Consider the following 56853-nt stretch of genomic DNA (forward strand, 5'->3'; position numbering starts at 1 on the left):
CTCCCGCCGCGAAGGCTGCTCCGGCGGAGGCTGCACCCGCGGCTCCCGCCGCGAAAGCGCCCGCGGCACCGGCTCCCGCCGCGCCGGCCGCCAAGGCTGCTCCCGCTGCCAAGGCGCCTGAGGCCCCGGCCGCGCCCGGTGCGCCCAAGCCCGGCCCCGCCGCCGCGACCCCGCAGCCGCCGCGTCCGGGTGGCACCCCGCGCCCCGGCAACAACCCCTTCGCGTCCTCGCAGGGCATGGGCCAGCGTCCCGCCGGCCCGCGTCCGGGCAACAACCCCTTCGCGTCGGCGCAGGGTATGGGCCAGCGCCCGAGCCCCGGCAACATCCCGCGTCCCCAGGCTCCGCGCCCGGGTGCCCCCCGCCCCGGCGCTCCGCGTCCGGGTGGTGCGGGTCGCCCCGGTGGCGGCGGTCGTCCCGGCGCTCCGTTCCAGCAGCGTCCCGGCGGTCCCGGTCGTCCCGGCGGTGCCGGCGGCGGCTTCCAGCGTCCCGGCGGCGCGCCCGGTGCGGGCGCACCCGGCGGCTTCGCCGGTCGTCCCGGCGGTGGCGGCGGTCGTGGCCGTGGTCCCGGCGGTGGTACCGCAGGTGCCTTCGGCAAGGGCGGCGGCAAGTCGAAGCAGCGCAAGTCGCGTCGGGCGAAGCGCCAAGAGTTCGAGATGCGGTCGGCGCCGATCGTCGGCGGCGTCAACGTCTCGAAGGGCAACGGCGAGATCATCCGCCTGCGCCGCGGCGCATCGATCGCCGACTTCGCCGACAAGCTCGAGGCCCTGCGCGGCTACACCGTGCAGCCCGGCACGCTCGTGACGATCCTCTTCAACCTCGGCGAGATGGCCACGGCCACCGAGTCGCTGGACGAGGCGACGTTCGAGGTGCTCGGCGCCGAGCTCGGCTACAAGATCCAGATGGTCTCGCCCGAGGACGAGGACAAGGAGCTCCTCGAGGGCTTCGGTCTCGACCTCGAGGCCGAGCTGGAGGCGGAGAACGAGGAAGACCTCGAGATCCGGCCTCCGGTCGTGACCGTCATGGGTCACGTCGACCACGGTAAGACGCGACTGCTCGACGCCATCCGCCAGACCAACGTGGTCGCGGGCGAGGCCGGCGGCATCACGCAGCACATCGGTGCGTACCAGGTCTGGACCGAGCACGAGGGCATCGAGCGCGCGATCACCTTCATCGACACCCCGGGTCACGAGGCGTTCACCGCCATGCGTGCCCGTGGTGCGCAGGTGACCGACCTCGCGATCCTCGTGGTCGCGGCCGACGACGGCATCATGCCGCAGACGGTCGAGGCTCTGAACCACGCGCAGGCGGCGAACGTCCCGATCGTGGTCGCGGTGAACAAGGTCGACAAGCCCGACGCCAACCCGGCCAAGGTGCGTCAGCAGCTCACCGAGTACGGCCTGGTCGCAGAGGAGTACGGCGGCGACGTCATGTTCGTGGATGTGTCGGCTCGTCAGGGCACGGGCATCCAGGAGCTCCTCGACGCGGTGCTGCTCACGGCTGACGCGGGCCTGGACCTCACGGCCAACCCGAACAAGGACGCGCGCGGTGTCGCCATCGAGGCGAAGCTCGACAAGGGTCGCGGCTCGGTCGCCACCGTGCTGATCCAGTCCGGAACGCTCCGCGTCGGCGACGCGATCGTCGCGGGCACGGCTTACGGCCGCGTCCGTGCCATGGCGGACGAGAACGGCGACCCGGTCCTCGAGGCCTACCCGTCGCGTCCGGTGCAGGTGCAGGGTCTGAACTCGGTGCCGCGAGCCGGCGACACGTTCATCGTGACCGAGGAGGACCGCACGGCCCGCCAGATCGCCGAGAAGCGTGAAGCGGCCGAGCGCAACGCCCAGCTGGCCAAGGCCCGCAAGCGCATCTCGCTCGAGGACTTCACCCGCGCTCTCGAAGAGGGCAAGGTCGAGTCGCTCAACCTCATCATCAAGGGTGACGTGTCGGGTGCCGTCGAGGCGCTCGAGGAGTCGCTGCTCAAGATCGAGGTCGACGACTCCGTCCAGCTGCGGATCATCCACCGCGGTGTCGGTGCGATCACCGAGTCCGACATCAACCTCGCGACGATCGACAACGCGATCGTCATCGGCTTCAACGTCCGTCCCGACACGAAGGCGCGCGAGCGCGCCGCCCGTGAGGGTGTGGATGTCCGGTTCTACTCGGTCATCTACAACGCGATCGACGACGTCGAGCAGTCGCTCAAGGGCCTGCTCAAGCCGGAGTACGAAGAGGTCCAGTCGGGTGTCGCCGAGATCCGCGAGGTGTTCCGCTCCTCGAAGTTCGGCAACATCGCGGGTGTCATCGTCCGCTCGGGCACGATCACGCGCAACGCCAAGGCGCGCGTCATCCGCGACGGCGTGGTCCTCGCCGATGGCCTGGCCATCGAGTCGCTGCGTCGCTTCAAGGACGACGTCACCGAGGTCCGCACGGACTTCGAGTGCGGTATCGGCCTCGGCAAGTACAACGACATCCAGGTGGGCGACGAGATCGAGACCACCGAGATGGTCGAGAAGCCCCGCGCGTAAGTCGCGCAACGTGAGGGGCGTCCTGATCCGTCAGGGCGTCCCTCACGCTTCGAAAGGAGCATCATCATGTCTTCGGAACGTCAGGCCCGTCTGGGCGACCGCATCCGCGTGATCCTGGCCGAGAGGCTCGAGAAGGGTCTGCGCGACCCGCGCCTGGGCTTCGTCACCATCACCGACGTCCGCGTCACGGGTGACCTGCAGCACGCGTCGGTGTTCTACACCGTGCTCGGCTCCGCCGAGGAGCGTGAGGATTCCGCCAAGGCCCTCAAGGCGGCGACCGGGATGCTGCGCTCCGAGGTGGGCAAGCACCTCAATGTGCGCCTCACCCCGTCGCTCGAGTTCATCCCCGACGCGATCCCCGAGAACGCCGGCCACATCGCCGACCTCCTCCGTGAGGCGCAGGAGCGGGATGCCGCGGTCGCGGGTCTCGCCGCCTCCGCCACGTACGCCGGCGACGCCGACCCGTACCTCAAGCCGCGCGAACTCGACGACGACGAGTAAGCGCACCACAGCGCACGCAGAACGCCGCGACCGGCTTCCTCGGTCGCGGCGTTCCGCGTACCGGGGCAGATGCGGTCAGAGGGGGAGGCGCAGCATCCCGTCGGATGCCTCGGCGAGCCCGTCCCCGATGAGCGAGTCGATGGCGCGGTCGCGCTGCAGCGCGTCAGGCCAGTCCGGCACGACGTCGGCGAGCGGCACCGCGTGGGTCGCAGCATCCCTCAGCGTCTTCAGTACCGCGCCGCGCGCCTGCCGGTCGCTGCCCTCGTACCGCGCCTGCTTGCGTCGCTCGTCGCCCGTGTCGGGCCGGCCGGCGGCGAGCCAGGCGCAGCGGTCGCTGAGGGGACACGCCTCGCAGCGCGGGACGCGCGCGGTGCAGACGGTCGCGCCGAGCTCCATCGCCGCCGCGTTCACGACGGCGGCCGTGGTGCGGTCCGGAGGCAGGATCGCCTCCATCGCCGCGAGGTCGCGGCGCGACGGCGGCCCGGGCTGCGACCTGCCGTCGATGGCGCGCGCGAGCACCCTTCGCGTGTTCGTGTCCACGACGGGATGCCGGTCGCCGTACGCGAAGACCGCCACGGCCCGAGCGGTGTAGTCGCCGATGCCGGTCAGCGCGAGCAGCGCGTCCACGTCGCGCGGGACGACGCCGTCGTGCCGGTCGCGGATCTCGACCGCCGCCCGGTGCAGCCACAGCGCCCGCCGCGGGTACCCCAAGTTCGCCCACTGTCGCACCGCGTCTGCGGGGGCGGCCGCCGCGAGGTCGTTCGGCGTCGGCCATCGCGTGAGCCACGCCTCGAGATGCGGGATGACGCGGTTCACGGGTGTCTGCTGCAGCATGAACTCGCTCACCAGCACGCCCCACGCCCCGAATCCGGGCCGCCGCCACGGCAGGTCGCGCGCGTTCTGGCGGTACCACTCGACCAGGGGAGCAGCGAGGTCGGGCATGCCTTCCAGCGTAGGCGTCGCTCACCTCTGAGCGGTTCTGCATCACGACATCGTCACGATGCCGCCGCCGACTGTGCACGACCCTCCAATGGCTCCGTACTGTGCTCATGAGACCTATCGGGAGAGTTCATGCGCCTTACGGCATCCGCCACCCTCCTTGTCGTGGCGGCCGTCGTGCTGGCCGGCTGCTCGAGCCCGGCTGCGCCAGGGGCGTCGACGCCTTCGAAGAGCCCCGACGCATCTGCCACGACGGCCGCAGCGGAACCGAGCGCGACCGCCGGCGCGACACCCACCATCGATTCCGAGGACCCCTCGACCTGGCTGATCACCGACTCGGGCATCGGCCCGATCGAGCTGGGGATGCCGTTCTCCGGCGCGCTCGAGCTGATGCCGCCCGGCACGACGAATGACCCCGAGCGGTGCGCGTGGCTGGCGTGGTGGACGTCGCAGGACCAGGACTACAACGTGTACACCGCCGGATCCTCAGACGCGGCGGACGCCGGTCCCGTCGGCTTGATCGCGACGGAGGGATGGGCCGGCGCCGCGGCGGCGCCCGGCCCTCGTACGGCGGACGGAGTAGGGGTGGGCTCGACAGTGGACGAAGTGCGTACCGCCTACCCCGACGCGGTCGAGACCCCGGACTCGATCGACTCGTCGATTGTGCACTTGCGGGCCGGAAGGATCTTCTTCACCTATCGGGAAGATCCGGTGATCGCCGCTGTCACCGTGACGGCCATGGATGTGCCCCCGTACGAGCTCTGCGGCTGACCCCCGGGTCGGGGCCGCCACGCCGTCGGCCGTAGGCTGGACGCATGCGCCTGCCCGTCACTCCGACAACGACGCTGTGGCGCGAGCTGCGCGACCGTGTGCGCCGGCGGTACCCCGCCGGCCGCGTGATCGTGGCGATCGACGGGCTCGACGGTGCGGGCAAGACGGTGTTCGCCGACGGTCTCGCCGAGGTGTTCGCCGAGACCGGCGACGCCGTGTTCCGCGCGGGGATCGACGGCTTCCACCGCCCCCGCGCCGAGCGGTACCTGCGCGGGCGGCGCAGTCCGGAGGGCTTCTACCGGGACTCGTACGACTACGCCACGTTCCGCCGCGTGCTCATCGACCCGTTCCGCGACGGCGCGCAGACCGCCGGCACGACCGGTTTCCAGCTCACCGCGTTCGACGTCGCGCGCGACGCTCCTGTCGAGTCGCAATGGGTCACCGCCCCGCTCGACGCGGTGCTCGTCGTCGACGGCATCTTCCTCAACCGTCCCGAACTCCAGGACCTGTGGGATTGGTCGCTGTGGCTCGATGTCCCCGTCGATGTCGCCTACGCCCGGATGGCGCTGCGTGACGACTCCGATCCCGACCCCGACGCCCCCTCGAACGCGCGCTATCGACAGGGACAGGAGATCTACCTGAACGAGGCACACCCGCGGGACGCCGCATCCGTCATCGTCGACAACGCCGACCTCGCACACCCCCGGATCGTCGGGCGCAGCTGATGGCGGCACCCGGAATCCTGCTGGTCGACAAGCCCGGCGGCATCACCTCGCACGACGTCGTCGCTCGCGCGCGACGCGCACTCGGCACGCGCAAGGTCGGCCATGCCGGCACGCTCGACCCGATGGCGACGGGCCTGCTCGTCCTCGGGGTCGAGGGCGCGACGAGGCTGCTGACCTTCGTGGTCGGGCTCGACAAGACGTACGAAGCGACCATCCGGCTCGGTGTCGCGACCGACACCGACGACGCCGAAGGCCAGACGGTGTCGACGACGGATGCCTCGTCCCTCGACTCCGCCGAGATCGCCGCCGGCATCGCCGCACTGACCGGGCGCATCTCGCAGGTGCCCAGCACCTACTCGGCCATCAAGGTCGACGGGCGCCGCGCCTACGACCTCGCCCGCGCGGGGGAGGAGGTGCAGCTCAAGGCCCGCGAGGTGACGGTGTCGCGCTTCGACGTCCTCGCCGAGCGGCGGTCCGGCGACACCGTCGACCTCGACGTGGTCGTCGACTGCTCGAGCGGCACCTACATCCGCTCGCTCGCGCGCGACCTCGGCGCCGCACTCGGCGTCGGCGGGCACCTCACTGCGCTGCGGCGCACGCGGATCGGCCCGTTCGAGGTCGCGGCGGGCGCCCCCCTCGGCGCGCCCCCCCGCGCGCCCGCGGGGGCGCAGGGGGCGCGCCCGGTGGGGGGGCGCGCCGCCCCCCGCCGTCGACGCGCTCGCCGACGCGCCCCTGCTCGGCCCCGCGGCCGCGGCGACCGCCGTTCTCGGCAGGTTCGACGTCACCGCGGATGAGGCGCGCGACCTCCGCCACGGCAAGCGACTGCTGGGCGCCGCAGAGCGCCTGCCCGCCGATCCGACCGCCGCGATCGATCCGGACGGCGTGCTCGTCGGCATCGTCGAGCGCCGCGGCGCCGACGTGAAGAGTGCGATGAACATGCCCGAGGAGGCCGCCCGATGATCCTGTGGTTCACGATCGCGCAGGTCGCCGTCGCCGTCGCGGCCGGGCTGTTCTGCGTGATCGCCGGCCTCGCGGGTCGTCGCCCGAGCGACTGGACGGTCGGCTCGCTGGCGCTCGTCGAACTGCTGCTTCTGGTGCAGGTCGTGATCGCGATCGTCGCGCCGCTCACGGGCAATCCGCCGTCGGGGAGCCTGCTCGAGTTCTGGGTCTACCTCGTGTCGGCGGTGCTGCTGCCGTTCGCCGCGGTCGCGTGGGCGCTCCTCGAGCGCAGCCGCTGGAGCACGGTGATCATGGGCATCGCGGCCTTGTCCATCGCGGTCATGGTGTGGCGCATGTACGTCATCTGGACCGTCCAGGTGGCCTGAGAAGCCGCGACCTCGGCGACAAGAACTAAACTCGTCTGGTTATGTCGACCACTCCCGCTCGCCCCCGCATGACCGGCATCGGCCGCGTGCTCGTGATCGTCTACGCGATCATGGCCCTCGGCGCCACCGGTCGGTCCTTCGTGCAGATCGTCGAGCGTTTCGACGAGGCATCGGTCGCCTACACGCTGTCGGCGCTCTCCGCGGTCGTCTACATCGTCGCGACGCTCGCGCTGATCTTCGCCGGCCGCCGCGGCTGGTACGTCGTGGCGTGGGTGGCGATCGTGTTCGAGCTCGTCGGAGTGCTGGTCATCGGAACGCTGAGCCTCGTCATGCCGGAGCTCTTCGCCCACCCGACGGTGTGGTCGTGGTTCGGCATGGGCTACCTGTTCGTCCCGCTCGTGCTGCCGTTCCTCGGCATCTGGTGGCTCGCGACGCACCACCCCGCGGCCGCGGCGCAGACCCCCGCACCCGCGGCGGTCGCATCGTGATCGTCTTCCGCGATCCGAGCGAGGTGCCCGCGGGCTTCGGCCCCTCCGTCGTCGCGATCGGCAAGTTCGACGGCGTGCACTCGGGGCATCGCGCGGTCATCGACCGGGCGCGGGTGGATGCTGCGGCCTCCGGTGCGCGCGTCGTCGCAGTGACGTTCGACCGCAACCCGCTGGCGCTCTTGCGCCCCGAGATCTGCCCCGACAGCCTGGTGGGTGTGGAGCAGAAGCTCCGTCTGCTGGCAGACGCGGGCGTCGACGCGACGCTCATGCTCACCTTCGATCGGGCACTCGCCGACCTCGGCGCGCGGGAGTTCGTCGAGCACGTGCTCGTCGGCGCGCTCGGCGTGCGGATCGTGATGGTCGGCGCGGACTTCCGATTCGGCCGCGGCGGCGCCGGAAACCCCGAGCTGCTGCGCGAACTCGGCCCTGAGTTCGGCTTCGAGGTGGACGTCGTCGACGACGTGCGCGCCATCGACGCCGGCCGCCGCGTCTCGTCGACATGGGTGCGGGAGCTGCTCGACGCCGGCGACGTCGGCGGCGCGACGCGTCTGCTCGGCCGCCCTCACTCCGTGCGCGGCGAAGTCGTCCACGGACTCAAACGCGGACGCGAGCTGGGCTTCCCGACCGCGAACCTCCCGGCCGACCTGGAGGGCTTCGTGCCCGCCGAGGGCGTCTACGCCGGATGGCTGGTGGACGAGGGGATGCCTCGGGACGGAGCATCCGAACCGCGCAGCAGCGTGCGGTACCCGGCGGCGATCAGCATCGGAACGAACCCCACCTTCGACGACGTGACGGTCCGCCAGGTCGAGGCGTACGTGCTCGACGAGACCGACCTCGACCTCTACGGACACGTCGTCGAGATCGAGTTCGTGTCGCGGATCCGCGGTATGGTCGCGTTCGAGGGGATCGAGCCGCTCATCGCGCAGATGAGCGACGACATCGTGCGCGTGCGGCGCCAACTGACCTGACGCACCGGGCCGCGGCATCCGTCCGTTCGTCGGCACCATCCTCGACCCGTAGACCCGCGCACCCGCTCGCCCCTACGATCGAGGCGTGCACGCGCTGGACCTGCTGGCGGCCGCCGATGCCGCCGATTCCGTCAACCTGTGGGGTGCGCTGGGGTGCGCGGTCGCGTACTCCGCCTCGCTGCTGGCGACCCTCGACGCGTTCGCGGATCTCATCCTCGCGCGCGGCGACTCGCCGGCAGGGCGGCTGACACCGGGCATCGGCATGAAGTTCGCGTCGAAGCTCATCGCGGCCGCGATCGCGGTCGTGTCGGCGGCCATCGTGCTGGCGCTCGATGACAACTGGTTCGCGTTCACGACGCTGTCGATCGCGTTCATCTTGGTCGTGGGCATCGGCGTCTTCGTGCTGCTGCGGCACGCGAAGGTCACAGCATCGCCGCCGGCGGCGACGGGCGGTGGAGGCATCCGTCCCGCCTCCTGATCCTGAAGCCGATGCTCATGTGAGCAAAGTCTGTTCAGATGTTGGCGCCCGCCCATGGTCTGTGTCAGCCTGGAGGAGACGACGGAAGGAGGATCGTGGACGCCGTCGACGAACTTCTCTCGATCCGCGCCGCCGAGCTCTACTACGAGGAGAACCTCACGCAGGAGGAGATCGGCCGCAATCTCCAGATCACGCGCTGGAAGGTCGGACGCCTGCTCACGCAGGCGAAGGAAGAGGGTTTCGTCCGCATCGAGATCCTCCACTCCCGCGCGCGCCGTCCACAGCTGGAGCGACGCCTGCGCGACGAGCGCGGCCTGGCCGACGCCGTCGTGGTCTCGCGTGCGGGCGTCCGCAGCGAGGATGAGCTCCAGCAGCGTGTCGCGCAGGCGGCCGCCGACCACCTCGCAGGTCTCCGCCCGAGCCCGCGCGTGCTCGGTGTCAGCTGGGGGCGCACCCTCTCCGACATCGCACACCACCTGCGCGACGGCTGGTCGCAGGCCACCGACGTCGTGCAGATCAACGGCGGCGTCAGCATGAGTCAGCGTCCCGGCACCGCGGCGGCCACCGCGGTCAGCATCGCTCAGAAGGGCGGGGGCACGGCAGCGCTGCTGCCGAGTCCTGCGATCCTCGAGCAGCGCGCGACGAAGGAGGCCATCGAGGCCGACCGCGTCGTCGCCAGAGTGCTCGACGCCGCGCGCTCGGCGAACGCGTACCTGTTCAGCGCGGGCCCCGCCGACCACAGCTCCGTCCACGTCGACTCCGGCTACCTCACGACGGCCGACATCGATCGACTCGTCGCCGCGGGCGCCGTCGGCGACGTCGTCGGGCGGTACATCGACGCCGACGGACGCATCGTCGACGCCGATCTCGATGCTCGCACGGTCGGCCTCTCGCTCGATGATCTGCGGCGTGCCGACATCGCGATCGCCGCGATCGCCGGAACGCCCAAACGCGCGATCGCGGCCGCCGTCGTCGCCTCGCGCCTGTGCACCGTGCTCGTCACCGACGAATCGACCGCGCAGCACCTGCTCGGCGGGTGACACGCGGCGTCAGCATCCGATTTCTCGAACCCCAACGAAAGCCAGGTCAGGACATGTCAGGCACCTCCATCATGACGCTGCCCGAGCGGGCCGTCGAGCTGCTCGGCGGGCAGCCCGACGACACGACACTGCGCCGCTACCTCCACGGGCTCCCCGGGGTCGACGCGGTCGGCCTCGAGCAGCGCGCCGCCGCGCTCGGCACCCGCTCCATCAAGACCACGTCGAAGGCGTGGGCGCTCGACAAGATCATCGAGCTCATCGACCTCACCACCCTCGAAGGCGCCGACACCCCGGGCAAGGTGCGCTCGCTCGTCGCGAAGGCGCTCAACCCCGACGCCTCCGACCCGACGACCCCGCGCGTGGCCGCCGTCTGCGTCTACGGCGACATGGTGCCGTACGCCGTCGAGGCGCTCGGCGCGGCGCACGGCGACCCCGATGACGGGGGAGTGAGCGTCGCCGCCGTCGCCACCGCCTTCCCGAGCGGCCGCGCGTCGCTCGACATCAAGCTCGCCGACACCGCCGAGGCGGTCGCCCACGGCGCGGACGAGATCGACATGGTCATCGACCGTGGGGCTTTCCTCGCCGGGCGCTACGGGCTCGTCTTCGACCAGATCGCCCGAGTGAAGCAGGCCTGCCGTCGCGAGGACGGCTCGTACGCGTCGCTGAAGGTCATCCTCGAGACCGGCGAGCTCAACACGTACGACAACATCAAGCGCGCGTCGTGGCTCGCGATCCTCGCGGGCGGCGACTTCATCAAGACCTCGACCGGCAAGGTGCAGCCGGCGGCGACGTTGCCGGTCACGCTCCTCATGCTCGAGGTCGTGCGCGACTGGCACCGTGCGACCGGCGAGAAGGTCGGCGTGAAGCCGGCCGGCGGCATCCGCACGTCGAAGGACGCCATCAAGTACCTCGTGACCGTCGCCGAGACCGTGGGCGAGGAGTGGCTGCAGCCGCACCTGTTCCGCTACGGCGCATCCAGCCTCCTCAACGACGTGCTCCTGCAGCGTCAGAAGCTGAAGACCGGCCACTACTCCGGCGCCGACTACGTGACCATCGACTGAGCTTCGACGAGCACAGCTACCGAAGGACTGACATGAGTTTCCTCGAATACGCACCCGCCCCCGAATCCCGCGCCATCCTCAACCTGCGCGACGAGTACGGGCTGTTCATCGACGGCGAGTTCCGCCCCGGATCGGGCGAGTCGTTCGCCACGATCTCACCGGCCGACGAGAAGCACATCGCGGCCATCGCCTCGGCGAGCGAGGCGGATGTCGACGCCGCCGTCGCCGCCGCGCGCCGCGCCTACGACAAGACGTGGTCGAAGATGAGCGGCCGCGACCGCGGGAAGTATCTCTTCCGCATCGCGCGTCTCGTCCAGGAGCGTGCCCGCGAGCTCGCCGTGGCGGAGAGCCTCGACAACGGCAAGCCCATCAAGGAGAGCCGCGACGTCGACGTTCCGCTGGTCGCCGCATGGTTCTTCTACTACGCCGGCTGGGCCGACAAGCTCGATTACGCCGGCCTCGGCGCCGACCCGCGCTCGCTGGGCGTCGCGGGCCAGGTGATCCCGTGGAACTTCCCGCTGCTCATGCTCGCGTGGAAGATCGCCCCGGCGCTCGCGGCGGGCAACACCGTCGTGCTGAAGCCGGCCGAGACCACGCCGCTGTCTGCGCTCATCTTCGCCGAGATCCTGCAGCAGGCCGATCTGCCCCCGGGCGTCGTCAACATCGTGACCGGCGCCGGTGCGACCGGCGCGGCCCTCGTGCGGCATCCCGATGTGAACAAGGTCGCCTTCACGGGCTCCACCGCCGTCGGGCGCGAGATCGCGAAGGCCGTCGCGGGCACCGACAAGAAGCTCACGCTCGAGCTCGGCGGCAAGGCCGCGAACATCGTGTTCGAGGACGCCCCCATCGATCAGGCGATCGAGGGCATCGTCAACGGCATCTTCTTCAACCAGGGGCACGTCTGCTGCGCCGGCAGCCGCCTGCTCGTGCAGGAGTCGATCCACGACGAGGTCGTCGACCGGCTGAAGGACCGCCTGTCCACGCTGCGCCTCGGCGACCCGCTCGACAAGAACACCGACATCGGAGCCATCAACTCGCGCGAGCAGCTCGACCGCATCAAGGAGCTGAGCAAGGTCGGCGAGGAAGAAGGCGCCGAGCGCTGGAGCGCGCCGTGCGTCATCCCCGACAACGGCTTCTGGTTCGCGCCGACGATCTTCACGAACGTGCAGGCGTCGCACCGCATCGCGCGCGACGAGATCTTCGGCCCGGTGCTCTCCGTGCTGACGTTCCGCACGCCCGCCGAGGCGATCGAGAAGGCCAACAACACGCCCTACGGACTGTCGGCCGGCATCTGGACCGACAAGGGCTCGCGCATCCTGGCCGTCGCCGACCGCCTGCGCGCGGGCGTGGTGTGGGCGAACACGTTCAACCGGTTCGACCCGTCGTCGCCGTTCGGCGGCTACAAGGAGTCCGGCTACGGCCGCGAGGGCGGCCGCCACGGACTCGCCGCTTACCTCAAGGGCGCGCCCGCCGTCGGAACCGGCGCCGCCCGCGTCGAAGCCGGCCGTTCGAAGAAGGAGGTCTCGGCATGAGCAAGCGACTGACCGTTCCCAAGACGTACAAGCTCTACATCGGCGGCGCCTTCCCGCGCAGCGAGTCGGGTCGCACCTACGAGGTGGCGACGCCGAAGGGCGACTTCCTCGCGAACGCCGCGCTCGCCTCTCGCAAGGACGCCCGCGATGCCGTCGTGTCAGCCCGCGGCGCCGTCAAGGGCTGGTCGGGTGCCACCGCGTACAACCGCGGTCAGGTGCTCTACCGCGTCGCCGAGATCCTCGAGGGCCGCCGCGCCCAGTTCGTCGACGAGATCGTGCAGCAGACCGGGGTCTCGGCCGCGGTCGCCGGCGCCGAGGTCGACGAGTCGATCGACCGCTGGGTCTGGTACGCCGGCTGGTGCGACAAGTTCGGCCAGGTCGCCGGCAACGGCAACCCCGTCGCCGGTCCGTACTTCAACATCTCGGTGCCCGAGCCGACCGGGGTCGTGGGCGTCATCGCCCCGCAGGACACCGCGCTCGTCGGCCTGGTGTCGGCCATCGCGCCGGCGCTCGTCACCGGTAACTCGGTCGTCGTCGTCGCGTCGCAGCGGTACCCCCTCTCGGCAATCTCGCTCGCCGAGGTGCTCGCGACCAGCGACGTGCCCGGCGGAGTCGTCAACGTGCTCACCGGGTCGCCGGCCGAGATCGCCCCGTGGCTCGCGTCGCACCCCGACGTGCACGCGCTCGACCTCGTCGGCGCCGGCGAGCTCGACTGGATCGACCTCCAGATCGCCGCGGCCGAGACGCTGACGCGCGTGCTCCCTCCCGAGAACGGAACGGATGCTGCGGCCCCGAGCCTCGCTCGCATCAGCGCGTTCACCGAGACCAAGACCGTCTGGCACCCGAAGAGCCTGGTGTAGCCGCGCGGGACGACCGACCCCGGAGCGGAACGGATGCCTCAGGACGAGGCATCCGTTCCGCTCCGTTCGTCGACCGCACCCCCACAGACGAGACCGCACGACAGCACCGAGGCTTGCCGTGCCCAGGTGCTGTCGTGCGTTCTCGCAGACGGTTGCGCGTGGGCTACGCGAACATCTGGCGCAGCGCGGCGAGGTCTCCGGCGCCCGGGAAGTGCTATCGCGAGGTCTCGTGGCGAGAGAAGGTCCCGTCACGTCAGATCGAGGCCGCCCCACTGGCCGGGCTCGCGGAGTTCGCCGTAGTGCACGTCGACGTCGTCCGCGGACACCGAGGCGACGCACGCCAGAAGTGACAGGGTCGGGTAGCCGAGCGGGCGGTTGTCGCGGATGATCGCACCGTCGTCCGTGGGCGCGAGCTCGGCCGAGCGCTCGAGGACTTCGACCCACGGCATCCACCATCGTCCGTCCACGGCAGGCTCCGTCGACTGGAACTCGCCCAGCCACCGGGCGATCCGGGGTGTGCCGCTGTCGTCGACGTCGTCGTGCGCGATCATGTGCGTGCCGGGTTCCAGCTCCGTCGTGCGGAGCGCGACGCCGTCCCACGTGAGCACGCGCGCGTGCGCGCCGTCGACCTCGACGAGATTGAAGCCGTGCGTCGCGGGCTCGCCGGCGGGGGAGCGGCCCGCGACCGCGTCGAGCACGATGCCGCCGCGCGACACGAGCTCGGATTCGGGGCGCGTCGACTCGTCGGCGCGGTTGAGGAGCACCGCGAGGCGGCCGGCCGCCGGATCGGCCGCGAGCCAGGCGCCGCCCGCGCGTACATCGCGCACGCCGACGACGCCGTCGTGCGCCTCGGGCCACCAGCGGCCGAGCGGGTTCCACGGCCGTTCGGGATCCTCGTCGCGGATCGCGAGCACGCGCGTGGGCTCTTCCGGCGACTCGGGGACGCGGATCACGACGGTGCACATTGCGGCGCTCCTCGGGTGGGTCGTACGGCGGGTGGGCCGGTGTTCGGGCAGTCGTGCCAAGATCGGAGGGTGTTCGTCGTGGTCGGGGTCACCGGTGGCATCGCCGCCTACAAGACGGTTCAGCTCGTGCGCCTGCTCGTCAAGGACGGGCACGAGGTCCACGTCGTCCCCACGGAGGACGCGCTGCGCTTCGTGGGGATGCCGACCTGGGAGGCGATCAGCCGTCACCCCGTGACGACCTCCGTCCACGACGACGTCGCACGGGTTCGTCACGTCGCGCTCGGTCAGGCGGCCGACCTCGTGATCGTGGCGCCCGCGACGGCGAACACCTTGGCGAAGATGACCGCGGGGCTCGCGGACGACCTCCTCGGAACGACCCTACTCGCCACCACGGCACCGGTCGTCGTGGCGCCCGCGATGCACACCGAGATGTGGCGACACGCCTCGACGGTCCACAACATGGCGGTGCTGCGCGAGCGCGGCGTCATCGTGGTCGGACCGGCGGACGGTGAGCTCACCGGCGGCGACAGCGGACCGGGACGGATGTCGGAGCCCGAGGTCATCGTCGAAGCCGCGCTCGCCGCGGCCGAAGGCGGCGCCGGTGACCTGCGCGGACTGCGCGTCGTCGTGAGCGCCGGCGGCACCCGCGAGCCGATCGATCCCGTCCGCTACATCGGCAACCGCTCCAGCGGTCGGCAGGGCGTCGCCGTCGCACTCTCCGCCGCGGAGCGCGGAGCCGACGTCGTGCTCGTCGCCGCCCACGTGGACGACGGCGTGCTGGCCGCGGCATCCGCTCGTCCTGGTCTGCGGGTCGTGCGCGCGGGCACCGCGGCGGAGCTCGGCGAGGTCGTCGCGGCGGAGGCGGGAGCGGCCGATGTCATCGTGATGGCGGCCGCGGTCGCCGACTACCGCGTGGCCGAGGTCTCGCCGCTCAAGCGCTCCAAGGAGTCGGCTCCGGTCGGCGGCATCACGCTCGACCTGATCGAGAACGACGACATCCTCGCGGGACTCGTCCGGAGCCGGCACGAGGGGCAGACGATCGTCGGATTCGCGGCCGAGACGCCAGGCGACGGTGAGACCCTCCTCGACCGAGGGCGCCGCAAGGCAGCGCGCAAGGCGGCCGATCTGCTCGCGGTGAACGAGGTGGGCTGGTCGAAGGGATTCGAGGCCGCCGACAACGCCGTCACGATCATCGGCGCCGACGGCGAGGTCATCGGTGCCCGGCGAGGGAGCAAGGAAGACGTCGCCGAAGCCCTCTGGGACGCGGTCCGCATGGTGCGCGAAAGCCAAGCCAAAACAAAGTAACGAATAAGTAACGGCGCATGTAGAGTGGTCCGCACCACGTCGACGACGACGTGGGTACGACCCCCGGAGGACATGCCCGATGCCCTACTCCGCGGCATCCGATCGCGCCCGCGACCGGATCCACGCCCTGTCCGTCATGTGCGTCCTCGCGATCGCGAGCCTGGTGATCGCCTTCCTCGGCGCCACCCCTGCGCGCGTGAGTTCTCGAGAGCTGATGGGGGACGAGCGGACGCCGGGAGAAGCCGCGTTCATCGCCAGCCATCGCGGCGGAGCGGCGACCGCGCCCGAGAACACGCTGCCCGCCATCACGGCCGCGCTCGCGGCCGGGTTCGACTACGTCGAAGTCGACGTCGCGCTCACCGCAGACCGGCAACCCGTGCTCATGCACGACAAGACGGTCGATCGCACCACCGACGGTCACGGGCGGCTCGCCTCCCTCAGCCTGGCCGAGGTGAAGGCCCTCGACGCCGGCGCCTGGTTCGCCCGCGGCTTCGCCGGCACTCCGGTCCCCACCTTCGTGGAGTTCCTCGACGCGCTCGTCGCCGCCGACGGGCGCGCGATCGTGGAGCTGAAGGGCGAATGGGATGCCGCGGCCGTCGATGCGGCGGTCGCCGAGGTCGCCGCGCGCGGCCTCGAGCGCCGCATCGTCTTCGCGAGCTTCGATGCGCGGACGCTCGCGCTCGCCGCGGCCGGATCGGACGTGCTGTCGCGGCTGCTCATCCTGAAGCAGCTCCCGTCGGACGTCGTGAGCGCGGTCGCCGAGGCCGGAGCGCGCGGTGTCGTCGTGAACCGCAAGGCGGTGCTCGCGCGGCCGGGCATCGTCGATGAGCTGCACGCCGCAGGTGCGCGCGTGGTCGTCTACACGCTCAACGACGACTCCCAGTGGGACGAGGTCACGGCGCTCGGCGTCGACGGCATCGTCACCGACGACCCGCACACGCTGTCGGAGTGGCAGAGCGCCTACGCCGGCCCGTGACGCCTGTGCTCGTGCGCGCGGCGTGGCCCCCGGCATCCGTCCGCCCGTCTCGTTAGGGTCGAAGGCGCGTCGCCCTTCCGTCTTCCGCGGCGCGCGAGAGGTGGCGTGGGAATGGTCGTGCAGAGCCGGTTGACGCGGATCGTGATCGGGTGCGTCGCGCTCACGGCCCTGGCGGCTGTCGTCACCGGATGCCGGCCCGAGTCCGAGGCGACGCCCTCGAGCAGTCCCTCGATCACGATGAAGGACCAGACGCCGGATCCGTCTCCGACCCCGGTCGAGACCGAGAAGCCCCAGGCCGATTTCGAGGTGCCCGGCGCGTGCGAGGAGATCTACTCCGCTGCGATGCTCGCGCAGCTGCAGTCGGCGAACCCGCCCCTCAACGACCCGGGGGTGACGATGCTCTCGACGGAGAACGCCGACCTGCTCGAGATCATCCACGGCGGAGCGCCGACGCTGCGCTGCTCGTGGGGGCAGCCGAGTGAGTTCGGGCTCGCGACGAACGTGACTGTGGTCGACGCCGATCAGGAGAAGGCCGTGCTCGCGGCGCTGCCCGTGGCGGGCTTCGGCTGCGAAGCGCTCGGCGACGGCACCGTGTGCCGCATCGAGCAGAAGGGCGTGACGCTCGACGACAAGGAGTACACCCGCGGCGAGACCCACTACGTCGGCGGCGGCGGACTCGTGACCACGGCGTGGATCAACTTCGCCCCCGAGGGGTACACCGAAGACATCGTGGCGACGCTCTGGGGCTGAGTCCCGCGTTTTCCCGCGCGGGTTTGCCCCGTTCCGGGGTCCGTTCCCCTAGAATGGTGCGCGGGGAACCGCTGACGATGTCGCAGCTCGCAGAAGCGAGTGCCCGCGACCGCCGGTGCCAATCCCTGATCCCGCGTTCGCGACGGCGTTCGCGCCGCCCGCGGGAGCACGCAGAACCATCGGTGTCATCCGATTCCCGCCGGACCCCCTATCCGGCATTCACGCTCAGGAGGAGCATGCCGACCACGGCACCCGCCCAGACGGCGCAGCGTCGCCGCAAGTCCTCGTCCGCGCGCCGCGACGACGAGGCCCCCATCATCCCGATCCTCGCCCGCAAGGTGCGCGAGGTCGAGGCGAAGGCCCAGCGCGGCAAGCTGGGGCCGACGAACCGCGTCAAGTTCCAGGTCATCGCCTTCCTCGTCCGCGAGGAGCGGGCGCGTGTGAAGGGCGACACGGAGCTGACGGATGCTGCGCGCGCCGAGTTGCTGAAGCGGCTCGACGGCGTCGCCACCATCCTCGCGAAGACCGCTGCGCGCGACACCTCGCTCATCCAGCTGCTCGAGGTCGACCAGGCCACCTCTCCCGTCGCCCGGCGCATGCGCCGTGACTGGCTGCTGGAGTCGGGTGCCGAGCTGGCCCCCGACGAGCTCATCATCACCGACGTCGCCCCAGTGGTGGCAACCGTCGTGCCGGCCGCGCTCGCGGAGCGTCAGGTCGTGCCGCAGCAGGTCGAGGCACGACGCGAATCCAACCCGTTCCTCGCGCCCGACCTCACGGCCCGCGCCCCGAAGCAGACGCCGCGCCGGCGCCTGGACAGCTGGGAGCTCATGGGCCCGCTGTACAAGGCGTTCGAGACGGGTGCCGGCGGCGCCGCCGCCTCGATGGACCTCCCGCCGGTCCCCGAGTTCGACCGCCTGTCGCCGAAGGGCCTCGAGGTCATGCCGCACCAGTCGCGGTTCCTCGAGTCGGTGCGCGCCGGCCACCGGACGTTCCTCCTCGCCGACGAGCCGGGCCTCGGCAAGACGGCGGAGTCGGTGCTCGCAGCATCCGTCGCGGGTGCGTATCCGCTCCTCGCGGTCGTCCCGAATGTCGTGAAGATGAACTGGGCGCGCGAGGTGGAGCGCTGGACGCCCCACCGCCGTGCCACGGTGATCCACGGCGACGGTGAGGGCATCGACGCGTTCGCCGACGTGTTCATCGTCAACTACGAGATCCTCGACCGCCACCTGTCGTGGCTCAGCTCGATCGGGCTGAAGGGCATGGTCGTCGACGAGGCGCACTTCATCAAGAACCTCACCTCGCAGCGCTCGCAGAACGTGCTGGCGCTGGCGACGCGCATCCGCGAGCAGACGCCCAACCCGCTGCTGCTCGCCCTCACCGGTACGCCGCTGATCAACGACGTCGAGGACTTCGACGCGATCTGGCGCTTCCTCGGCTGGACCACCGGCGAGAAGCCCGGCCCGGTGCTGATGGAGAAGCTCGACGAGACCGGGCTCACGCCCGCCGACAAGGCGTTCTATCCCGAGGCGCGCGACGCGGTCATCTCGATGGGCATCGTGCGGCGCAAGAAGAAGGATGTCGCGGCCGACCTGCCCGACAAGCTCATCGCCGACCTCCCCGTGGAGCTCGACGACGAGTTCGGGCGCTCGATCCGCCAGGCCGAGCGCGAGCTCGGTGAGCGTCTCGCCGCGAAGTACCGTCGCATCATCGAAGCGCGCGGCGACCGCGGCCACGGCCCCGGTCACATCGACGAGGACATCGTCCGCCTGGTGGCGCACAACGAGCTCGAGGAGTCGAAGGCCGCCGGCACCGGCTCGGAAAACGTCTTCACCATGGTGCGCAAGATCGGCCAGGCCAAGGCTCAGCTCGCCGCCGATTACGCCGTGCAGCTGCAGCGCTCGGTCGGCAAGGTCGTGTTCTTCGCGAAGCACATCGACGTCATGGACACCGCCGAGGCGCACTTCGCGGCCGCGGGGCTCAAGACGGTGTCGCTGCGCGGCGACCAGGCCACCACGGCCCGCCAGCAGGCGATCGACGCGTTCAACAACGATCCCGACGTGGGCATCGCGGTCTGCTCGCTCACCGCGGCGGGCGTCGGCGTGAACATGCAGGCGTCGTCGAACGTCGTGCTGGCGGAGCTGTCGTGGACGGCTGCCGAGCAGACGCAGGCGATCGACCGCGTGCACCGCATCGGCCAGGACGAGCCCGTGACCGCGTGGCGCATCATCGCCGCCCACACGATCGACACCAAGATCGCCGAGCTCATCGACTCGAAGCAGGGCCTCGCGGCCCGCGCGCTCGACGGCGAGGCCGTCGACCCGCAGTCGAGCGACTCGGTGCAGCTGTCGGCGCTCATGCACCTGCTGCGTCAGGCGCTCGGCGCCGCGTAACACGCGATTCGATAGGGGCGGTGCGATTTCGCACCGCCCCTTCGTCGTCTGCAGGAGCGTGATCCCGGCCCGCTAGGGTGGCGGGATGTCTGTCGACGCCGACGTCCTGCTGGCGGGCCCGCGCGGCCGTCGCCTGTGCCTGGAGTATGCGCTGGCGTGCGCGTTCCGGGCCGAGACGACCGAGAGCCGTGCGGCTGCGAACACCGTCTGGTGGGCGGCCGGCGCCTTCGAGACGAACGGCACCACGATCGTGCTCCGCTCCCGCGGCGACAGGACGCGGTACGACCCGCCGACGGCATCACCCGCGGACGCGGCCGCGGCGCTCGACGTGATCGAGCTCGACGCGCCGACTTCCGCGACGCTGCGCGATGCGCTCGCGGCATCGGTGCAGGCGGCGATGTACTGGCAGGAGCCGGACGGGCGTGATCTGCTGTGCGCGACCGACGACGTCCGTGCGGCCCTTCGCCGCGTCGCGGCGTTCCTCGCCGGCTCGCCCCTCGCCGGGTGGTGGAGTGACGGTGTCGCGGAGGGCGACCAGTGGGCCGTGCCGTGGGACGGTGCCGGTCGGGCCTCCTCGGAGGTCGCGGCGGACCTGCGCGGGTGGCGCGAGCGGACGCTCGCCGACAACGCCCTCGCCGTTCGCGAGCGCCCCGACGATCCTGCCGCGCCGTGGAGTGGTCCGTGGTGGTCGATCCCGCCGACCTCTCTGGTGCGGACGACTCGCGCACTCGCCGGCGACGGGCCGGCGGGACTCTGGTTCGTCGAGGACTCCCTCGGCCAGGAAGCCGCCTCGGCGACGCCCGTCGACGTGTACCCGGCGCGCGTGGTCGAGATCGACGGTCCGGAGGACTGGGCGCGGCTGTGCGCGCAGCATCCACTCGATGTCACCGCCTCGCGACGGCAGGACTGGTACCGCGTCACTGGGCTCGACCGCAGGTGGATCATCCCCGACTGGGTCGCCGTCGCCGCCGAGGCGGACGCCGTCCATCTCAGCGTCGCGGGATACCTGTCGACCGCCACACGGCTGATCGAGGTCGACGGTGACCGTGCGTCGGTGCTCGCCGGATGGAACCCCGATGAGACGTTCTGGTTCCGCGGGACGTCGGCACGCCCGGCGGGCGCGCAGCGCTGGCGGCGCGGAAACGATGTCTGGGAGCGCGTCGCGGACTGACCCCGCCTGGGCCCGCGGGCCCCGTGTGGCAGGCCGGGCCATCCGGCACTAGTGTCAGGGGAGGCAGCGACGCCGACCCTCTTCACCGACCCGACAGCGAGGAACACAGCAATGAAGATCGGCATCCTGACGAGCGGCGGCGACTGCCCCGGGCTCAACGCAGTGATCCGTGGCGTGGTGCTCAAGGGCACGACGAACTACGACCTCGAGTTCGTCGGCATCCGCGACGGCTGGCGCGGTGTGGTCGACGGCGACTTCTTCCCGCTGACCCGGCACGAGGTGAAGGGCCTGTCGAAGGTCGGCGGCACGATCCTCGGCACCTCGCGCACGAATCCGTACGAAGGACCGCGCGGCGGAGCCGAGAACATCGCCAAGACGATGTACGGCCACCGCCTCGACGGCATCATCGCGATCGGTGGCGAGGGAACCCTCGCGGCCGCGAACCGCCTCTCGAACGACGGCATCAACGTGCTCGGCGTCCCGAAGACGATCGACAACGACCTGCGCGCCACCGACTACTCGTTCGGCTTCGACACCGCCGTCAACATCGCGACGGACGCGATGGATCGCCTCCGCACCACCGGCGACTCGCACCAGCGGTGCATGGTCGCCGAGGTGATGGGCCGCCACGTGGGCTGGATCGCCCTGCACGCCGGCATGGCCGCGGGCGCCCACGCCATCTGCATCCCCGAGGTGCCGATGTCGATCGATGAGATCACCGCGCTCGTCTCGAAGGCCCACGATCGCGGCCGCGCTCCGCTCGTGGTCGTGTCGGAGGGCTTCACCCTGACCGGCATGGACGAGGCTTACAGCGACAAGGGGCTCGACGCGTTCAACCGCCCGCGCCTCGGCGGCATCAGCGAGATCCTCGCGCCCGAGATCGAGCGCATCACGGGCATCGAGACCCGCGCCACCGTGCTCGGCCACATCCAGCGCGGCGGGTCGCCGTCGGGCTTCGACCGCGTGCTCGCGACACGCCTGGGCCTCCACGCCGCCGACGCGGTCGTCGACGGCGCGTGGGGTCAGATGGTCGCGATGCGCGGCACCGACATCGTGCGCGTCCCGTTCGCCGACGCGCTCGGCGAGCTCAACACCGTTCCGCTCTACCGCTACGAAGAGGCCGCCGCGCTGTTCGGCTGACACTGCGCGAGGGGATGACGGATGCCTCGGCCCGAGGCATCCGTCCGCACCCCTGACGTGACGCTCGCACGCGTGCCACGATGGCGTCGTGGCTGGGGTGGCCGTGAGTCCCGTGCTGATCGGACGCCAGGGGGAGTTCGAGGCGCTCCGCCGCGCGCTCGCGGACGGCCGAGCCGGAGTTCCCCGCGCGATCGTGATCCGCGGCGAGGCGGGGATCGGCAAGACCCGGCTCGTCCAGGAGGCGATCCTGTCGTTGCGGGCCGACGCAGCGGCAGACGATCCGCCGGTGGTGGTGGCGACGGCTCAGTGCGTCGACGGTGGTGACGGTGCTCCGCCGTTCCACGCGCTGCGGGGACTGGTCCGTGATCTGCGGGCAGGCGTGGGCGACGGGCTGCTCGACAGCGCGGCGGCATCGCCGGGTGTGCGGCGCACTCTGGGCGTGCTGGTCCCGGAACTCGCGGAATCCGCGGCGACGGTCGCGCCCGAATCGATCGAACCTTCCTCCGACCTCGTCTCGGACACGATCGAGACCGTCGTGGAGCGCCTCAGCGAGCGGTTCCACGTCGTGGTCGTCGTCGAGGACCTGCACTGGGCGGACGCCCTCACGGCATCCTTCGCCTCGCTGCTCGCGATCACCCTCCGTGGTCGGCACCTCAGCGTCGTCCTGACCTATCGGTCCGACGAGGTCGCGGGCCGGCCCGCGCTGTCGGGCGTCGTGGCGCTCGAGGCCCGGCGGGACATCGAGCACCTGGAGCTCGCGCGGCTCTCCGGCGCGGAGGTCGGCAGCCAGGTCGAGGCGATCGCGCCAGGCCGGTTCTCCGGTGCGGACGCCGACGCGATCGCCGCACGCAGCGGCGGGGTGCCGTTCTTCGTCGAGGAGCTCGTCTCGCTCGAGGGGGAGGAGCTGCCCGGGGCGCTTCGCGACCTGCTGCTTCTCCGATACCGCAGCGCCTCGCCGGGGGCACGGCAGATCGTCGCGCTGCTCTCCGTCGGCGGAGACGACGTCGACCACGACATCCTCCTGCGGGTGTCGGGAAGAGATCGTGCGGTCCTCGACGACGGTGTCCGGGAGGCGCTCGAGCGAGGGCTCATCGCGGTGACGGCGACCGGCTACGGGTTCCGCCACGCCCTGCTGCGGGAGGCCGTTTACGGTGACGTTCTGCCCGGCGAGCGTCGCGATGCCCACCGCGTCTACGCCGACGCGCTCGAGGGCGCCGGCGCATCGTTCTCGACGCTGGCCGCGGTCGCCGAGCATCGGGCGAGGGCCGGAGACGTTCCGGCTGCGTTCGACGCCACGGTGCGGTGTCTCGCTCAACCCGGTTCCGAACTCGCGCCGTCTACGACAGCGGCGCTCTGGCGCCGCCTCGCCGACTGGTGGGACGACGTCCCCGATGCGCAAGACAGGGTCGGCGGTGCGTCACGCATGGAGGTGCTTCGACGCGCGGCGGAGTACCTCTGGCACGCCGGCGACTACCTCGAGGCGCGTTCGCTCGTGACGACCGCGCTCGCCCTTCCGGGCCCGAGCGATCCGGTCGAACGTGCCGCCGCGCTGTGGTGGCTCGTGATGTGCGAAGGATGGATCACGAACCGGGCCGACGAAGTCGCACTGGTGGAGGCCGAAGGGCTCCTCACCGGGCGCGAGGAGCCCGCCGCCCGGGCGCTGCTCGCGCTCGTCCGAAGCCTGCTCGGCCGCCACGACATCGATGCTCTGCAGGCGGCGGTCGTGACCGCTCGTGACGCGGGAGATCCCTCGGCGCTCGCGATCTGCCTGACGAACCTGGCGGCGCGGTTCGAGCACGACGGCGAAGAGGACCTCGCCGCGTCCGCCGCCGGCGAAGCGCTCGCGGTGGCACCCGGTCCTGCGGAGCGCCACCGTGCTCGGCTGATACTCGCGAACATCCGGCTCTTCCAGGGGTGCTACGAAGATGCGATCGAGGTCTATGCCGTGATGCTCCGGGAGGCAGTCGACGCAGGGCGGGAGCGTGGTCACGGTGCGATCGCGATGCTGCTGCTCGGCCAGGCGCTCCTTCCGCTCGGTCGCGTCGACGACGGCGCGGCGCACGCGCGCCGCGCGCTGCGGCTTCTCGTCGTGCCGCCCGACCGATCAGCAGCGCTGCGCATCCTCGCGGAGGTCGACCTGTGGGCCGACCGGCCGGATGCCTACGCCGAGAAGCGCCACCTGACCCTCGACGAGATGCCCGAGGTGTTGGACGTGCCCGACGAGGACGCCGGATGGCGCCGGCTGGACCTGCTCGAGCGGCTCGTCCGGATCTCGGACGAGCACGACGGGCGCCGCAAGCTCGATCTGCTCCCGGGTGCCCTCGAGCTCGAGACGGTCCTGCGCACCTCCGAGACGCAGTCGTGGGTGCGCCCGTGGGGACTTCCGCTGCGAGTCTGGCTGGTCGCGGAGGCCGACAGCGTGCAGGGCATGGACGCCTCCATCGACCGCGGCGTCGACGGCGTACGTGGAGAGGCCGAGGCGGTCGCCGCTGAGCTCGCGGACCGTGGCGCGCTCACTCCGCTCGTCGCCTGTGCCGCTGCCGAGCTTGAGACGGATGTCACGCCCCCGGCCCGCGTGACCGCGTGGAGGGCCGCGCTCGCCGCGGCGCGCGACGGCCACGGCCTCCCCATCCAGTTCGCGCACCGCGCCAGGCTGCGACTCGCCGAAGCGCTGGTCGCGTCTGGCGACCGCCCCGGCGCGGAGGCCGCGCTCGCGGAGCTCCGAGATCAGGTTCCGGCAACGGGGGACGCGCTCGTCGCGCGATGGGCCGACGAACTCGCGGCCCGTGCCGGTCTGCGCGGCGACCCGGGCTCGAGGATCGCCTCGCTCACCGAACGCGAGTCACAGGTTCTCGAGCTCGTCGCGCGCGGCATGACCAATCCGCAGATCGGCCGCGAGCTCTTCATCAGCCCGAAGACGGCGTCGATCCACGTGTCGTCGATCCTCACGAAGCTCGGCGTGGCCAACCGCACGGAGGCCGCCGCGTTCGCCCGCGAGGCTCGTCTCTGACCGCACCGGCGGCCGGTCTCGTCGAGCCCGGGGGATCCGGCCGAGACCGAGGACGTCGTCCCCGATCTCGGCCGAGATCCCCTGTCTCGACGTCGTCGCGCCGGCTCAGGCGTCGGCGACGCCGAGCACGTCCAGCAGCCACGCCAGCTCGAACGCGCGCTCGCGCCACGCGTTGTAGCGGCCCGAGACGCCGCCGTGACCGGCGACCATCTCGCACTTGAGCAGGGCGTCGGCGCCGACCTCGCGGAGGCGCGCGACCCACTTCGCCGGCTCGACGTACAGGACCCGGGTGTCGTTGAGCGACGTGACGGCGAGGATGCGCGGGTACGCAGCATCCGTCCGCACGTTCTCGTACGGCGAGTACGACTTCATGTAGGCGTAGACGTCGGCGTTGTGCAGCGGGTCGCCCCACTCGTCCCACTCGATCACCGTCAGCGGCAGCGACGGGTCGAGGATCGTGGTCAGCGCGTCGACGAACGGGACGTCGGCGAGCACACCCGCGAAGAGCTCGGGCGCGATGTTCGCGACCGCGCCCATCAGCAGGCCGCCGGCCGATCCGCCCTCGGCGACGAGCTGCGAGGCCGTCGTGTACCCGTTGTCGATCAGGTGCAGCGCGCTGTCGACGAAGTCCGTGAACGTGTTGCGCTTGTTGAGGAGCTTGCCGTCCTCGTACCACTGGCGGCCCATCTCGCCGCCGCCTCGCACGTGGGCGACGGCGAAGACGACGCCTCGGTCGAGCTCCGACAGGCGCGGCACCGAGAAGCCGGGCTCGATCGAGTGCTCGTACGAGCCGTAGCCGTAGAGGTGGACGGGGCGCGGTGCCACGCCGGCGTCGCCGAACGAGCGCTTGTAGACGAGCGAGATCGGGATCTGCGTGCCGTCCTGGGCGGTCGCCCACACGCGGGCCTGGGCGTAGTCGTCGGGCTCGTAGCCGCCGAGCACCGGCTGGCGCTTGCGCAGGTACAGCTCGCGCGTGGCGACGTCGAGGTCGTACACGGTGCCGGGGGTGACGAACGAGCCGTAGCCGAGGCGCAGCAGGGGAGGAGCCCACTCGGGGTTGCCGCCGGTGCCCACCGAGTACAGCGGCTCGTCGAACGTGATCTCGTCGACGCCGCCCGTCGCGTAGTCGAGCATGCCGAGACGCGCGAGCCCGCCGCGGCGGTAGCCCACGACGCCCCAGTCGCGGAAGGTCGACACGCCCAGCAGGCGCTCGCCGGGACGGTGCGGGATGACCACCGAGCGGTCGCCGGACGGATCGGATGCTGCCACCCGCACGAGCTCGAAGTCCAGGGCTCCGTCGTTGTGGAGGATGAACAGCACGTCCTCGCCGTCGACGACCGCGTGCTCGGAGTCGTATTCGACGCCCTCGGTCCGCGGCCACACCACGCGGGGCTCGCCACGGAGGTCGTCGGCATCCAGCAGCCATTCCTCGCTCGTGATCGAAGAGCCGAGGCCGATCACGAGGAAGCGGTCGCTGCGCGTGAACCCGGCGCCCACCCAGTACTTCTCGTCGGGCTCGTGGAAGAGCTTCGCGTCGTCGGCGACGGCCGTGCCGAGCTCGTGCAGCCAGACGGTGTCGGGGCGCCACGCGTCGTCGACGGTCGTGTAGACGATGAAGCGCCCGTCGGGGGAGAAGGTGGCGCCCGCGAAGGTGTCGGGGATCTCGTCGGGGAGCTGCTCGCCCGTCACGAGGTTGCGCACGCGCACCGTGTAGCGCTCGTCGCCCGCGACGTCGACGCCGTAGAGCATGAGCGTGCCGTCGTTGGAGACCTCGAAGCTTCCGAGCGAGAAGAACTCGTGGCCCTCGGCCTCGACGTTGCCGTCGAGGAGGATCTGCTCACCCGCGACCTCGACGTCGGGGGAGAGCTCAGGGGGCGTCCAGTCGTCGGCGGACGCGAGCGGGGCACGGCACTGGATGCCGTACTGCTTGCCCTCGAGCGTGCGGCCGTAGTACCACCAGTCGCCGCGGCGGGTCGGCACCGAGAGGTCGGTCTCGAGCGTGCGGCCCTTGATCTCGCCGAAGATGCGCTCGCGCAGGCCTTCGAGGTGCGCGGTGCGCTGCTGCGTGTACGCGTTCTCGGCCTCGAGGTGTGCGATGACGGCCGCGTCCTCCTTCTCGCGGAACCACTCGTAGCGGTCTTCGACGTCGTCGCCGTGATGGGATCGGACGATGGGACGGATGCCGGCGACAGGGGCGGACGGGGCGGGTGCGGAGTCGCTGAGAGTCACCGTTCCACGCTAGTCGTCTCCGAGTTGACCGTCAGGGTCGCCGATGTAGGATTCTTCCTGGCCGGTTGCCGGTTCCTGAACTCTTGGTGAACTGTTCGTTCGTCGCGCCGATCTCGTCGGCACACTTCTCTCCACTCCTCCTCCCCGAAAGCGAACGGTGGAAACCGCAACCCTCATCATCGTTCTGGTGATCGCGCTGGCGCTGTTCTTCGACTTCACGAACGGCTTCCACGACACCGCGAATGCGATGGCGACGCCCATCGCCACCGGCGCCCTCAAGCCCAAGACCGCCGTCCTTCTCGCCGCCCTCCTCAACCTGGTCGGCGCGTTCCTGTCGACGGAGGTCGCGCAGACGATCTCGGGCGGCATCATCAACGAGGATCAGATCTCGCACGACATCTTCCCCGAGATCATCCTCGCCGGCCTCATCGGCGCCATCACGTGGAACATGCTGACCTGGCTCCTCGGGCTTCCCTCGTCGTCGTCCCATGCCCTGTTCGGCGGGCTCATCGGCGCCACGATCGTCGGCGTCGGTGTCTCGGCGGTCAACTTCGGTGTGGTGATGTCGAAGGTGATCCTGCCGGCGTTCATCGCGCCGGTCACGGCAGGCGTGATCGCATTCACCGCGACGAAGCTCGCGTACGCGCTCACGCGGCGCTACGACAGCAAGCCCGACGGGCGGGACGGCTTCCGCGTCGGTCAGATCTTCACGTCGTCGCTGGTGGCGCTCGCCCACGGCACGAACGACGCGCAGAAGACCATGGGCATCATCACGCTCCTGCTCATCACGTCCGGCCTGCAGTCCGCGTCGAACCCCGAGCCCCAGACCTGGGTGATCTTCGCGTGCGCGATCACGATCGCACTCGGGACGTACATGGGCGGCTGGCGGATCATCCGCACCCTCGGCAAGGGCCTCACCGAGGTCAAGCCGGCGCAGGGCTTCTCCGCCGAGGCGTCGACGGCGTCCACGATCCTCGCCTCGAGCGCCCTCGGCTTCGCGCTGTCGACCACGCAGGTCGCGTCGGGATCGGTCATCGGCTCGGGCCTGGGCCGTCGCGGCTCGCAGGTGCGGTGGCGCACCGCGGGCCGGATCATGGTCGGCTGGATCCTCACGCTTCCCGCGGCCGGTGCGGTCGGCGCGGTGGCGGCGCTCATCGTCGTGTGGCTGCCCGTGTGGGGCGTCATCATCGACGCGGTCCTGGCCGTCATCATCATCCTGGCGCTCTTCATGCGTTCGCGCCGCGACGAGGTCACCGCGGCGAACGCGATGAGCGAGGTCGCAGACTCCGGCCGCGCCGTCAAGGTCAAGCGCAACCCGCCGCCCACGCGCCGTCAGCGCGCGATCGCGCGCGACGAGGCGCGACGCGTGGCGGCGGCGGAAGCTGCCGCGAAGAAGGCCGCCAAGGCCGCCGGGCGATCTGAGAACCGGCCGAAGGACGGAGGCCCGCGATGATCATCAACTGGCTCGCCTTCGTACAGGTGTTCGTCGCTGCGTTCATCTCGGCCGTCGTGGTCGTCTCGTTCTACGCGCTCGGCCTGCGACTGCTCGTCCGCGCCGGCCGCGCTCCCGTGGTGGCCCCCGCGGAGTTCACCGACGCCATCACCGTCATCTCCGAGAAGGAGGCGCGGCGCGCCGAGAAGGCCGCAGCCAAGGCCGCCAAGCGCAGCCCGCTGACCGACGGCCAGAAGCGGTTCGCCCTCGTGGGCGCCTACGCGTGCTTCGCGGTCTGCGCCGCGGCCGTGCTCGGCGGACTGCTGCTCATCGTCTTCAACCACTGAGCGACGAGACCGCGCCGGGACCTGAAGCTGTCGGCACGACGGCCTAGGCTGAGGCCCATGGCCACCGCCGCACCCGTCCAGTTCGGTCAGTACCCGCCTGCGCGGCGCACGCTGCTGCACGTGAGCGACACGCACCTGCTCGCGGGCAACGCGCCGCTCGGCGGCCGTTTCGACACCGCGGCGAACCTCGCCCGGACGCTCGAGGCGGCCGAGGCCACCGGCATCCGTCCCGAGGCGATCGTGTTCACGGGCGACCTCACGGATCTCGGCGAGCCCGAGGCGTACACCGCGCTGCGCGCCGCGGTGGAGCCGGTGGCGGAGCGACTCGGTGCGCCCGTGGTGTGGGTCGCCGGAAACCACGACGAGCGCCCGGCGCTGCGACGTGACCTGCTCGGGCTGGAGCCGACGGAAGAGCCCGTGACCGGCGTATGGGATCTCGGCGGGCTGCGGCTCATCGGTCTCGACTCGACGGTGCCCGGCTGGCATCACGGCGATCTCGACCACGGGCAGCTCGAGTGGCTGCGCCACGAGCTCGCGACGCCGGCGCCGCTCGGCACGATCCTCGCGCTCCATCACCCGCCGCTGCCGTCGCACGTGCCGCTGTTCGACATCCTCGAGCTCCGGGAGCAGGGGCGGCTCGCGGACGTGATCGCCGGCACCGATGTGCGCGCGATCCTCGCGGGCCACCTGCATTACTCGACGAGCGGCACGTTCGCAGGCGTCCCGGTGAGCGTCGCCGCAGCCACCTGCTACACCATGAACCTCGCGCGCCCGGCGGCGGACGTCAACGGCATGGACGCCGGCCAGTCGTTCCACCTCGTGCACGTCTACGACGACACCATCACCCACGCCGTCGTGCCCGTCGTCGACGCGCCGACCGGCGATGTCTTCTCCGCCGAATGGGTCGAGCGGATGTCGCGACTCACGCCCGAGGAGCGGCTCGAGGCGTTCTCACGCAAGCGTCGCTGACGCCGCACTCCTCACCGAGTGCTGACCGCCGTCATGTACGTGGAGGCGCAGCCGGGTGTACGCCGTGTACAGCCCAATGGGCGGGCCCCGCGGGTAGGCTCGAAGCATCCCGCACACCGCTGTGAACGACCCACGAGGACTGCAACACATGGCTCTGGACGCAATGACGCGAACCCGCATCGAGACCGACTCCCTGGGATCCCTGGAGATCCCCGCCGACGCGTATTGGGGCATCCACACCGCCCGCGCGCTCGAGAACTTCCCGATCTCGAAGAGGCCGATCTCGGTCTACCCCGACCTGGTGCGGGCGCTCGCGATGGTGAAGCAGGCGTCGGCCCGCGCGAACCGCGAGATCGGGGTGCTCGACCCCGCCAAGGCGGATCTCATCGACCGTGCCGCGCAGCTCGTCATCGATGGTGACTTCCACGACCAGTTCGTCGTGGGCGTCATCCAGGGCGGCGCCGGCACGTCGACCAACATGAACGCGAACGAGGTCATCACCAACATCGCGCTCGAGCTCGCCGGACGCGAGAAGGGCGACTACGCGTTCCTGTCGCCGATCGACGACACCAACCGCAGCCAGTCGACAAACGACGTCTATCCGACCGCCATCAAGGTCGGCCTCGGTCTCGACCTGAAGACGCTGCTCGAGGAGCTCGACCTGCTGCGCCGCGCGTTCCTCGCGAAGGCGGTCGAGTTCCACGACGTGCTCAAGGTCGGCCGCACGCAGCTGCAGGACGCCGTGCCGATGACGCTCGGGCAGGAGTTCCACGGGTTCGCGACGACCCTCGGCTACGACCACCAGCGCCTCACCGAGAACGCCTACCTCCTGTACGAGGTCAACATGGGCGCGACCGCGATCGGCACCGGCATCACGACCCACCCGGCGTACGCGCCGGCCGTGCTCCGCCACCTGCGCGAGATCTCGGGCCTCGACCTCGACACCGCATCCGACCTGGTCGAGGCGACGAGCGACACCGGGTCGTTCATGTCGTTCTCGGCGTCGCTCAAGCGCAACGCGATCAAGCTGTCGAAGATCTGCAACGACCTGCGTCTGCTGTCGTCCGGCCCGCAGGCCGGGTTTGGCGAGATCAACCTGCCCGCGCGGCAGGCGGGGTCGAGCATCATGCCCGGCAAGGTGAACCCCGTCATCCCCGAGGTCGTCAATCAGGTCGCGTTCTCGGTCGCGGGCGCCGACCTCACCGTCACGATGGCGGTCGAGGGCGGGCAGCTGCAGCTCAACGCGTTCGAGCCGGTGATCGCGCACTCGATCTTCCAGTCGATCACGTGGCTGCGTCAGGCGATGTTCACGCTGCGCGTCAACTGCGTCGACGGCATCACCGCGAACCGCGAGCGGCTCGGGGCCATGGTGGGGTCATCGGTCGGCGTCATCACGGCGCTCACGCCGTTCATCGGCTACGCGGCCGCCGCAGCGCTGGCGAAGACCGCTCTGCTCACGGGCCGCGGCGTCGCCGACCTCGTGGTGGAGGCAGGCCTCATGTCACGAGACGAGGTCGCCAAGCAGCTCTCGCCCGCCCGCCTGTCGGGACTCGAGACCATCACCGCAGCGATCCCGATCGTGACGGTTCCCGAGGACGTCGTCGAGGAGGCAGCGGCAGACACGCGCTGAGCCGGTTGCCGCGGACGGCTCCCGATCGATAACGTCAGGGAGACTCGAACGAAAGGCGAGAAATGACCGATCCGCAGAACCCGGCCGCACCCGAGCCGCCGCAGCAGCCCGCGTCGCAGCCCACTGCGCCTCAGCCGCCCGCCGACGCGCCGGTTCCGCCCGCGGCGGAGCCCACCGCTCCCGCGCCCGACTACGCCGCCCCGTCGGAGCCCGCCGCTCCGGCGCCGGACTACTCCGCCCCGTCGGCGCCCGCCGCCCAGCCCGAGTACGCGGCGGCTCCGCCGGCGTACCCCGCGGGCGCGCCCGCTTACAACGCCGCGCCGCCGGCGTACAGCGCGGCGCCGCCCGCCGCGTACGGCGCTCCGGCCGACGCGCCCGTCCCGGGCAAGACGCTCGGCATCGTCGCGTTCATCCTGTCGTTCTTCGTCCAGCTGGTCGCGCTGATCCTCGGCATCGTCGCGCTCGTGCAGAGCCGCAAAGCCGGGGTCAAGAACGGCTTCGCCCTCGCGGCGATCATCATCTCGGCAGTGCTGATCGTCGTCGGCATCATCGTGACGATCATCATCCTGACCGTGGTGTTCGGTGGTCTCGCAGCAGCCTGCGCCGAACTCGGCCCGGGTGTGTGGGAACTCCAGGGTGGCGGCACCATCACCTGCAACTGACGCAGGCATCGACATCGGAAGGCGGGTCCGCGACGCGGGCCCGCCTTCCGCGTCGTGAGGCGCGGCCTCAGCCGAGGATGCGGCAGTGCGTCGTGAGCGCGCCGATGCCGTCGATGCCGACGGTGACCGTCGAGCGGTCGCGCAGGAACACCTGCGGGTCCCGCGAGTACCCGGCGCCGCCCGGGCTGCCCGTCGAGATGAGCGTCCCGGGCAGCAGCGTCGCCGACTTCGACAGGTGCGAGATGAGCGTAGCGACCGGGCGCACCATCTGGCCGGTGGTCGCATCCTGCAGGGTGGTGCCGTCGAGGACGGTCCAGATGTGGAGGTCCTGCGGATCGGGCACCTCGTCGACGGTGACCACGAACGGGCCCGTCGGCGTGAAGCCGTCGAACGACTTGCAACGCGACCACTGCGCCTCGGAGTACTGGATGTCGCGCGCGGTGATGTCGTTGACCACCGTGTAGCCCCAGACATGGTCGAGCGCGTCCTCGGGGGAGACGTCCTTCGCGGGAGTGCCGATGATGACGCCCAGCTCGGCCTCGTAGTCGACGGACTCGCTGAGCGACCGCGGCCAGATCGTGGTGTGGTCGTGCCCGGCGAGCGAGTTCGGCCAGAGCACGAACACCGTCGGCGTCGAGTCGGTCTTCAGCCCGAGCTCGCTGGAGTGCGCGGCGTAGTTGAGGCCGATCGCGAGGATCACCGGGGGTGCGAGGACCGCGGACGCGAAGCCCATTCCCTCGATCGGATGCCGCGTGCCGCGGTCCGCGGCATCCCGCACGCGTGCGAGCAGCTCGTCGCCACCGGCGATGAGCTCTTCGAGCACGCGGGGCGCTCCGTCGAACAGCTCCTCGACGATTGCCACCTCGTCGCCATCGACGAGTGCGAGCCTCGGCTCGCCCGACTCCGGTGGCACGACATGGGCGAAGCGCATGCCCCCAACCTAGCCGCCGGGGTGCGCGCGCGGGCGGTCCACAGCCCGTATGACGGGTGAGCGTTCTGCACCCATAGGCTGTGCGCATGACGCTCGACCCCGGTGCCTCCCGCCCCCGGCCCTCGCTCACGCCGCCGGAGTTCGCCTCCGCGCTCGCGCAGCCCCGCGTCGCGTCCCCCGCGGCGATCACGCCCCCGTCGTCCTCGCCCGCACCCGTGCAGATCCCGACCGCGGCCGCGTCGCGTCGCGGACGGAGCGCCTCGGTCTGGATCATCGGCATCCTCGTGCTCGTGCTGATCGTGCTGGTGGCGTACTTCCTCACCGCGCTCGGCCCGGCGGCGTCGCTCATCGGGATGGTGCTGGCTGTGGTGCCGCTCGTCGGCGTTCTCTTCGCGGTGCGCATCGTCGACCGCTGGGAACCCGAGCCCCGCGGACTGCTCATCCTCGCGATCGCGTGGGGTGCGATCGCCGCCGTCGGCATCGCGCTCGGCGTCGACCTGCTGCTGTCGATGGTGTTCGGCCCCGCAACGGGCGCGCGCGAGGTGCTGCAGACCGTCGTCCAGGCACCGGTCGTCGAGGAGTTCGCGAAGGGGCTCGGCGTCTTCCTCATCTTCGCGACCGCCCGGCGCGCGTTCGACGGCCCGATCGACGGCATCGTCTACGGTGCGCTGGTCGGTGCGGGCTTCGCGTTCACCGAGAACATCCAGTACTTCGCGGTGAGCTTCATCGAGGGCGGCGCGACCGAGACCACTACGACGTTCTTCCTGCGCGGCATCCTGTCGCCGTTCGCGCACGTCATGTTCACCAGCGTCACGGGCTTCGCGCTCGGTCTCGCCGCGCGCCGCGGGCTCTCGACCGGTCAGGCGATCGGCCCTGGCTTGCTGGGGCTCGCGGGCGCGATCGCGCTGCACGCGTTCTGGAACGGGTCCGCCATGTTCGGGGACTTCTTCTTCCTCTACCTGACGCTGCAGGTGCCGCTCTTCATCGGGTTCATCCTCGGTGTCGTCGCGCTGAGGCGAGAGGAGTCGCGGCTCACGCGACGCCGGCTCGGCGAGTACGCGTCCGCCGGCTGGTTCACCCCGCAGGAGGTCGACATGCTCGCGACGTCAGCGGGGCGCAAGGCAGCCCTCGCGTGGGCGCGGACGCTGCGAGGAGACCGCACGGCGCTCATGAAGACCTTCATCACGGACGCCACGGCCCTCGCCGCGACGCGCCAGCGGGCGATCACCGGGCGCGATCCGCAGGCCTCGGCTGAGGAACGCGATCTGCTCGCGAAGACCGCGGCGACCCGCGCCGCGATGTTCGCGCCGTAACCCCGCGAAGCGCCAGGGGAACCCCAGGATCAAAGACTCAGCGCTCGGTGCCGCGGCGATGCCTGCGTGTCAACCGAGCGCTGAGTTGGTCTGCCCCCAGCATGCCGGGAGGCCTGCGCGGGTGTCAAGAGAACCCCGGCGGTTCCCCTGACGGCGAACTCGCTCGGCGCCGGCGGGCTTCCAATGGTTGGATGGACGCATGACTGACGACCGCACCAAGCCCGAGATCGACGCACCCGCCGGCCCGGCGCCGGCCGACCTCGTCGTCCGCGACATCGTCGTGGGCGAGGGCGCCGAGGCGAAGCCCGGCGACACCGTGACCGTCCACTACGTGGGCGTCGAGTACGAGACCGGCGAAGAGTTCGACTCGTCGTGGAACCGCGGCGAGAGCATCCAGTTCCCGCTCCGGGGCCTCATCCAGGGCTGGCAGGACGGCATCCCGGGCATGAAGGAGGGCGGTCGCCGCGAGCTCGTCATCCCGCCGCACCTCGCTTACGGTCCGGCCGGCGGCCACTTCCTCGGCGGCAAGACGCTCATCTTCGTCATCGACCTCATCAAGGTCGGCTGAGCCCGACATCGATCGCTCCGAAGGGACGGATGCCGCGGCATCCGTCCCTTCGTCGTCCCCAGGAGTTCTCACGTAATTTGCATTCACGGGAATAGAACTTCTGCAAGGCTGTGTTGGACCCCGTAGGCCCGTCCCCTCGGGCGCCCCACACGGACCTGAACACGAAGGACGACCATGACCGACTCCACCACGATCGACGTTCCCGGCTACAAGGCGGGCACCTGGGTGCTCGACCCCGCGCACAGCGAGGTCACCTTCAGCGTGCGCCACATGATGATCTCGAAGGTGCGCGGCACCTTCGGCATGAAGAGCGCGACCCTCGTCGCCCCCGAGAACCCGCTCGACGCCAAGGTGGAGGCATCCGTCGACGTCACCTCCGTCGACACCAAGGACGAGGGCCGCGACAACCACCTGCGCTCCGCCGACTTCTTCGACGTCGAGAACCACCCCACGATGGAGTTCGTCTCGACCGGTGCCCACGTGAAGGACGGCGAGTTCTTCGTGGACGGCGACCTCACCATCCGCGGCATCACCAAGCCCGTGTCGTTCGAGTTCGAGTTCGGCGGCTTCGGCACCGACCCGTGGGGCAACTACAAGGCGGGCGCGACGGCCAAGACGGTCGTGAACCGCGAGGACTTCGGCCTGACCTGGAACGCCGCCCTCGAAACCGGCGGCGTGCTGGTCGGCAAGGACGTCACCATCACGCTCGACCTGCAGGGCGCGCTCCAGCAGGACTGAGCCCGCGATACCGCGATGAAGAGCGGATGCCTCGATATCGAGGCATCCGCTCTTCTCGTCCGCAGACGGGCGCTCAGCCCGACACCGACACCGTCTCGCGGACGCTGCCGGCGCCCTCGACGAGGTCGGCGTGGACGCGGGCCACACCGCGGCGGGCGACCTTGTTCCGCCGGATCGTGCCGTCGATCGACGTGAAGTGGTCGGTCGAGTCGCCGTCGGTGAGATAGACGGGCTGCACGATGGTCCAGTCGAGCTCGGAGCCGCGCAGGACGCCCTCCTGGATCTCGGAGTCGATGATCTGCGGGCGGATGAGCAGCGCGAAGAGGATGCGGTCTGTCAGGCGCAGGAGCGCCCGTGTGTCGCCGACCCCGTAGGACGACTGCACCACGAGCCGGTGCACGCCGGCGCGTCGCGCCGCCGCCACGATCTCGGCCGTGCCCTTCGAGCGGACGTCGTCGCGCGTGCCCTGAGCCCCTCGGAGCCGGACGCGCAGCGTCGGCTCCGAGATGCCGAGCGTGACGACGATCGCGTCGTGGCCCGGGATCACGGCATCGAGGACGGATGCCCGGGTGGCGTCGCCGTCGACGCGCTCCAGTCCGGCTCGGGCGGGGAGCGCGGAGGCGTGGCGGGCGAGGGCGGTCACCCGGTGGCCGCGCTCGAGGAGGGCGTCGCAGACGGCGCGGCCGGAGCCGCCGGTGGCGCCGATGACGAGGATGTTCATGAGGGTCTCCCTTCGGTGGTGTTCCCACTCTCGCCGTCGGCGCTCGGATGATCTATCGTCAGCAGTACGCATTTCTTGATCGATCGTCCGGAGGCGAGATGAGCGTCGCGATGCCGTGGGACAGCGAGGACGCCCTGACGGCGGCCCTCTATCGGGTGCGCATGCGCGGGGCGTTCTATTCGTGGACCGAGGCGTCGACGGAGTGCGCCGTCGAGATGCCGCAGTTCCCCGGCACCCTCAGCTTCCACATCGTCGCGCACGGCACGGCGTACCTCGAGGTCGATGGTGCCGACGCGGTGCGGCTGGAGGCCGGCGAGCTCGCCCTCGTGCCGCGGGGGATCGGCCACCGCGTCGCGACGTCTCCCGGGGCGGAGGTCGTCGGCCGCGCCGACCTGCTGCCCCAGGCGATGCTCGGCGACGCGTTCTCGGTGCTGCGCATCGGACCGGAGGTCGCGGAGCCGCCGCTCGCGCTCCTGTGCGGCGTCGTCGCGTTCGACTCGCCCGCCGTCGACGACATGCTCGCCGTGCTCCCGCCGATCGTCACCGTCGACTCCGCCCGTCATCCCGTGATGGCGGCGCTGCTGCCGCTGCTCCCACGGGAGCTGCGCGAACCGAAGCCGGGCGGGGACGCCGTGGCAACGCGTCTGGCCGACGTCCTCGTCGTCGAGACCGTCCGCGCCTGGCTGGCCGATGAGCGCGCGGACTCGAACGGGTGGCTCGCGGCCCTGCGCGATCCGCAGCTGGGTGCGGTTCTCGCCGCGGTGCACCGCGATCCGGGGCACCCGTGGACCCTCGAGGTGCTCGCCCGCCGCGCGACGATGTCGCGGTCGGTGTTCGCGGCGCGGTTCGCGTCGGTCGTGGGGATGCCGCCCATGGCCTATGTGTCGGCGGCGCGGATGCGCGGTGCGCGCGCGATGCTCGCCGAAGGCAGCAGTGTCGCCGCGGTGGCCGCCGCGAACGGTTACGGCTCGGAGGCGGCCTTCAGCCGTGCGTTCGCACGGGTGACGGGGGAGACGCCGGGGAAGGTGCGCCGCAGCGCGGCCTGATGCCCGCGGTGCGGGGCCGGGGGTCAGGTGCGCGGGCGCCTGCGCAGTCGATCCTGCGCGAGCAGGATGCCGAGGAACACGACGAGCGCGCCGATCGGCTCGTTCCAGGTGATCGTCTCGCCGAGGATCAGGATGCCGAGGATCACACCGACGACCGGGGTGATGTAGGTGACGGTCGAGGCGCGCGTGGGTCCCCAGGCGCGCACGGTGTTCTGGTTCCACACGTACGCGATGCCGGTGCCGAGGCACCCGAGCAGCAGCAGGCTCACCACGATCGGGAGGTCCAGGCGCACGGGCGTCAGCACGAGGAACGGCGTCAGCAGCGCCATGACGACGCCGGCCATCGCGATGTAGCCGAATGTGAAGGCGAGCGCCGACATCCCGGTGTTCGAGACGAAGCGCCGCATGTAGGCGAAGCTGAAGCCGTAGCTCGCGGTCGCACCGAGGATGGCGAGCTCGGCGACGAGGCTTCCGTCCAGGGCGATGCCCTGCCACGGGGCGATGATCACCACGACCCCGAGGATGCCGACGCCGATCCCGAGGACCTGCAGGGCCTTGAGCCGCTCGACGCGGAAGACCAGCCACGCCATGATCGCGGTCATGATCGGCGTGGTCGCGTTGAAGATGCTGGCGACGCCTGAGCTGACGTGCTGCTGCGCCCACGAGAACAGCAGGAACGGGATGACGCAGAACGTGAGCCCGAGCACGGTCAGGTGCGCCCACACCTTGAGGCTGCGGGTCAGGTGCTCGCGCCGCAGGAGGACGAGTGCGCCGAGGGTCAGCGCGCCGAGGAGGATGCGGGTCCACGCGACCTGCGCGGGGGAGATGCCGGTGAGCGACACCTTCATGAAGAGGAAGCTCGCGCCCCACACGATCCCGGCGAGCACGAACTGCACCGTGATCCAGCGCGGGGAAGGCAGTCGCTCCGCACGCAGCGCCGGCGGAGCCGTTCTTGTCGAGGTCACGGTGGCCACCGTACGCCCGCCCGCCGACGCCCGGGCCCGGGAGGGGATGCGACGTCCGAAATCCGCCGGTGTGCGGCCGTCAGGCTACGGCGCGGCTCAGGGAACGGGATTCTCGGCGTCGTACGCGCGGAAGCGCGGTGCGAGCCGCACCAGCGTCGTGACCAGGCCGATGATGATGAAGCCGCCCAGCAGCGGCGGGAACCACAGCGCGGTGAGCGTCGCCAGCGTGCCCGCGTACAGGGCGCCGAGGCGCGGGCCGCCCGTCACCACGACGATGAAGATCCCCTGCAGGCGGCCGCGGATCGTGTCGGGCACAGCGGACTGCACCATCGTGTTGCGGAAGATCGAGCTGATGTTGTCGGCGGCTCCCGAGACCGCGAGCACGAGGCACGCGAGTGCGATGAGCACCAGGTTCGGGGTGTCGGCGTCGACGCCGTCCGGCGCGAACCACCCGAGCGCCGCGGCGCCCAGGACGAGCCCCAGCGCGGCGATCGAGCCGCCGTACGCGAGGATCGCGCGCTCGATCCCGACGCCCTGACGCCGGATGCCGCCCACGCGGCCCGAGAACAGGCTGGACGCAAAGGCTCCTGCCGCCACCGAGGCGGTCAGCACGCCCGTCGTGATCGGGCCGCCGCCGAGCAGCACCGCGCCGATCGCGGGGAAGAGCGAGAGCGGCTGGCCGAAGGTCATCGCGATGATGTCGAGGATGAACTGGAGCCGGATGTTCGACGCGCGCTTCAGGAACCGCCAGCCATCGCGGAGCGACTCGAGTCCCGGCCGCACGATCTCGCCCTCGGGGCGGAGATTCGGAAGAGTCCACAGCCCAAGGAAGAGCGAGGTCATGAGAACGACGTCGAGCGTGTAGGTCCACGCGTAGCCGGTCAGCGCGACCAGCACGCCCGCGAGGGCGGGCCCCGCCATCACCATGATCCCGACCGTGATGCCGCCTAACGCCGACGCCGCCGGAAGCAGCTCGCGCGGAAGCAGGCGCGGAACGATCGCCTGGCGCGAGGCGAAGACGATCGAGTTCGCCGACGAGTTGACGATGCTGAGCGCGTAGAGCCACCACACGGTCTCGAGTTGCGCCCAGGTCAGCACGGCGAGCAGCGCGGTCGAGGCGAACGTGACGGTCGCGGCGATCAGGGCAACCGCCCGGCGGTCGAAGGCGTCGGCGAGCATGCCGCCGTAGATGCCCGCGAAGATCATCGGTACGAGGCCGGCGACCGCGATCATCGACACCGCGAAGGTGGACCCGGTGAGGTCGTACATCTGCAGCATGATCGCGACGATCGTCAGCTGGCCGCCGAGTCCGGCGAGCGTCGAGCCGATCCACATGCGCGCGAACGGGGCACTGGCGCGGAAGGGCCGCAGGTCGATGAAGTGGCTGCGATGCTCCCCGGCGCTCACTCGTCGGCCTCGGTGTCCTGCACGGATTCGAGCGTACCCGGGCAATGCGCGGCCGGTTCGCCGGGGCATCCGTTCGCTGGTAGACTCTTCAGGTTGCCGTTGGATCGGCCGCGGAGAAAGAGAGCTCGCACATCGGGTGACGAGCACCGCGCAACAAGCAGAGAGGGGATCACCTATGGCACTGGAAGCAGACGTCAAGAAGGCGATCATCGAAGAGTACGCGACGCACCCCGGTGACACCGGATCCCCCGAGGTGCAGGTCGCGATGCTGACGCAGCGCATCAAGGACCTCACCGAGCACCTCAAGGAGCACAAGCACGACCACCACTCGCGTCGTGGGCTGTTCCTGCTCGTCGGTCAGCGCCGCCGTCTCCTGGGCTACCTCCAGGACATCGACATCAACCGTTACCGCTCGCTCATCGAGCGCCTCGGTCTCCGTCGATAAGGCATCGACCAGCGTTCAATCGCGCAAAACATTCTTGGAAGGCCTCCCCACGGTGTGGGGAGGCCTTCACCCATTAAGGGCGACCGGATGCCTCGGCCCGGGCCGCGACCAGATCCGCGTGGTGGATCTCGGCGACGTCGGGGTGCGCGCGCAGGCGCGACTTCAGCGCGTTCTCGCCGTAGAGCGCGTGGATCGGATTCGACGGATCCTGCGTGACCCCGCGCGCCTGTGCCGCGAGCTCGGCCGGAAGCTCGATGAGCGGCAGCCGCTTGTCGAGCGCCGGGTTGAAGAAGAACGGCACCGAGATGCGGTCGTCGGGGTAGCGGGGAGAGATCACGCGGTGCTTCGTCGCGATGAGGTAGCCCTGTGTCGCATACTCGAGGAGTTCGCCGATGTTGACGACGAACGCGCCGGGCACCGGGGGAGCGTCGACCCATTCTCCGTCCCTCTCGACCTGGAGGCCGCCCTTGCCTGGTTCGACCCACAGAAGAGTCAGCACGCCGGAATCCTTGTGGGCGCCCACGCCCTGCTGCGGCGTCGGGTCCTCCTTGCCGGGGTACCGCACGATCTTGATGAGCGTCGAGGGTTCGCCGAAGTGCTCGTCGAAGTAGTTCTCCGCGGCGCCGAGCGACAGCGCCCACGCGCGCAGCAGCTTGCGCGCGACGCCCGACAGGTGGTCGTGCCACTCCGAGACGACCTCGCGCAGCTCGGGCTGGGCAGCGGGCCAGAGGTTGGGGCCGATGAGGCGCGCGAAGTCGGGTGCCTCCGCGTCGGCGATCGCCTCGCGCTCGGGTCCGATGTCGATCTGCTCGCGCCAGTCGACCTTGCCCTGCGTGCGCTCGCCGCCGACGCGGGTGTACCCGCGGAAGTGCGGGCTGTTGACGTTCTCGATGGCGAGCTTGTCGGCCTCCGGGAGGGCGAAGAAGTCGCGCGCGGCCCGGTGCAGGCGTGCCTCCAGCTCGGGGGAGACCCCCGTGCCGGTGAGGTAGAAGAAGCCGACGTCGTGGGTCGCGGCGCGCAGGTCGTCGCGGAACCGCGCGGCCGCCTCCGGGCCCGCGTCGAGCCGGGAGAGGTCGAGGATCGGCAGGTTGAGGTCGGTCATGGTGCGAGAGTAGGCGGCTGCGCAGCATCCGTCCCGTTTGTTGCCTTCGGTTTCGCTCCGCAGGGCGTCGCTGCGCGCCGGGCTCTCACCCGTTGCGCCCGCGACCGTCGTCCGGTGTGCTGGACGCATGACGCGTCCCCCACGCAACGTGCTCGTGACCGGCTGTTCCACGGGCATCGGCCGCCAGGCGGCATCCGCCCTCGCCCTGCGCGGCTGGCGCGTGTACGCGACGGCTCGTCGTCTCGACGCCATCGCGGATCTCGAGAGGCACGGATGCCGCCTCCTCGAGCTCGACGTGACCGATGAGGCTTCGCGGGCCGCCGCCGTCGAAGCGGTCATGGCGGCCGAGGGAGCGGTCGGCGTGCTGGTGAACAACGCCGGCATCAGCGAGCTCGGCGCGACCGCGGCCATGCCGGTGGCGCGCGTGGAGCGGATGTTCGCGACCAATGTCTTCGGCATGCTGAGCCTGACGCAGCTCGTGGTCCCGGGCATGCGCACCCGCGGCGCCGGGCGGATCGTGAACATCGGCTCGATGAACGGCCGCTGGACGATGCCGGGCATGGGCTCGTACGCCGCCACCAAGCACGCGCTCGAGGCGTTCAGCGACGCCCTTCGCTACGAGCTCCGGCCCTTCGGCATCGAGGTCTCGCTCATCGCGCCCGGCATGGTGACGACCGGGTTCGGGCACGCGGCGGCGCGGCGCAGCGACGCCGCCGCAGATGATGCGCAGTGGGCGGACTTCACGGCCCGCGTGTCGGAGCTGACGCTCACGTGGGACGCGGGGCCGCGCGCCCGGCTCGCCTGCTCGGCGCGCGACGTCGCCGAGCGCGTGGTGCGCGCAGCCGAGTCTCCGCGGCCGCGGGTCCGCTACCGGGTCGCGCCGTCGGCGACGATGATGCTGTCGCTGCGCCGGGTGCTTCCGGAGCGGGCGTTCGAGCGCGTGCTGCGCACGCAGTTCCCGTCCCCGCGGCCCTGACGCCGGCCGATGGCCGGGCCGGCGAGCGACCTGGCCATCGGCGATCGTCAGGAGGTGGGGCGGTTCATGTCGGGGATGGTGATCGGAGTGGTGGTCCCCGATGCGCCGCGATTCAGGAAGGCCATCGCGATCCCGCGGAGCAGCTGGTCGAACAGGTAGAAGTTCGCCGGCATGATCGGGAGGAGTCCCTCTCGGAACGCGATATAGCTCGGCCAGCCGACCCGGATGGTGGCGGCCGACACGTAGTCGCGCTTGAGGCCCAGCCAGTCGCCGATCTCGTTGCCGAGCTGGTACCGGACGAACTCGTTGAGGAAGCCGCGCGTCACGCCGAGGTCGACCTGCGCGGTGAGCCCGAGAAGCGTCTCGGCGAGCTCCTGGCCCTCGGGCGTCCACGCGAGCTTGGGCGTCAGGATCTGCGCAGCCTGGGCGTGTGCGGCATCCCAGGTCGCGGGGATGTACTCGTCCCGAACGCCGAGGAAGTGCAGCGCCACCTGCCACGAGTGCAGGAAGGCGTCTTGGTCGGCCGTCGACATCGGCACCCGCCACTCCTTGAGCTTCTTGTGGGCGAAGGTGCCGGTGCTGTGGAAGGTGACGAGGATGTCGTGGTTGCTGATCGGGATCTGCTCGTCGTGCCCGCTCTGCTGCCAGTGCGGCGACTGCGGCAGGAGGTGGCGGACGGCGGAGTGCACCATGCGCGTCTTGTTCGACGTCACCATGAACTCGCCCGTCCTCTCGAACGCGTTGATGTCGCTCAGGTCGTAGCCGAAGCTGAACGTCTTCGCCGCGCGGTCCTGCATGTCGGCGCCGCCCTTCGAGTGGTACACCGACCGCGCCTCGCGCGGGATGACGGTGCTCATGATGCCGCCGCCGATCCCGTAGATCATGAAGAGGTAGGTGTCCTTGCGGCGGTTGAAGTCCGCCGCGCGGCGCAGCTTGGTCCGGTCGGCCCAGGACGGCAGCTGGGTCGAGCCCTGCAGGAAGCCCGCCAGCTCCGGCGGGAGGCCGGTGGGCACCGGCTGCCAGTTGTTGACCCACGGCAGGATCGCGTCGTTGACCGCGGCCGTCTCACCGCCGGAGATGACGGAGGCCATGATGCGGTCGAGGTCGTCGTCCCACACCCACTGCGGATCGACGCCGGAGCCGGTGCCGAGCACCGACCCGGCGGGCGACCACGACCAGGCCGCTTTGGGGATGGCGACGCCGGCGAGACCGAGCGCGGCCCCCAGCGTCAGGACGGAACGTCTGGTCATTTCGGGCATGGGGATACCTGCTTCCCGACGGGGGACGGATCACGCCCGGCGACATCCTCGACGCCGGTTCCCGCGTGTCGATCCATCCAGGACGAATGTGATTCGCCGTTAACATATGTGGTGCGCGCGCCGCACAACCCCCTGATGTCCAGGGGTTTCAGAACAGGGTCAGCCGTTCTGGCGCGGATCGGGCCGGGGCGCCCGCGGTTCCTCCCGCGGCCGGCGCGATCCGGTGGGATCGTTGCGCCGTCCCTCGCGGCGGGCGAGGGTGGGATCCGCGAACAGCCAGGCCGGACGCGGCTCGACCAGCGGGCGGAAGATGCGGCGCACGGGTTTCGTCGCGAGCCCGAGGGCGATCAGCACGGATCCGATGATCACGAGCGGCAGCCACAGCCACGTCGGCTCGGCGTTGCGCAGCAGGCCGTTCTCGCGGAACGGGTAGAGCACGAACGAGTGCAGCAGGTAGACGTACATCGTGTACTGGCCGAAGTGCGTCCACCAGTGCGTGTCCCGCGGCACGAGCGCGAAGAACGCGGTCGACAGCACCACCGCGACGAGCATCAGCGCGAGGCGCACGCCGCCCGCCCACCATTGCGTGCCGCCGATCGACGCGTAGTTCTCGTCGTAGAACAGCCACTCGCGCAGGTTCATCGCGCGCCAGTCGTCGACGAAGAACCATGCGGCCCATCCGGCGACCGCGAAGAGTGCGAGTCCGCCCGCGAGCACCCACCACGGCCGGCGGTCGAGGAGTCGAAGCCGAGCGACGACATCGTGCTCGCGCAGCCACCAGCCGAGCGTGAAGAACGGCAGCAGTCCGAGCGTGCGCGACAGCGAGAACGTCGAGCCGATGTTCGGCAGGTAGCCGGCGCCGATCGAGATCACGACGGTCCACAGCAACGGCCAGCGCAGCAGCGCCAGATACGGGAGCACGAGCCGGAAGATGCCGAGCGCCAGCAGGAACCACAGCGTCCAGGAGGGCTGGGTGATGTTGGGGTTCGCCTGACCCTCGACGATCCACTTGGTGAGGGTCCACAGACCCTCGAACACGATGTACGGCACCAGGATGTCGGTGATCACGCGTGCCATCTGCGTCTTGGTCGGGGCATCCGACTTCGAGAAGTAGCCCGAGATGATCGCGAACGCCGGCATGTGGAATGCGTAGATCACGAGGTACAGGCCCAGCGCGATGTCGGAGTCGTAGGTCAGCCGCTGCACGGCGTGGCCGAGCACCACGAACACGATGCACGCGAAGCGCGCGTTGTCCCAGAACGGCGTGCGCCGCCGCGGACGGGCGATGGATCCCGTCGGGGTGGGGGTCGTCGCCGTGGGCGGAACGCTGCTGCCGGTCATCGTCACCTCTCGCCGGGGCGCAGACCAGACTAGTCGCGTGCGCCGCGCGGCACTCTCGCTTGACACCGAGTCCCACGCTGGCTGAATCTGAGTACGAGCGTGCCGACGGCGGTCGCCGGGAGGGATTCACCGATGACCGATGCTGCGACCCAGGCCGGTGCGACAGGCTCGGTGGGCGCCCGCCCGGTGGTGACCGTGAGCACCGGCGCGATCCGAGGCACCCGGGAGGGCGCGCTCGACCGCTTCCTCGGCATCCCGTACGCCGCCCCGCCGGTGGGTGAGCGCCGCTTCCGGGCGCCCGAGCCCGCCGCGGCGTGGGTGGGGGAGCGGGATGCCTCGGCCTTCGGCCCGACCGCGCCCCAGCGGCCGTACAGCCCGGCGATCGCGAAGTACCTCGGCTCCGTCGAGATCCCCGGCGACGACATCCTCACCGTGAACGTGTGGACGCCTGCGGACCGCGCCCCGGACGCCGCTCTGCCCGTGCTGGTGTTCGTGCACGGCGGCGCGCTCACGCGGGGCGCGACGGCGCTGCCCACCTATGACGGCGAGCGATTCGCGCGGCACGGCATCGTGTACGTGTCGATCCAGTACCGGCTCGGCCAGGAGGGCTTCGCGGTGCTCGACGACGTGCCGCAGAACCTCGGCGTGCTCGACCAGGAGCTCGCCCTGCGCTGGGTGCGCCGCGAGATCGCCGCCTTCGGCGGAGACCCCGCCCGCGTCACGGTCATGGGGCATTCGGCCGGTGCCAACACGCTCACGGCTCTGCTCGCCCTCCCGCACGCGAAGGAGCTGTTCGACCGCGCGATCCTGCAGTCGGGCCCGCTCGAGGCGCGGCCGCCCAAGAAGGCGGGTCGCATGACCCGCGAGATCGCCCGGCGCCTCAAGGTCGCCACCACCCGTGCGGGGTTCTCCGGCGTCCCTGCGGACGAGCTCGTCTCGCAGCAGACCGCGCTCGCCGCGGGCGGTTCTCCGCTCGGCGGCGGGCCGACGGTCGCGCTGGTGATCGGGGGTGAGGCCGTGCCGCGCAGCCCGCTCGATGCGCTGCTCGCGGGCGCGGGTCGAGGCATCCCGGTGCTGATCGGCTCCACCAGCGAGGAGTACCGGCTCTGGCTCGTCCCATCCGGGGCGGTCGACAAGGCGAGCTGGCTCACGGTGACCGTCGCGCGGCTGGCCGCGCGCGTGCCGGCGCGGATCGTGCGGGCTCACCGCGCGCGCCGCCCCGGCGCGAAGCCGGGGGAGGTGCTGGGCGAGGTGATCGGCGACATGCTGCTGCGCGGACCCATCACGCGGTTCGCCGACAGCCGCGTCGGGTCGACGGAGTCGCCGACGTGGGTCTACGAGTTCCGGTGGCGGAGCCCCGTCGACGGGCTCGGCGCCGCGCACGTCATGGAGCTCGGCTTCGTGTACGACCGGCTCACCGAGCCCGACGCGGTCGGCATCGGGGGTCCGGACGGTCCCCAGACCCTCGCTGACGCGATGCACCGGGCGTGGGTGTCGTTCGTGGTCGACGGCGATCCGGGCTGGGAGGCATGGTCGGCGCGGCGCCCGGTGCAGGCGTTCGACGCCGACGGCGGGCACATCGACTACGCGCCGCGCCAGAACGAGCTCGACGGTCTTCCCGAGGGGTAGTCTCGCAGGCGCGATGACGACGATCGACGACGCGCTGCAGCGCGACCAGGCCATTCCCGACCTCGATTGGCATGTGTTCCCGGGCGGCACCGAGCGCGACGTGTTCCGCGCCCCGAGCGGCGGTCTCGCGCGGGTGCGCCTGGGCGACCGCGATGCGCCGAGGGTCGTGCTCGTCCCCGGTGTGGCGGGATCGAAGGAGGACTTCGTCCTGCTGTTCCCGCTGCTCGCCGCCGCCGGGTACCGCGTCGAGTCGTACGACATCGCCGGCCACTACGAGTCGGCGGGGGCCGGCCCGCAGCACCTCCACCCGCCGCGCGATCAGTACGACTATGCCCTCTTCGTCGACGATCTCATCGCGATCCTCGAGGACGGCGGCCCCGCCCACGTGCTCGGCTACAGCTTCGCGGGCCTGGTCACCGAGCTCGCGCTCGTCGAGCGTCCCGACCTGTTCCGGAGCCTCACGCTCATGGCTGCGCCGCCCGCGACCGGCCAGGTCTTCCGTGGCGTGAAGCACATCGGGCCGATCTCCGACATGTCGCCGCACCGCGCCGCAGGGCTCATCCTGTGGGGCATCCGATACAACCTCAACCGCACGCCTCCCGGCCGCATCGCCTTCGTGCGCGAGCGGCTCGGCGTCACCGGCCGCGCCTGCATCGACGACGTCGTCGGACTCATGATGTCGACGCCCGACTTCGCCGACGCCGTCGCGGCCACGGGCATCCCGAAGCTCATCGCCGTCGGCGACCAGGACCTCTGGCCACAGGCGCAGCACGATGCCTACGCCGCGCGCATCGGCGCCCGCGTCGCGACGTACCCCACGGGGCACGCGCCGTGCGAGACCGCCCCGCACCAGCTCGCGCGCGACATGCTGCAGCTCTTCGCCGACGCGCAGTGAGAGGGGTGGATGCCGCGGCCCGCGGCATCCACCCCTCGTCTCACTTGATCGAGCCCCGCGTGACGCCCGAGATCACCCAGCGCTGGCTGAAGATGTAGACGATGAGCAGCGGCGCCATCGCCATCAGGTAGGACGCGAACGCCACCGTGTAGTCGGTGTTGAACTGCCCCTGGAAGACGTACTGCGCGAGCGACAGCGTCCGCGCCGAGGGCTCGGTGAGCACGACGAGCGGCATGATGAAGTCGTTCCACGCCCACACGCACGTGAGGATGCCGACCGTCGCGTTCATCGGCATCAGCAGCGGGAAGATCACCTGCCAGAACACCCTCCACGTCGAGGCGCCGTCGACGCGCGCGGCCTCTTCGAGCTCGATCGGAATCGAGCGGATGTAGGCCGTGTAGATGAAGATGTTCAGCGACAGCCCGTAGATCGTGTACAGGATGATCATGCCGGCCTGGTTGTCGAGTCCCAGGATGGACGTCTGCTTGACGAGCGGCAGCATGATGATCGGGAACGGGATGAACAGCGCCGCCAGCAGGTAGAAGAACACGCCCTTGAAGAACGGGCGGTGGATGTTGCGGGCCAGCGCGTACGCCACGATCGAGCTCGTCAGCAGGGTGAACGCCACCGAGCCGACCGTGATGATCGCCGTGTTCAGCAGCGCCTGCGGAAAACTCGTCCGCACCCAGGCATCGGCGAAGTTCTCCCACCGGATCGGGTTCGGCAGTTCGAACCCGGTGCCCTCGGTCAGCTGATCCGGCGTCTTGAGAGCGACGACGACCGCCAGGTACAGCGGGATCAGCACGGTGAGCGAGCACACCGCGATGAGCGCCGTCGCCCACCAGTTGGTCTTGCGCGTGTCGTCGTCAGGCTCCCCGCGACGCTTGCGGCGATCGTTCGCCGTGACGGCGTCGACCTCCTGCTCGAGCTGGGACGCGGTGTTGGTCATGGTGGTCATCAGAAGTCGGCCTCTCTGCGCTGAAGGACCCGGAACTGCAAGAGCGAGACGACGGTGATCACGATGAAGAAGATCACCGCGTTGGCCGTCTGGTAGGCGAACTCGCCGCCCGAGAAGCCGCCCCGGAAGATGAGCAGCGTCACCGATTCGGTCGACGTGCCCGGGCCGCCGTTGGTGAGGGCGACGATCGGGTCGAAGACCTGGAGGAACCCCTTGAGGCTCAGCACCACGTTGATGGTGAAGAAGGCGCCGATGAGGGGGAAGGTGATCGACCGGAACTGCCGCCACGGGCTGGCGCCGTCGAGGGACGACGCCTCGTAGAGCTCCGACGGGATCGTCTGCAGCCCCGACAGGTAGATGATGATCGCGAAGGCGCACGCCTGCCAGACGGCGAGCGCGACGATCGCGGTCCACGCCCACGTCTCGTTGGTGAGGATGTTGTCGCGGAACAGCGGGATGCCCGAGAGGATCTTCGGCAGCGAGTTCGAGAAGAAGAACTGGAACACGTAGCCGATCACGAGGATCGCGAGGATATAGGGCACGAAGTATACGCCGCGCCAGAAGTTGCGCGCCTTGATCTTCGCGTTCAGTCCGAGGGCGATCGCCAGCGAGAACACGTTCGTCAGGATCGTGGCGACGATGGCGAACAGGAACGAGAAGCCATAGGCCTGCAGGACGCGGTCGTCTTTGAACAGGTTGAGGTAGTTCGACAGACCCACGAAGTTCCAGGCGCCGTAGCCGGCGTAGTTCGTGAAGCTGAAGAAGATGCCCACCACGACTGGCAGGGTGTGGAACGCGGCGAACGCGATGACCGCGGGCCACACCATCCAGTAGTAGGCGGGGAGGGCACGCGAGGAGTCGCTGCGCGTGCGGGACGCACGCTTGCGCGCGGTGCCGACCGGAGTGGACCGAACGGCTTGGGTGAGGGTGGTGGCCATGTCATTCTCCCGTCACGGGGATCGTGCGGGCGGCCACTTTGGCCCACTCGCTGTCGAGGGTCTGGAGCGCCTTCTGGGCGTCCCCGTCGAACAGGAACTGCTGGTCGGTGGGGATGAGGGGAAGGGCCGGCGGGATCTGGTGGTCGATGAAGCCGGTGATCCGCTGATCCTCGAAGTACGGCCGCACCGACTGCAGCGCGGGATCGTCGCTGAGCTCGGCGCCTTCGACCGAGGGCACCATGTTCTGCGAGGCGGCGAACTTCTCGATCACCTCCGGCTGGAACACGTAGTCGATGAAGCGCATCGCCGCGTCGTGCTTGGGGCTGTCCTTTCCGAGCGTGAAGACGACGTCGACGCCCGAGACGAGGAGGCTCTCACCCGGCTCGTCGGTGGGGTAGGGGAAGATCCCCATCCGGATGTCGGGGTTCACCTGCTTGATCGGGTTGGTGGCCCAGATGCCCTGCAGCAGCATCGCCGACTCGCCGCGTGCGAACGCCGCGTTGCCGTCGTCGTAGGTCTTGCCGCGGTAGCCGTCCTGCATGTACGAGTACAGCTGGTACTGGCGATCCATCGCCTCGGCGAAGTCCTTCTCGAACGACACCTCGGAGTCGGGGCCGACGTTCTCGCCCTCTTCGCGCATCTTGTCGAAGAAGCCGTCCTGCGCCGGGTAGGCTCCCAGCGCGTTCCACGAGGGAATGCCCGTCCACGAGTCGGCGAGCGTGCCGTAGAACGGCTGGATGCCGGCATCCTGCAGTGCGTCGCACACGGCGATGAACTCGTCCCAGGTCTGCGGGACCTCCAGCCCCTGCTCCTCGAAGATGTCCTGGTTGTAGATCACACCGTTGGCGTTGTTGACGTAGCCCAGCCCGTTCACCTCGTCGCCGTAGGTGCCGAGGTCGGCGAGGATGTCCTGCACGGCCGGGCTGATCGTGTCGAGCACCGGCTCGTTCGAGAAGTCGTAGAACACGCCGGCCTGGGCGAGCCGGCCGAAGTTGCCGTTCGCGTTGAGGGTGATGACATCGGGGATGCGATCCTTCACCAGCAGCGTGCGGATCGCCGTATCGGCATCCGCGACCTGGTTCTGGACCACCTTGATGTCGGGATTCTCGGCCTCGAAGCCCGCGATGATCTCGTTGAAGTCCTCAAGCGCCTCACCCTTGAACTGGAAGAAGTTCAGGGTCGTCACGCCGTCGGCGGGATTCTGGGCGCAGCCGCCGACGGCGACGGCGGTTGCGGCGACGACCGCGACCGCGAGGGGCCGGATCCATCGTCGGTGAATGGTTCTCATCGTGCGCCTCCTTGCGCGTGGGGGTGGGGGAGTGTTCAGTTCTCGGCGATGAGTTCGACGACCATCGCCTGCTGCGGGCGCTGCACGGGTGGGCGCACGCCCACTTCGCCGAGCTGAAGCCCGGTGAGCACCGTCGTGGTCTCGGCCCATTCGAGGGAAGACTGCCCGGCGTCTTCGCGGTCGCGCGTCAGGACGCGAAGTCGGTAGGTCCGTGCAGGGTCGAGTCCCGGCATCCGGATGCGTCCGGGCGGGTAGGCGGCGCTCGTCGCGGTCTGGACGATGGTGAACACGGCGGAAGACGCATCCGCCGCGACCACACCGCGCACGTCGATCCCCGGCTCGACGCCGTCGACGTGGACGATGCGACCCGACGCGATGAGCGGGCGCAGGCGCTTCGCCAGCGCGACCCACTCCGCCACCTCGGCGCGACCGGCGTCGTCGAGGGTCGTCAGATCCCACTCGATGCCGAAGTGGCCGAGCAGGGCGACAGCGCCGCTGAGGCCGACGGAGACCGTGCGGCCGGAGGAGTGGACGACGGGGGTCGTCAGGTGCATTCCGAGCATCTCGGGCGGCACGACGATGCCGGTGTGCTTCTGGTTGTCGAGCCGCTCGAGCGGATCCAGGCTGTCGCTGGTCCAGACGCGGTCGGTGCGGTCCAGGATCCCGAGGTCGACGCGCGCGCCACCGGAGGCGCAGCTCTCGATCTCGAGTCCGGGGTGCGCAGCCTTCAGCTCGTCGAGCAGGCGGTAGACCGCGAGCGTGTGCTCATGGACCCGGGCGGAGCCGGCGGGTCCGCTCGCCGCGTCGACGAGGTCGCGATTGTGGTCCCACTTCAGATAGGCGATGGGGTACTCGTCGAGCAGCGCGTGCAGGTGCTCGGCGATGTGGGTGTACGCCTCCGGGTGTGCGAGGTCGAGGACCTGCTGTTGGCGTGCCGACGGCGGCAGCGACATCCGTCCCCGCAGGATCCAGTCCGGATGCCGGCGCGCGAGGTCGCTGTCGGGGTTCACCATCTCGGGCTCGACCCAGATGCCGAACTCCATGCCGAGCGCACGCACGTGGTCGACCAGCGGATGCAGGCCGTCCGGCCACACCTCGGTGTCGACCGTCCAGTCGCCGAGTCCGGCGGTGTCGTCGCGACGGCCCTCGAACCAGCCGTCGTCGAGGACGAACCGCTCGATGCCGACGGATGCCGCGGCATCGGCGAGTGCGGTGAGGCGCTCGAGGGAGTGGTCGAAGTAGACCGCCTCCCAGGTGTTGAGCGTGACAGGGCGAGCTCGCCGCGGATGCTGCGGGCGCGCGCGCCACTCGGCGTGGAAGCGCGCCGAGAGCTCGGTCAGGCCATCGCCCCACGAGCCGATCACCCAGGGGGAGCTGTAGGCGGCGCCGGCGGCCAGCACGACCTCGCCGGGCAGCAGCAGCTCGCCGCCCGAGAGGAACGCGTCGCCCGTGGTCGTCCGCTCGGCGATGACCCGGTGATTGCCGCTCCAGGCCACGTGGATACCGTGCACACGCCCCCGCTCGAAGCCGAAGCCCGGCCGGCCGGCCGCGAGCAGGATCGCGGAGTCGGCGCCGGTGCGGCCGCGACGGCTCTCGCGGACGTGGGAGCCGATACTCAGGGTGCGCCGCTGCGGTGAGCGCTCGCGGAGGTGGTGGCCCGTCGTGTCGAAGACCTCGGTGGCGTCCCAGGGGAGGGGGAAGGTGGGATGGGCCGACTGCAGCGTGTAGGGCGTGCCACCGGTGTTGCGCACGGTGACGCGCTGGTGGAACAGGCCGCTCATGCCGATCCTCACCTCCACGCGCACCGCGAGGCCCGCCTCGGCGTCGGCGAGAGCGATGCTCGCGCGGTGGTCGCCGGCCTGCACATCGGCCAGCGCGAGCCGGGTGCTCAGCCCCGAGCCTTCGCGGTGTCCCTCGAGACCGGGGGTTCCGAACCAGCCCTCGGCGCCGGTGGGGAGCAGCGTCAGCGCGGGCGTCGCGTCGAGACCTCCCGAGACGCGCTGTGCTCGGGCGGCGATGGCGAGCGAGCGGAGCGTCTCCGGCGTCGAATCCGCGAGAGCAGCGCCCCAATGAACGATGGCCGGCGCCGGGGCGGCATCGAGATCGATGACGACACTCGTTCCTCCCCGGCCGAGGTGCAGAACGCGAGGATCCGGGGCAGAGACGGTGTGCTCGGCGGCGAGCTGCCTGTCGGTGCTGTGCATGGAGTTAGTTCTACCATGGAAGTAATAACGAGAGCAAGAGGGTGATTGTGCGCGGGTATCCCGCTTCAGCAGTGCGATTCGTGCCAGAATGAAAGCATTTCGGCCCCGGATGGGAGATCAACGAGGATGCTGACCGACAGCGAGCGCGCACTCGCCCGAGCCGTGCTCATCCATGGCCCGATCGCTCGCAGCGCACTGACGACCCGCCTGGGGCTCTCCCCTGCGAGCCTCACTCGACTCGCGAAGCCCTTCCTCGATCGCGGGTACCTCGTTGAACTCGACGACCTCGCCGACGGGTCGGTCGGGCGGCCGGTGCGCCCGCTCGACGTCGCGCCGGGCCTCGGGAGCTTCGCCGGAGTGAAGATCACCGGCGACGCGATCGAAGTGGTCGTCACCGACGTTCGTGCGGGGCTCCTCGCCCAGCGCACGCTGCCGCTCGACACGCACGAACCCGCGATGGTCGCTGTACGTATCGCCGAGGCGATTCGCGCGCTCGACATCGACTCGCTCGTCGGAGTCGGCGTCGCGCTCGGCGGAGCCGTCGACGCGGGCGTCGTGCGATACGCCCCGTTCCTGGAGTGGGAGGATGTCGCGTTCGCGTCGCTGCTCGAGCAGCATCTCGGTGTTCCGGTCGCGCTCGAGAACGACCTCGTCGCGCTCGCCGAGGCGGAGCGCTGGTTCGGACTCGGTCGGGGCATCTCCGGCTTCGTCGTGCTGACCATCGGCGCGGGCGTCGGCTACGGCCTCGTCGTGGGCGGCGAGGTGGTGCGCACGGCGGAGGCAGGGCTCGGCCTGGGCGGCCACATCCCCCTGAGCGACAACGGTCCGCTCTGCCAGGCCGGCCATCGAGGCTGCTCGCAGGCCATGCTCACGTCGGGGTCGATCGCCGCGCAGGTGTCGGCGGCACTGCAGCGCCCCGTGAGCTACGACGAGGTGCTGGCGCTCGCCGCCGCAGGCGAGCCTGCCGCCGTGACGGTGGTCGACGCCGCGGCCGACGCGCTCGGCCGGTTCATCGCGGTCGCGGCCAATCTCACCTTCCAGACTGCGGCGGTGCTGGCCGGCGAGGGCATCGGGCTCTACGCGATCGGCGAGGACCGCGTGCGCGCGGCGATCTCCGCGGGGCGGGATCCGCGGGCGGAGCCCGTTCGGCTCTTCGTCGATGACTCAGCCTTCACCGCGTGGGCGCGCGGCGCGGCCGCCGTCGCGATCCAGGCGGCCGTCGACCGGCTGCGGCTCGACTGAACACGGCGCGCGCGGACTGAGCGAGGTCGCGGCATCCGTTCCGGAATAATCTTGGTGCGCACACGTTGCACGAGATACATTCATTTGCATGGATTCGCACGACGGAGAACCCGCACGGCGAAAGAGCGGAGAAGCGATCGTGAGCGAGAGCACCACGTGGTCGGGTATGCAGTTCGGCATCTTCACGGTGTCCGACATCACCCAGGACCCGACCGACGGCACCACGCCCAGCGAGGCGGAGCGGATCAAGGCGACCCTGAAGATCGCCAAGCACGCCGAGGAGGTGGGCCTCGACGTCTTCGCGCTCGGCGAGCACCACAACCCGCCGTTCTGGTCGTCGTCGCCGACCACGACGCTCGCGTACATCGCGGCGCAGACCGAGCGCCTCATCCTCTCGACCGCCACGACGCTCATCACCACGAACGACCCGGTGAAGATCGCCGAGGATTACGCGATGCTGCAGCACGTGTCGGACGGTCGCGCCGACCTCATGATCGGCCGGGGCAACACCGGCCCGGTGTACCCGTGGTTCGGCAAGGACATCCGCCAGGGCCTGCCCCTCGCGATCGAGAACTACAACCTGCTGCACCGCCTCTGGCGGGAGGACGTCGTGGACTGGGAGGGCCAGTTCCGCACGCCGCTGCAGGGATTCACCTCGACCCCGCGCCCCCTCGACGGTGTGGCGCCCTTCGTGTGGCACGGCTCGATCCGCACGCCCGAGATCGCGGAGCAGGCCGCGTACTACGGTGACGGCTTCTTCGCGAACAACATCTTCTGGCCCAAGGAGCACTACCAGCGCCTGATCCAGCTCTACCGCCAGCGCTTCGCGCACTACGGTCACGGCACGCCCGAGCAGGCGATCGTCGGCCTCGGCGGACAGGTCTTCATGGCTGCGAACTCGCAGGACGCGGTGAAGCAGTTCCGCCCGTACTTCGACAACGCGCCGGTCTACGGCCACGGCCCGTCGCTCGAGGACTTCAGCGAGATGACGCCGCTCACGGTGGGATCGCCCCAGCAGGTGATCGACCGTTACGCCGCGATGCGTGAGACCTACGGCGACTACCAGCGCCAGCTGTTCCTCATGGACCACGCCGGGCTGCCCCTCAAGACCGTGCTCGAGCAGCTCGACATCCTGGGCGGTGAGGTGGTTCCGGTGCTCCGCAAGGAGCTGCAGAAGAACCGTCCGGCGGACGTTCCGGATGCTCCGACCCACGCGAACCTCGTGACCGCGAAGTACGGCGACGAGGCGCCGCGCCAGGCCGTTCCCGGCGCGAACCGCGGCGACAACCTCGTAGGCTCGAGCCCCTACGCCGACACCCCCGCCCCTGCGGGCGCGGCGTTCGGTCTCGGCCGGAAGGAGGCGTGACATGACCAGCTCCGCACGCCGCATCGCGGTGATCTCGGCCGGTCTGTCGAACCCGTCGTCTACCCGCATGCTCGCCGACCGGCTCGCCGCAGCGACCGCGAAGCAGCTCTCGGAGCGTGGCATCGAGGTCGAGGTCGACGTGTTCGAGCTGCGCGACTACGCGCACGACATCACGAACAACCTCCTCACGGGGTTCGCGCCCCCGGCGCTCGAGTCGGTCATCAACGCGGTCGTGTCGGCCGACGCGGTCATCGCAGTGACGCCGATCTTCTCGACGAGCTACTCGGGACTCTTCAAGTCGTTCATCGACGTGCTCGACCCCGACGCGCTCACCGGCAAGCCCGTGCTGATCGGCGCGAACGCGGGCACCGCCCGCCACTCGCTCGCGATCGACTACGCGATCCGGCCGCTGTTCACGTACCTGCACGCCGAGCCCGTCTCGACCGGAGTGTTCGCCGCATCCAGCGACTGGGGTGCCTCGGCCGACAACGTCGCCCCGCTGGGCGAGCGCATCGACCGTGGCGCCCGGGAGCTCGCCGACGCCATCGCGCGCCGTGAGCCGGCCTCCGACGCCGATCCGTTCGACCCCGCCAACTACCTCGGTGAGGGACGCTCGTTCGGCCACCTGCTCGGCGGTCTCGCGGGGGAGTAGCCCTCAGCCGAGAACGACATCCTCCGGTTCGCGGAGGGGGCGCCACGCGCTCTCTCCGCGAACCGTCGTCGTTGCGAGCACATCGGCATCGACGAGCGCACCGAGGTCGATGCCCGACAGCTCTTCGATGTCGGCGATCCGCACCTGGAAGGTGCGGAAGGCACCGAGCGTCGGCACGTCGAGCACTCCTTCGCGCAGGTCGATCAGCTCCGACTGATCCAGCACGAATCCGGCCGCGGCGAGGCGCGGCGCCCCGCCTTCCCGCGTCGTCCACGCGGCGACCTTGAAGAATCGGCGCGGAACACGGATGCCGCGGTACGGCGGGTCGTCTTCGGCCAGCACCGGTGCGGTGAAGACGCTGATCCGCTCGTCGGTGGTCTCGGCGAACTCGAGCACGTGGTCCTCGAGTCCGAGCCACAGCTCCTTCGACTGGTTGAACCCGCTCGCCTGCGGTGCGGCGTTCGGGTAGGTGAACGTCGCCTCCGTCGCCCGCCGCGCCTCTTCGGCCGACCCCCAGCCGGGGTCGCGGCGGCGCACGAGGTGGCCGCGGTCCAGGTCGTTCGAGGCGTAGACGGCCGGACCCGCCTGCTCCGCCGCGGGGATCCGCGGATCGAGGTCCCAGCTGCCCGTCCGTGGCGGGTCCTGCAGCGCGGCGCCGTCGATGTTCACGCCGGTCACCGCCG

General features: G+C 70.6%; 50 protein-coding genes and 1 pseudogene (1 of these 51 only partly in view). 36 read left to right on the top strand and 15 right to left on the bottom strand.

The genetic code is table 11. The features are described 5' to 3' along the window. A partial coding sequence (infB, locus tag ACLBXX_RS10510) for a translation initiation factor IF-2 (RefSeq protein WP_447657986.1) occupies positions 1–2522 on the top strand: 2522 nt, incomplete at its 5' end. A gap of 66 nt (positions 2523–2588) precedes the next feature. Further along, the gene (gene rbfA, locus ACLBXX_RS10515; protein WP_056370212.1) at positions 2589–3023 is read left to right on the top strand and encodes a 30S ribosome-binding factor RbfA; all 435 of its coding nucleotides are present in this window, start codon (positions 2589–2591) and stop codon (positions 3021–3023) included. Between the two features lie 75 nt (positions 3024–3098). On the opposite strand, the gene ACLBXX_RS10520 is transcribed toward rbfA, so the two are convergent. After that, the gene (locus ACLBXX_RS10520; protein WP_447657987.1) at positions 3099–3965 is read right to left on the bottom strand and encodes an A/G-specific adenine glycosylase; all 867 of its coding nucleotides are present in this window, start codon (positions 3963–3965) and stop codon (positions 3099–3101) included. Positions 3966–4127: 162 nt separating this feature from the next. Between ACLBXX_RS10520 and ACLBXX_RS10525 the strand changes: the two genes are divergently transcribed. The 11 genes and pseudogenes from ACLBXX_RS10525 to ACLBXX_RS10575 all read left to right on the top strand — a co-directional run bounded on the left by ACLBXX_RS10525 (position 4128) and on the right by ACLBXX_RS10575 (position 13210). Next, positions 4128–4733, top strand: coding sequence for a hypothetical protein (locus ACLBXX_RS10525; protein ID WP_447657988.1), 606 nt, complete (start codon positions 4128–4130; stop codon positions 4731–4733). A gap of 44 nt (positions 4734–4777) precedes the next feature. Further along, complete coding sequence (locus ACLBXX_RS10530) at positions 4778–5458, top strand: uridine kinase (protein ID WP_447657989.1); 681 nt, start codon at positions 4778–4780, stop codon at positions 5456–5458. Further along, a pseudogene (gene truB / locus ACLBXX_RS10535) lies at positions 5458–6418 on the top strand (tRNA pseudouridine(55) synthase TruB). The gene ACLBXX_RS10530 and the pseudogene truB overlap by 1 nt, the downstream one beginning before the upstream one ends. Next, positions 6415–6783 carry a hypothetical protein gene (locus tag ACLBXX_RS10540; protein ID WP_045296346.1) on the top strand — a complete coding sequence of 123 codons (369 nt, stop codon included), beginning with the start codon at positions 6415–6417 and terminating at the stop codon, positions 6781–6783. The pseudogene truB and the gene ACLBXX_RS10540 overlap by 4 nt, the downstream one beginning before the upstream one ends. Before the next feature lie 41 nt (positions 6784–6824). Beyond that, positions 6825–7271, top strand: coding sequence for a hypothetical protein (locus ACLBXX_RS10545; RefSeq protein ID WP_447657990.1), 447 nt, complete (start codon positions 6825–6827; stop codon positions 7269–7271). Next, positions 7268–8239 carry a bifunctional riboflavin kinase/FAD synthetase gene (locus ACLBXX_RS10550; RefSeq protein WP_447657991.1) on the top strand — a complete coding sequence of 324 codons (972 nt, stop codon included), beginning with the start codon at positions 7268–7270 and terminating at the stop codon, positions 8237–8239. Before ACLBXX_RS10545 ends, ACLBXX_RS10550 begins: the two co-directional genes overlap by 4 nt. An 85-nt stretch (positions 8240–8324) precedes the next feature. After that, the gene (locus ACLBXX_RS10555) at positions 8325–8717 is read left to right on the top strand and encodes a hypothetical protein (protein WP_447657992.1); all 393 of its coding nucleotides are present in this window, start codon (positions 8325–8327) and stop codon (positions 8715–8717) included. Between the two features lie 95 nt (positions 8718–8812). Further along, a complete protein-coding gene (locus ACLBXX_RS10560; protein ID WP_447657993.1) occupies positions 8813–9757 on the top strand; it encodes a sugar-binding transcriptional regulator in 945 nt (314 codons plus the stop codon). Between the two features lie 53 nt (positions 9758–9810). Continuing rightward, positions 9811–10818, top strand: a complete 1008-nt coding sequence (gene deoC, locus ACLBXX_RS10565; protein ID WP_447657994.1) for a deoxyribose-phosphate aldolase — start codon at positions 9811–9813, stop codon at positions 10816–10818. A 32-nt stretch (positions 10819–10850) separates the two neighbouring features. Further along, positions 10851–12350, top strand: coding sequence for an aldehyde dehydrogenase family protein (locus ACLBXX_RS10570; protein WP_387146637.1), 1500 nt, complete (start codon positions 10851–10853; stop codon positions 12348–12350). After that, positions 12347–13210, top strand: a complete 864-nt coding sequence (locus ACLBXX_RS10575) for an aldehyde dehydrogenase family protein (protein WP_387146640.1) — start codon at positions 12347–12349, stop codon at positions 13208–13210. The genes ACLBXX_RS10570 and ACLBXX_RS10575 overlap by 4 nt, the downstream gene beginning before the upstream one ends. 248 nt (positions 13211–13458) lie before the next feature. Here ACLBXX_RS10575 and ACLBXX_RS10580 read toward each other — a convergent pair whose 3' ends face one another. After that, positions 13459–14175, bottom strand: coding sequence for an NRDE family protein (locus ACLBXX_RS10580; RefSeq protein ID WP_447657995.1), 717 nt, complete (start codon positions 14173–14175; stop codon positions 13459–13461). 69 nt (positions 14176–14244) lie between these two features. Here ACLBXX_RS10580 and coaBC point away from each other — a divergent pair, with 69 nt between their 5' ends. The 7 genes from coaBC to ACLBXX_RS10615 all read left to right on the top strand — a co-directional run bounded on the left by coaBC (position 14245) and on the right by ACLBXX_RS10615 (position 24917). Beyond that, positions 14245–15480, top strand: coding sequence for a bifunctional phosphopantothenoylcysteine decarboxylase/phosphopantothenate--cysteine ligase CoaBC (gene coaBC / locus ACLBXX_RS10585; protein ID WP_447657996.1), 1236 nt, complete (start codon positions 14245–14247; stop codon positions 15478–15480). A gap of 79 nt (positions 15481–15559) precedes the next feature. Continuing rightward, entirely contained in the window at positions 15560–16456 is an 897-nt protein-coding gene (locus tag ACLBXX_RS10590; protein ID WP_447657997.1) for a glycerophosphodiester phosphodiesterase, read from the top strand. Between the two features lie 111 nt (positions 16457–16567). Beyond that, positions 16568–17206 carry a hypothetical protein gene (locus ACLBXX_RS10595; RefSeq protein ID WP_447657998.1) on the top strand — a complete coding sequence of 213 codons (639 nt, stop codon included), beginning with the start codon at positions 16568–16570 and terminating at the stop codon, positions 17204–17206. Between the two features lie 236 nt (positions 17207–17442). After that, positions 17443–19596, top strand: a complete 2154-nt coding sequence (locus ACLBXX_RS10600; RefSeq protein WP_387146658.1) for a DEAD/DEAH box helicase — start codon at positions 17443–17445, stop codon at positions 19594–19596. 85 nt (positions 19597–19681) lie between these two features. After that, the gene (locus ACLBXX_RS10605; RefSeq protein WP_447657999.1) at positions 19682–20767 is read left to right on the top strand and encodes a hypothetical protein; all 1086 of its coding nucleotides are present in this window, start codon (positions 19682–19684) and stop codon (positions 20765–20767) included. Positions 20768–20878: 111 nt separating this feature from the next. Beyond that, on the top strand, positions 20879–21907 hold the full coding sequence (locus ACLBXX_RS10610; protein ID WP_387146664.1) for an ATP-dependent 6-phosphofructokinase: 1029 nt from the start codon (positions 20879–20881) through the stop codon (positions 21905–21907). A gap of 88 nt (positions 21908–21995) precedes the next feature. Continuing rightward, positions 21996–24917, top strand: a complete 2922-nt coding sequence (locus ACLBXX_RS10615; protein ID WP_447658000.1) for a helix-turn-helix transcriptional regulator — start codon at positions 21996–21998, stop codon at positions 24915–24917. A 105-nt stretch (positions 24918–25022) separates the two neighbouring features. Here the strand turns inward: ACLBXX_RS10615 and ACLBXX_RS10620 are convergent, their stop codons facing one another. Beyond that, positions 25023–27146, bottom strand: coding sequence for a S9 family peptidase (locus tag ACLBXX_RS10620; protein ID WP_447658001.1), 2124 nt, complete (start codon positions 27144–27146; stop codon positions 25023–25025). 157 nt (positions 27147–27303) lie between these two features. Here ACLBXX_RS10620 and ACLBXX_RS10625 point away from each other — a divergent pair, with 157 nt between their 5' ends. The 5 genes from ACLBXX_RS10625 to ACLBXX_RS10645 all read left to right on the top strand — a co-directional run bounded on the left by ACLBXX_RS10625 (position 27304) and on the right by ACLBXX_RS10645 (position 32186). Then, a complete protein-coding gene (locus tag ACLBXX_RS10625; RefSeq protein ID WP_387146673.1) occupies positions 27304–28599 on the top strand; it encodes an inorganic phosphate transporter in 1296 nt (431 codons plus the stop codon). Then, positions 28596–28925 (top strand): peptidase, encoded by a 330-nt coding sequence (locus tag ACLBXX_RS10630; RefSeq protein ID WP_310289762.1) that lies wholly within the window; start codon positions 28596–28598, stop codon positions 28923–28925. Before ACLBXX_RS10625 ends, ACLBXX_RS10630 begins: the two co-directional genes overlap by 4 nt. Before the next feature lie 57 nt (positions 28926–28982). Further along, positions 28983–29894, top strand: coding sequence for a phosphodiesterase (locus tag ACLBXX_RS10635; RefSeq protein WP_447658002.1), 912 nt, complete (start codon positions 28983–28985; stop codon positions 29892–29894). Between the two features lie 148 nt (positions 29895–30042). Beyond that, the gene (locus ACLBXX_RS10640) at positions 30043–31524 is read left to right on the top strand and encodes an aspartate ammonia-lyase (protein WP_447658003.1); all 1482 of its coding nucleotides are present in this window, start codon (positions 30043–30045) and stop codon (positions 31522–31524) included. Between the two features lie 62 nt (positions 31525–31586). Then, positions 31587–32186 carry a hypothetical protein gene (locus ACLBXX_RS10645; protein WP_447658004.1) on the top strand — a complete coding sequence of 200 codons (600 nt, stop codon included), beginning with the start codon at positions 31587–31589 and terminating at the stop codon, positions 32184–32186. Between the two features lie 67 nt (positions 32187–32253). Here the strand turns inward: ACLBXX_RS10645 and ACLBXX_RS10650 are convergent, their stop codons facing one another. Beyond that, entirely contained in the window at positions 32254–33117 is an 864-nt protein-coding gene (locus ACLBXX_RS10650) for a fumarylacetoacetate hydrolase family protein (RefSeq protein ID WP_387146685.1), read from the bottom strand. An 86-nt stretch (positions 33118–33203) separates the two neighbouring features. Between ACLBXX_RS10650 and ACLBXX_RS10655 the strand changes: the two genes are divergently transcribed. The 3 genes from ACLBXX_RS10655 (at position 33204) to ACLBXX_RS10665 (ending at position 35736) form a co-directional block, all read left to right on the top strand. Beyond that, positions 33204–34430, top strand: coding sequence for a PrsW family intramembrane metalloprotease (locus ACLBXX_RS10655; protein WP_447658005.1), 1227 nt, complete (start codon positions 33204–33206; stop codon positions 34428–34430). Positions 34431–34629: 199 nt separating this feature from the next. Further along, positions 34630–34998, top strand: a complete 369-nt coding sequence (locus tag ACLBXX_RS10660) for an FKBP-type peptidyl-prolyl cis-trans isomerase (protein ID WP_056370156.1) — start codon at positions 34630–34632, stop codon at positions 34996–34998. A 174-nt stretch (positions 34999–35172) separates the two neighbouring features. Continuing rightward, entirely contained in the window at positions 35173–35736 is a 564-nt protein-coding gene (locus tag ACLBXX_RS10665; protein WP_387146693.1) for a YceI family protein, read from the top strand. A gap of 73 nt (positions 35737–35809) precedes the next feature. Here ACLBXX_RS10665 and ACLBXX_RS10670 read toward each other — a convergent pair whose 3' ends face one another. Next, complete coding sequence (locus ACLBXX_RS10670) at positions 35810–36457, bottom strand: NAD(P)-dependent oxidoreductase (protein WP_447658006.1); 648 nt, start codon at positions 36455–36457, stop codon at positions 35810–35812. A 98-nt stretch (positions 36458–36555) separates the two neighbouring features. Between ACLBXX_RS10670 and ACLBXX_RS10675 the strand changes: the two genes are divergently transcribed. Further along, positions 36556–37503 (top strand): AraC family transcriptional regulator, encoded by a 948-nt coding sequence (locus ACLBXX_RS10675; protein ID WP_447658007.1) that lies wholly within the window; start codon positions 36556–36558, stop codon positions 37501–37503. Positions 37504–37526: 23 nt separating this feature from the next. Here the strand turns inward: ACLBXX_RS10675 and ACLBXX_RS10680 are convergent, their stop codons facing one another. Together ACLBXX_RS10680 and ACLBXX_RS10685 are read right to left on the bottom strand one after the other, a co-directional pair. After that, positions 37527–38468, bottom strand: a complete 942-nt coding sequence (locus ACLBXX_RS10680; RefSeq protein WP_447658008.1) for a DMT family transporter — start codon at positions 38466–38468, stop codon at positions 37527–37529. Between the two features lie 96 nt (positions 38469–38564). Further along, positions 38565–39875 carry an MFS transporter gene (locus ACLBXX_RS10685; RefSeq protein ID WP_447658009.1) on the bottom strand — a complete coding sequence of 437 codons (1311 nt, stop codon included), beginning with the start codon at positions 39873–39875 and terminating at the stop codon, positions 38565–38567. A 175-nt stretch (positions 39876–40050) separates the two neighbouring features. Here ACLBXX_RS10685 and rpsO point away from each other — a divergent pair, with 175 nt between their 5' ends. Next, the gene (rpsO, locus tag ACLBXX_RS10690; RefSeq protein WP_005048780.1) at positions 40051–40320 is read left to right on the top strand and encodes a 30S ribosomal protein S15; all 270 of its coding nucleotides are present in this window, start codon (positions 40051–40053) and stop codon (positions 40318–40320) included. A 73-nt stretch (positions 40321–40393) separates the two neighbouring features. Here rpsO and ACLBXX_RS10695 read toward each other — a convergent pair whose 3' ends face one another. Then, positions 40394–41422, bottom strand: a complete 1029-nt coding sequence (locus ACLBXX_RS10695) for an isopenicillin N synthase family dioxygenase (protein WP_447658010.1) — start codon at positions 41420–41422, stop codon at positions 40394–40396. 127 nt (positions 41423–41549) lie between these two features. Between ACLBXX_RS10695 and ACLBXX_RS10700 the strand changes: the two genes are divergently transcribed. Beyond that, positions 41550–42398 carry an SDR family oxidoreductase gene (locus ACLBXX_RS10700; RefSeq protein ID WP_447658011.1) on the top strand — a complete coding sequence of 283 codons (849 nt, stop codon included), beginning with the start codon at positions 41550–41552 and terminating at the stop codon, positions 42396–42398. Between the two features lie 47 nt (positions 42399–42445). Here ACLBXX_RS10700 and ACLBXX_RS10705 read toward each other — a convergent pair whose 3' ends face one another. Continuing rightward, positions 42446–43648, bottom strand: a complete 1203-nt coding sequence (locus tag ACLBXX_RS10705; RefSeq protein WP_447658012.1) for an oxygenase MpaB family protein — start codon at positions 43646–43648, stop codon at positions 42446–42448. Positions 43649–43816: 168 nt separating this feature from the next. Next, positions 43817–44998 carry an acyltransferase family protein gene (locus ACLBXX_RS10710; protein WP_447658013.1) on the bottom strand — a complete coding sequence of 394 codons (1182 nt, stop codon included), beginning with the start codon at positions 44996–44998 and terminating at the stop codon, positions 43817–43819. Positions 44999–45130: 132 nt separating this feature from the next. On the opposite strand from ACLBXX_RS10710, the gene ACLBXX_RS10715 reads away from it, so the two are divergent. Both ACLBXX_RS10715 and ACLBXX_RS10720 read left to right on the top strand, forming a co-directional pair. Next, positions 45131–46627: a carboxylesterase/lipase family protein gene (locus tag ACLBXX_RS10715; RefSeq protein ID WP_447658014.1), complete on the top strand. Its 1497-nt coding sequence runs from the start codon at positions 45131–45133 to the stop codon at positions 46625–46627. Between the two features lie 13 nt (positions 46628–46640). Continuing rightward, positions 46641–47522 carry an alpha/beta fold hydrolase gene (locus ACLBXX_RS10720; protein ID WP_447658015.1) on the top strand — a complete coding sequence of 294 codons (882 nt, stop codon included), beginning with the start codon at positions 46641–46643 and terminating at the stop codon, positions 47520–47522. 40 nt (positions 47523–47562) lie between these two features. Here ACLBXX_RS10720 and ACLBXX_RS10725 read toward each other — a convergent pair whose 3' ends face one another. From ACLBXX_RS10725 to ACLBXX_RS10740, 4 genes are read right to left on the bottom strand one after another with little or no spacing between them, the layout of a single operon-like run. After that, entirely contained in the window at positions 47563–48480 is a 918-nt protein-coding gene (locus ACLBXX_RS10725) for a carbohydrate ABC transporter permease (protein WP_447658016.1), read from the bottom strand. Continuing rightward, positions 48480–49418, bottom strand: coding sequence for a carbohydrate ABC transporter permease (locus tag ACLBXX_RS10730; RefSeq protein ID WP_082497075.1), 939 nt, complete (start codon positions 49416–49418; stop codon positions 48480–48482). The genes ACLBXX_RS10725 and ACLBXX_RS10730 overlap by 1 nt, the downstream gene beginning before the upstream one ends. Position 49419: 1 nt before the next feature. Next, positions 49420–50706, bottom strand: a complete 1287-nt coding sequence (locus tag ACLBXX_RS10735) for an ABC transporter substrate-binding protein (RefSeq protein ID WP_447658017.1) — start codon at positions 50704–50706, stop codon at positions 49420–49422. Positions 50707–50741: 35 nt separating this feature from the next. Further along, the gene (locus ACLBXX_RS10740; RefSeq protein ID WP_447658018.1) at positions 50742–52910 is read right to left on the bottom strand and encodes an alpha-galactosidase; all 2169 of its coding nucleotides are present in this window, start codon (positions 52908–52910) and stop codon (positions 50742–50744) included. A 126-nt stretch (positions 52911–53036) separates the two neighbouring features. Here ACLBXX_RS10740 and ACLBXX_RS10745 point away from each other — a divergent pair, with 126 nt between their 5' ends. From ACLBXX_RS10745 to ACLBXX_RS10755, 3 genes are all read left to right on the top strand, one after another. After that, complete coding sequence (locus ACLBXX_RS10745; RefSeq protein ID WP_447658019.1) at positions 53037–54152, top strand: ROK family protein; 1116 nt, start codon at positions 53037–53039, stop codon at positions 54150–54152. A 166-nt stretch (positions 54153–54318) separates the two neighbouring features. Further along, positions 54319–55518, top strand: coding sequence for an LLM class flavin-dependent oxidoreductase (locus tag ACLBXX_RS10750; RefSeq protein WP_310290071.1), 1200 nt, complete (start codon positions 54319–54321; stop codon positions 55516–55518). 1 nt (position 55519) lies between these two features. Further along, positions 55520–56170 (top strand): FMN reductase, encoded by a 651-nt coding sequence (locus ACLBXX_RS10755; protein ID WP_447658020.1) that lies wholly within the window; start codon positions 55520–55522, stop codon positions 56168–56170. Positions 56171–56173: 3 nt separating this feature from the next. Here the strand turns inward: ACLBXX_RS10755 and ACLBXX_RS10760 are convergent, their stop codons facing one another. Then, a protein-coding gene (locus ACLBXX_RS10760; protein WP_447658021.1) for a DNA/RNA non-specific endonuclease crosses the window boundary here: on the bottom strand, positions 56174–56853 show its 3' portion. The gene runs 142 nt beyond the window's last position; 680 of the gene's 822 nt are visible here — the last part of the coding sequence; the start codon falls outside the window, past its right edge — the gene reads right to left on this strand; the stop codon is at positions 56174–56176.

The sequence above is a fragment of the Microbacterium sp. C23T genome, assembly GCF_053345975.1.

What these genes read in the sequence shown, in the direction of transcription:
- ACLBXX_RS10675 (WP_447658007.1), top strand. Translation starts at nt 36,556, where the DNA reads ATGAGCGTCGCGATGCCGTGGGACAGCGAGGACGCCCTGACGGCGGCC.
- ACLBXX_RS10745 (WP_447658019.1), top strand. Translation starts at nt 53,037, where the DNA reads ATGCTGACCGACAGCGAGCGCGCACTCGCCCGAGCCGTGCTCATCCAT.
- ACLBXX_RS10670 (WP_447658006.1), bottom strand. Translation starts at nt 36,457, where the DNA reads ATGAACATCCTCGTCATCGGCGCCACCGGCGGCTCCGGCCGCGCCGTC.
- ACLBXX_RS10530 (WP_447657989.1), top strand. Translation starts at nt 4,778, where the DNA reads ATGCGCCTGCCCGTCACTCCGACAACGACGCTGTGGCGCGAGCTGCGC.
- ACLBXX_RS10520 (WP_447657987.1), bottom strand. Translation starts at nt 3,965, where the DNA reads ATGCCCGACCTCGCTGCTCCCCTGGTCGAGTGGTACCGCCAGAACGCG.
- ACLBXX_RS10725 (WP_447658016.1), bottom strand. Translation starts at nt 48,480, where the DNA reads ATGACCACCATGACCAACACCGCGTCCCAGCTCGAGCAGGAGGTCGAC.
- ACLBXX_RS10720 (WP_447658015.1), top strand. Translation starts at nt 46,641, where the DNA reads ATGACGACGATCGACGACGCGCTGCAGCGCGACCAGGCCATTCCCGAC.
- ACLBXX_RS10575 (WP_387146640.1), top strand. Translation starts at nt 12,347, where the DNA reads ATGAGCAAGCGACTGACCGTTCCCAAGACGTACAAGCTCTACATCGGC.
- ACLBXX_RS10610 (WP_387146664.1), top strand. Translation starts at nt 20,879, where the DNA reads ATGAAGATCGGCATCCTGACGAGCGGCGGCGACTGCCCCGGGCTCAAC.
- ACLBXX_RS10655 (WP_447658005.1), top strand. Translation starts at nt 33,204, where the DNA reads ATGACGCTCGACCCCGGTGCCTCCCGCCCCCGGCCCTCGCTCACGCCG.
- ACLBXX_RS10755 (WP_447658020.1), top strand. Translation starts at nt 55,520, where the DNA reads ATGACCAGCTCCGCACGCCGCATCGCGGTGATCTCGGCCGGTCTGTCG.
- ACLBXX_RS10590 (WP_447657997.1), top strand. Translation starts at nt 15,560, where the DNA reads ATGCCCTACTCCGCGGCATCCGATCGCGCCCGCGACCGGATCCACGCC.
- ACLBXX_RS10640 (WP_447658003.1), top strand. Translation starts at nt 30,043, where the DNA reads ATGGCTCTGGACGCAATGACGCGAACCCGCATCGAGACCGACTCCCTG.
- ACLBXX_RS10705 (WP_447658012.1), bottom strand. Translation starts at nt 43,648, where the DNA reads ATGACCAGACGTTCCGTCCTGACGCTGGGGGCCGCGCTCGGTCTCGCC.
- ACLBXX_RS10545 (WP_447657990.1), top strand. Translation starts at nt 6,825, where the DNA reads ATGTCGACCACTCCCGCTCGCCCCCGCATGACCGGCATCGGCCGCGTG.
- ACLBXX_RS10650 (WP_387146685.1), bottom strand. Translation starts at nt 33,117, where the DNA reads ATGCGCTTCGCCCATGTCGTGCCACCGGAGTCGGGCGAGCCGAGGCTC.
- ACLBXX_RS10750 (WP_310290071.1), top strand. Translation starts at nt 54,319, where the DNA reads ATGCAGTTCGGCATCTTCACGGTGTCCGACATCACCCAGGACCCGACC.
- ACLBXX_RS10660 (WP_056370156.1), top strand. Translation starts at nt 34,630, where the DNA reads ATGACTGACGACCGCACCAAGCCCGAGATCGACGCACCCGCCGGCCCG.
- ACLBXX_RS10570 (WP_387146637.1), top strand. Translation starts at nt 10,851, where the DNA reads ATGAGTTTCCTCGAATACGCACCCGCCCCCGAATCCCGCGCCATCCTC.
- ACLBXX_RS10665 (WP_387146693.1), top strand. Translation starts at nt 35,173, where the DNA reads ATGACCGACTCCACCACGATCGACGTTCCCGGCTACAAGGCGGGCACC.
- ACLBXX_RS10645 (WP_447658004.1), top strand. Translation starts at nt 31,587, where the DNA reads ATGACCGATCCGCAGAACCCGGCCGCACCCGAGCCGCCGCAGCAGCCC.
- ACLBXX_RS10595 (WP_447657998.1), top strand. Translation starts at nt 16,568, where the DNA reads ATGGTCGTGCAGAGCCGGTTGACGCGGATCGTGATCGGGTGCGTCGCG.
- rbfA (WP_056370212.1), top strand. Translation starts at nt 2,589, where the DNA reads ATGTCTTCGGAACGTCAGGCCCGTCTGGGCGACCGCATCCGCGTGATC.
- ACLBXX_RS10710 (WP_447658013.1), bottom strand. Translation starts at nt 44,998, where the DNA reads ATGACCGGCAGCAGCGTTCCGCCCACGGCGACGACCCCCACCCCGACG.
- ACLBXX_RS10605 (WP_447657999.1), top strand. Translation starts at nt 19,682, where the DNA reads ATGTCTGTCGACGCCGACGTCCTGCTGGCGGGCCCGCGCGGCCGTCGC.
- ACLBXX_RS10715 (WP_447658014.1), top strand. Translation starts at nt 45,131, where the DNA reads ATGACCGATGCTGCGACCCAGGCCGGTGCGACAGGCTCGGTGGGCGCC.
- ACLBXX_RS10540 (WP_045296346.1), top strand. Translation starts at nt 6,415, where the DNA reads ATGATCCTGTGGTTCACGATCGCGCAGGTCGCCGTCGCCGTCGCGGCC.
- ACLBXX_RS10600 (WP_387146658.1), top strand. Translation starts at nt 17,443, where the DNA reads ATGCCGACCACGGCACCCGCCCAGACGGCGCAGCGTCGCCGCAAGTCC.
- ACLBXX_RS10580 (WP_447657995.1), bottom strand. Translation starts at nt 14,175, where the DNA reads ATGTGCACCGTCGTGATCCGCGTCCCCGAGTCGCCGGAAGAGCCCACG.
- ACLBXX_RS10740 (WP_447658018.1), bottom strand. Translation starts at nt 52,910, where the DNA reads ATGCACAGCACCGACAGGCAGCTCGCCGCCGAGCACACCGTCTCTGCC.
- ACLBXX_RS10695 (WP_447658010.1), bottom strand. Translation starts at nt 41,422, where the DNA reads ATGACCGACCTCAACCTGCCGATCCTCGACCTCTCCCGGCTCGACGCG.
- deoC (WP_447657994.1), top strand. Translation starts at nt 9,811, where the DNA reads ATGTCAGGCACCTCCATCATGACGCTGCCCGAGCGGGCCGTCGAGCTG.
- ACLBXX_RS10635 (WP_447658002.1), top strand. Translation starts at nt 28,983, where the DNA reads ATGGCCACCGCCGCACCCGTCCAGTTCGGTCAGTACCCGCCTGCGCGG.
- ACLBXX_RS10735 (WP_447658017.1), bottom strand. Translation starts at nt 50,706, where the DNA reads ATGAGAACCATTCACCGACGATGGATCCGGCCCCTCGCGGTCGCGGTC.
- ACLBXX_RS10700 (WP_447658011.1), top strand. Translation starts at nt 41,550, where the DNA reads ATGACGCGTCCCCCACGCAACGTGCTCGTGACCGGCTGTTCCACGGGC.
- ACLBXX_RS10730 (WP_082497075.1), bottom strand. Translation starts at nt 49,418, where the DNA reads ATGGCCACCACCCTCACCCAAGCCGTTCGGTCCACTCCGGTCGGCACC.
- ACLBXX_RS10630 (WP_310289762.1), top strand. Translation starts at nt 28,596, where the DNA reads ATGATCATCAACTGGCTCGCCTTCGTACAGGTGTTCGTCGCTGCGTTC.
- rpsO (WP_005048780.1), top strand. Translation starts at nt 40,051, where the DNA reads ATGGCACTGGAAGCAGACGTCAAGAAGGCGATCATCGAAGAGTACGCG.